The following is a 57,671-nucleotide window of genomic DNA, read 5'->3' on the forward strand; positions in this document are numbered from 1 at the left end:
GATCTCGCTGTAGGCCTGCTCGAGCTCATGAAGCTGAAAATCCGTCAGCATCCCTTCCTGCACCTTCGCGATCAGCACATGCGCCTCCCCAAAATAAAGCACATCCTGATCGATCGCGCTCTCCCGGTCGACGATCTGCTTGTCCGGTGCCTGCTCGAGGATGCGGATGTGCTTCAGCATGTGCTGTGCTTTCTCGAACTCCAGCCGCGACGCGTACAACTCCATTTTCGCATACATGGCTTCAATTAGGCCTTGTCCGCTGCTGGCGAGCAGCTCGGCCGCCTGCTGGGCGGTCTCCCGGTACTGATCCTCTGTGATCATCCCCGCGCAAACGCCGCTGCATTTGCCGATGTGATACAGCAAGCACACCTGCTTGGGCAGCGTGCTGCAGGTGCGAAGACCGAAGTGCTCCGTAATGAATTCCATCAGCTCATCCCGGAAACGGGCGCTCGGATACGGGCCGAGCCGCTTACCGTCCAGCGGATCCGAAGGCACCTGACGGCTTCGGTTGCGGTAATACACTGCCAATCGGGGAAACCGCTCATTCGTCAGCTGCAAATACGCGAACCCGCTGTTGTCTTTTTTTAACGCACGGTTGTAGGGCGGCTTATGCAGCTTGATGAGATTGTTCTCCAGCAGGAGGCTTTCCGCTTCGTTATTGACCAGCACCACTTCAATCGCAGCAATCTCGCTCACCTGCTGCCGAACGCGCCGGCGGTCCGGCGTGGATTGAAAGTAGGAGCGCAAGCGGCTGCGCAAATTTTTCGACTTACCGACGTACAGAATGCGCCCGCCGGCATCCTTCATAATGTAGCAGCCGGGGCTTGCCGGATACTCGCCGGCTTGGAACAAGAACGCCATCGTTATTCGCCGCTTTCCAGCCGCTTCATGAAGTCCTCCACAGCGCTATAGCCCTGCTGGCGCAAGTACCAGTTGTTCGCTGCAGCCTCTACAAGACCGGCCACGTCCCGGCCCGGCTGCAGCTGGATTTCAATATGCGGAATGCGCACATCCATGTACTCCGTAAATTTCGGCTCCAGCTCCAAGTCGTTATTCAAGGCATTTTCCTGCCATCGGGTCAGCTCGATGTCGAGCACGATGCGGGTTTCATCCTGAAATGCCTTACGGCCGTACAGCCGGGACACGTTCACCAGACCGATGCTGCGCAGCGCCAGGAATTCCTTGGATTTCCCGTTGTGCGTGCCGAGAATCGTTTCCGGGCCGGTCTTTTTCATCACGACGATATCGTCGGCAACGAGGCGATGGCCGCGGCGGATCAGCGTATGTGCCGTCTCGCTTTTGCCCACCCCGGATTTGCCGCGAAGCAGGATGCCGATGCCGGAGACGTTAACACATACGCCATGCACCGCCATTTCGGGCGCGAGCGCCTTGGCGAGGTACGTGTCGACCATATCCAGAAACTTCGTCGTCGGCTCCGCTGTCCGCAGCAAGGGGATGTTCTCTTCCTCGCAATATTTTTTCAAATATTTCAAGCCCTCTTGATTGCGCGTGACCACAAAGCAGGGCGGGTGGTATTTGACGATATTGCCGATGCGCAGGTTCCGCTCTTCCTCGCTCAGCTTATGTAAATAGGTGATCTCCTTGCTCCCTAGCACCTGAACGTGCGCATGGGAAAAGAAATCAAAGTAGCCGACAAACTCCAGCCCCGGACGGTGAGCCCGCGGTTTTGGAATTGCACGGTGCATTTCCTTCTCCCCAGCCAGCACCTCCAATTGGAATCGATTCACCAAATCTTGCACAGTTACAAAATTCAACGCTGCCTCTCCCCCTTGAATGACGATCGTCGTCATCGAAATGATTATCATTTAATAGATATTCATTCGACACGAACGGTGCCTAATCCTTCGGGAGTTGCTTTGTTACAACGCGTAGACTTACTTAGGCAGCACGCGGACGGCCGCTTGCTTGCCGCTGACTTGAATGCCGGACTCCTTGACTCCGGCGCCAGCCAAATCCGACACCATCCGCTCGAGCAGCGCTTTCGCCTTCGGGCCTTCCTTGCCCTGCAAGCGCACAACGAACTGCACCGCATGGCCCGATGCGAGCAGAGACAACGCCTGACGCAGCTTTGTGTCGTAATCGTGGTCCTCAATATGCGGGGTCATCCGAATTTCCTTCGACTTCAGCGTCCCTTCTTGGACTTTGGCCTCCCGCTTCTCTTGCTGCTTCTGCTGCTTGGCAGCGCCCCGGGCGATCAGCCGGCAGGGCGGCGGACTGCTCATGAGCGAGTCACACACCAGATCAACCTTCAGCTGCTTGGCCAGCGCAATCGCCTCCGTTCTGGAAACGACGCCTAGATCCTCGCCTTGGACGCCGGTTAATTGCACCTCGGACGCTTTGATTTGTTCGTTCATTAACATAGGCATTCCCTCCGCGCTTATCATACCTTGCCGGAAGACGCACAAGCAATCCATCCCGCTCCCCGGTGTCCATGCCGCAAATAATTCGCGCCGGAAGTGGTAAAAGTAAAGATGAGGTGAGCCTTGTGGATAATGAACATTTTGGGGACCGCGAAACCCGCGAACTCGCATACGGAGCGCTCCAAGACGATGAACTGAAATACGAGGAAGCGTTCGAAGAAAGCGACGAGCCGCTCACAGAGCAAGAGCTCCGCGACCAAGAGCAGTTCGAAACGATGCAGCGAGCCGCCCTGTTCGTCAAATCAGCCTTCCCCGACCAGATCGACTACTTCGATCCGGAAACCGGCGAGATCATCTAGCTTAAAGCAGAAGGTGTGGAAGTGCATCTTCTGCTTTTTTATGTGGATATTCGACATTGTGGATATGTTGACAGAAAGACAATAACTTATGCACAATCAAGGGTTTATGGCTGTGAACATTGTGGATAACACTGTGGATAATGCACTTGGATATAATTGATAAGAGGGAATTCCCTCCCCCTGTCGAATTGGTTTAGATTCGGGCAACCGAATGTACTACCATCGAAGGAGGGATTTTTCTTGTACCCGATTCACCGCTTGACCAAAGTCGCTAAGCTGCTCTCGATCGCCATCCTGTTGTGGACTACGCTGCTGGTTGTGCCGGGCAAGCCGGTGCATGCCGAGTCCTACAGCTATGGCACATCTCCCACGAATACGATCGGTGTCGCTCGGCCGACCATTTCTTTTTTGTTCAAAACGGATATTGCTTCCCCGCCGTCCTCTTACGCCATGTATCTGAACGATGCGAAAGTGGCGGTTTCCTATGACACTGCAAAGGGTGTGTTCAGCTACACCCCAACGCAGGATTTGCCTGCCGGTACCTATACGGCGCGGATGACCATTACGTTAAGCGGCTACCAGCCGATTGAAAAAAGCTGGACGTTTACCGTAGCCCAAAGTGCAGTCAAGCAGCTCCCCGCCCCTTCCGCCGACCAAACGGACGGACTGGCTGCGATCAACGATTATCGCTTGTTTTACGGCCTTCCGCCGGTGAAGCTGTCGGATACCTTGAACGCCGCTGCGGATGCGCATGCACGGTATTTGGACGCGAACCGAGTCGGCCAAAACAAAGCCAGCACCGAAAGTCTGCATGATGAAACGGCCGGCAAGTCCGGTTACATCGGCAAAAACCCGCTGGAGCGCGTCACCTATTTCGGCTATGCCAAGGGGATCGGAGAGGACGCTTCGTTGTCGAACGGCACCTTGCGCGACTCGATCGACTCTCTGTTCGATGCGCCATACCACCGTTCACCGTTCCTTGACCCGACTCTCGTCGAGGTGGGCGTCGGACGAACTGGCAATTATACCGTTCTTGAATTCGGCTTGGAGAACGTGACGACTTCCCAGTCCGTAGTTTCACCCGCTCCTGGCGAGCGTTATGTCCCTACTACATTCGATGGCCATGAAACGCCCGACCCGCTGCGCAACTTTTCCAATGTCACTTATCCTGTAGGCTATCCGATTATGGCCGAGTATTACGGCTCCGGCGTGACGAAAGTGACACTCATGAGTGCGGAGCTGCGCGATAGCTCGGGTCAAACCGTCGATCTGCTGATCGATACGCCGAATACCGACGAGCATCTGCAAAATGCGGTCATTCTGATCCCCCGCAAGCCACTGCAGCCGGATACGAGCTACCATGTCAAAGTGCAATGGCAGGCGACTCAGCGTGACGGCAGTGCGAAAACGGAAACGAAAGAATGGGATTTCACGACCGAGCCGATTGCTCAAATGGGTAAGCAGCTGCTGCATCAGAGCGCGGCGGATTACAAACGCTTCTATGTCAGCCCCGCTCCAGTGGCTCGTGTAGCCAGCTTTGGACTGGATGCCAGCAGCTATAAAGTGGATGGCCTCAGCTACCCGATGAAACGCACGCCGCTGATCGTCGACGGCTTCTCGTATTTATACATCCGAGACCTGGCCGCGGCCTTAGGAGCTACGGTAGAGTGGGATGACGTGCAGCGCGCTGCCATCTATACCAAAGGAACGATGAAGGTTACGCTCTATACGACCACAAACCAATACGAGGTCAACGGGGTGCTCAAGTCCACCGACACGCCTGCAAGACTGATCGATAGCAACACGATGGTGCCGGTCCGCCTGCTGGCCGAGGTGCTGGGCGCCAAAGTGACGTATATCGATTCTACGCGCACCGTGGTCATTAACTACTAAATCAACAGATGGGGAGCATCGATCCGACAGGATCCTTGCTCCTTTTTTTATGGGACATGGGCCATGGGGCATCGGGAATTCTAATCTAGGTCTGTCACATCATTAACTTATAGTCAATCAGTCCTGAAAGCGTTTCAAAATACCTAGACGAATGTGACAAAATTCCTTATAATCAGACTGATACGATAAAGGCATACTTTTCGAAAGAGAAGGACGCAAAGCTACAGACCTACGGGCCGCAGAGGCCTAAGGTGGCTGGGTTGCCGAAGCATAGGACGAAAGTGCCAAGAGAGATGTCTTCTCGATATGCAGAGGCTTTGTCGATTCGGTTGCACCGAACACAAGTATCGACCAATTTCGAGGAGGTCCTCTGCCCACATGCAGTACAATAACTATGATGACCTGATTGGAAAACGCTTACTCAACAACGTGCTGGACGCCAGGGGAGTAATGTTGATTCCCGAGGATACCATCCTTCTGCGAAGCCATGTGGAGAAGCTGGAGAACTTCAATATTGATATATTTGATCTTCATGTCGAGCCGGTCAAGGATGAGCAACCCGTACCCGATATACCTGATGCCCCCCCCAGCGAAGTAAAGAACACCAAAGTGGCCTTCGTCCCCGTTCCAACGCAGGAGCTGGTGAAGCGGTCCGAGAAGAAAATGCAAGAAATCCACGATTTCGTTCATAAAAACGGCAAGCTGCCAGTGGCGGAGATCGAGGATCAGATCCTTCCTTATATTCTTGAGGTCTCTCAGCAGAGGAACATCTATCAGCTGTTTTCCGAGCTGAAGTCCACCGGCGATTTTCGCTACAAGCAGAGCGTAGGCGTGGCCGTCATTGCTACAATGCTCGGGAAGTGGCTGCAGCTGGACAACCAGGAGCTGAGCCTGCTGACAACTGCGGCCAGCCTGTACGATATCGGCTCGATCAAGCTGCCGCATTTCTTGCTGCAAAAGACGACCTGGTATCAGCCGCACGAGATGGAGATCATGAGATCGCATACCCGGTTAGGCTATGAGCTGATCAACGAGTCCGGTCTGGACCAACGGGTAGCTTTAGTGGCGCTGCAGCATCATGAACGGGAGGACGGCAGCGGCTATCCGAACCAGCTGCGGGGACCGCAGATTGACCGGCTGAGCAAGATCGTCGCCCTGGCAGACGTTTACCTGGCGATGATCTCCGAGCGTCCGTACCGACCGGCCAACCCGTTTTATCATGTCATTCAAGAGCTTCAAGCGAATATTCTCAACCATAAGTTTGATCCCATTATCGGCATGACCTTCTTGAATCGGTTGATGTCGTCACAGGTTGGCAGTGAAGTGATTTTGTCTGACGAGCGCAAGGGGAAAATTTTAATGATCAACGCCAACTATCCGACCAGTCCCTTAGTCGCACTGGACAGTGAAGGATTCATCGATCTGAGCAAGCTGAACTCGGTAAAAATCCGGGACATCGTAGGATAAATAGAAGGGGCGATCCAGATTTATTTGATTTGGGGCAGCCCCTTTTTGCTGCATGAAAAAAGCGGCCTCCCCTTGTGAAGACCGCTTTACTTGACTTACCGCCGCCGGTTACGATATCAGCTGCCGCAGCTCTTCTGTCATCTGCTCGACCAGCTCTGGACGCATGTGGAATTGGGCCGGGGTGTTCTGGAACAACGCAATGCGCCATTCCCCCTCATGCTTCACCACGACCATCGTATGATGCGTGTTGACCTGCGGATTAATGTCCGCTGCTCCGTCTGGCACCATGCCAGCAATCGCACGCAGCATCGCGGCTTCCGGCCCCAGCAGGCTTACGCTCCGAACCTTGGCCACGAAGGCGGCAGTCCGGTGATGCGCGAAGATCGGCTGGAGATGGTCGATAATCTCGCCTCGGCTGACAATGTGGCTGCCATCATACCCGATGAGCTCTCCGTCTTCCGCGAACGGCTCCGCCATCCCTTCGGCGCTGCGTACGTTCCATCCCTCCAGCAGCCTGCGATAGACCTCTACAATTTCTTGCTCTTCCCCCGTGAGCTGAAGGCCCGGTACGTTTACGGCTCTCATGCACGCTTCCCCCTCCACTGGTTGGACTAACTCGACTTGTTTAATGGCTGAAAAACACAATTTGAATAAAGAACAGCACCGCAAAAATATAAAAAATCGGATGCACATCCCCCCGTTTTCCACGCACCAGCTTCAGAATCGGATAAACGATAAAGCCGATCCCAATCCCCGTCGCAATGCTGTACGTCAGCGGCATCAGCACAACAATCAGGAAGGCCGGGAACGCCTCCTCCAGATCATGCCAAGCGATGTTTAGCAGCACGTTCATCATCAAGAAGCCGACGATAATTAGTGCCGGAGCCGTTATTGCAGGGATGCCCGCCAGTACGGCCACAATCGGTGAGAAAAACAGTGTCAGCGCCAGCAGCACACTGACCGTCACCGCGGTCAGTCCGGTTCGCCCCCCGACGGCCACACCGGAGCTCGATTCAATGTAAGCGGACGTCGGGCTGGTCCCAAGCAGCGAACCGACCGTGGTGCCCAGGGCATCCGCCAGCAGCGCGCCGCGGGAACGCGGGAATTTATTATCCTTCATCAGCCCCGCCTGCTCGGCCACCCCAAGCATCGTCCCCGTCGTATCGAACAGGGTGATTAGCAGGAAGGTAAAGATGACCGCGTACAGCCCGTTTTTGAACACGCCGCCGATATCCAGCTGAAACGCCGTGGCGGAAAGGCCGGTCGGCAGCGACACGAACGAATCCGGCATTTGCAGCAGCCCCATGATCCACGCCAGGATGGCGGTAATCAGCATGCCGATAAATAGAAAGCCTTTAACCCGATACGCCATTAGAATGAGCGAAACAGCCAGTCCAATGACCGTCAGCATCGTCATCGGCTCTCTTAAATTCCCCAACGTAATTAAGGTAGACGGAGAATCTACAATAATCTTAGCATTTTGCAGCCCGATGAAGGTAATAAACAAGCCGATCCCCGCCGTAATGGCATGCTTCAAGCTGGTTGGAATCGCATCCAGCAGCATGAATCGAAACGATGTCATCGACAGCAGCACGAAACAAACCCCTGCCACGAACACCGCGCCCAGTGCAATTTGCCACGAGACCCCGCTTCCCCCAACGACACTAAAGGCAAAATACGCATTCAGCCCCATCCCAGGTGCTATGACAATCGGGTAGTTGGAGAATACGCCCATAATTAATGTCGCTACTATACTTGCAAGCACCGTCGCTATGAACACCCCGTGAAAATCCATGCCAGCCTTGCTCAGAATACCAGGGTTGACAATGACGATGTACACCATCGTTAAAAACGTCGTAACCCCCGCCATGATCTCGGTGGGTACCGTCGATCCGCGTTCTTTGATTCGAAAAAAAGCTTCCATTCCTTCTTGCCTCCGTTGCATGCTAAAAAATTACTGCAGTACCCATCATACCCTTTCCTATGAATATTAAGACAAAAATTTTGATAAAGAATGTCCAAGGTCGAGACCACAAGCCCTGCTCCGCAATATGATATAGCATCTTGAACAAGGAAAAGGGGCAGCTGCATGTATAAACGAATTTTACACGACGGGAAGATGTGCTACGGCAAGCACGCCATGTTTCATCTGGAGCGCTGCAATGAGAATCTTTTAAGCGTAGACGCCGTAAAAGATTTTATTACGACCCTAGTAGGCGAGATCGATATGGTCGCGTTCGGCGAGTGCCATTGCTTTCGCTTCGGCGACGGGGACGAAACCGGCTTGTCCGGCGTCCAATTGATTTATACCAGCAGCATCACCATCCACACCAACGACCTGCATCGGGAGGGATATTTGGATGTATTCAGCTGCAAGGATTTTTCAGAAGATCAAGTCGTGGAGAGCATTCAGCGCTGCTTTTCTCCGGAACACGTCACCTTCCAAACCGTTATTCGGGACTAATGAGCGGTTTTATCCGGAGCAGATTCAGCGCCATCGGAACGAACCGACCAAGCTTCAGTTTGCGATGATCTCCGACCCCAAGTTCGGTGAGGGCATCGTCTCGAAAATCCCCTTCCATCGAGGCGAGCTGATCTTTCGTTTTGATGGTCAGCTGCGGGACACTCAGACGCTGTTTACGCTCCAGAAAAAACCCGGCGTATATATCGAAGACCCTTATTTTATGGGAAAAATACTGCACTGCTGCGACCCTAACGCCAGCGTCGATATGGAGAACCAGCTGTTCTGGGCGCGAAAAGACATTCAGCCCGGCGAGCTGATCACGATGGATTACGAATCGACGGAGGATGAGCTGTTCCGAAGCTTTCATTGCCAGTGCGGGGCCCCTACCTGCCGCGGACGGATTGCTGGCAAAGCTGCGAAGTCTACTCCGTGATGACTTCGAAGATGGAGTCCACCACGATCGGAAGCAGATCCCGCAGCGAGCTGGCCCCCAGCACCGAGCGGGCATGCACACCCCTCTCGCCAAACACGTCCAGCATGAAATCCGAGAAGCCATTGAGCACCTTATGCGGCTCCTCAAACGCGGGGTCCGCATTGACGAAGCCTTGAACCTTCACGACTCTTTTCACACGATCCAGGCTTCCCAATGCCTCCTTCACCACCGCCAGCACCTCGATCCCCGTCTGTCTAGCAAACTGATAGCCTTCATCCGTGGTGAAGTCCTTCCCAAGCTTGCCCCTTGGGTTTCCTGCCGGTCCCTTGCCGGATACGAAAAGCAAACCGTTCGATATCACATAATTGGCGTATTTCGCCGCAGGCTCGCTGGCCACGGGCAGCACCACGCCCAACTGTTCTAATCGGATTTCTGCGGATGGTTCTATCATCAGTGTTTCCTCCCTAGTGACTAATAATGGTAAATTTCACCTATTGTATCACCGCCAGGTACGATGAGCAATGCTTCATCGAGCTTCAAACTTACCGAAATGTTCAAAGAAGCACCGTTCCTTGGCGAACGGTGCTTCTTTGGCATTATTGCTCTATGGCTGCTTCCTGCTTCTTGACTAATCTTCCAATGACAATAACGGCTTGAGCGCGCGTTGTTACGCCTCCAGGCTCGAACGTGGCTTCCGTCATGCCATTCATCAAGCCTTCCTGCAGTGTGAAGGCTGCATCTGCTTGCGCCCAGCCCTGAATCCGGCTGCTGTCGGCAAACGGCTTCAGCGCATCGGAGGGGTCGGCAGTCGGAGCACTGCCTCTTCCAGCAAGTGAGTACGCCCGGCTGATCATCACCGCCATCTGCTCGCGGGTAATGGTTTCATTCGGCGCGAAGCGCCCGGATTCCAAGCCGTTCACGATCTTTCCAGACGCAGCCGCTAGTACCGCCTCGTAGTACCACGCTCCTGGAGCCACATCCTGGAATGGGGCAGCCTGAGCCTTCGGAGGTACAGGCAGATGCAGCGCTCTGACCAGCATAGCGGCGAACTCGGCCCGGGTGACAGAAGCCTCCGGCTTGAATTCGGTCGGCGATACGCCGTTCACGAGCAGACGACGTGCCATCTCATCGATCTCCTCCTGCGCCCAGTGCCCTTTCGTATCGGCAAACCCGGCAGGTAAGCTCATGATGGCATAATAGCCTGGAGAGCTCTGATCAAACAGCAGCGCTTTGCCATCTGTAGTCCTCTGGCTTGGGATATAGGTCCACATGGCGGAATCCGGATCATAGCGGTAGACCTCACCTGAGAGTCCATCCCCGATGGACAGCTGACCTTGAATCGCACGTTTAGCGGCCATTGGGAGAGCGATAGCTTTGTCACCGCTGCTCGCCTCTACAGTGACGAGTGCGGCTCCCGTGATGAGCTGCAGTGCCTCGTTTTGACGTTGGGCCGCCTCGGTAGCAGCCTGCGCAACCTGCTGCTCCGCCATAGACAACCTTAACCGGATGATCGTTCCATCGGTCAGTCCGCCGGTTTGGAGCACTGCCGCATTCCATCGGACGAGCATCCGCTCCGTCTTTAACAGCAGTGCCGCTTGGTTTTGTTTCATTTGACGCAGGGCTTCGAGCGGCAGCGTCAGGATCATTTCGTCCGCCGGCTCCTTAACTTCCACATATAGCTCCTTCGATTCCTTCGTATTCTTGAGCGCCTCATTGACGGCATCCTTTGCAATTTGCACCACCACGGACGTTCTTCCGCCCGCATCCGTCTTCTTTTCCTTGACCGCGGTCTCGCCTAAGTTCAAGGGGTCGTGTGCTCCCGCTCCAGAGGCCGATGAGCCTCCGGATGAACCGGAACCGGAGCCCGACGAACCCTGCCCCGTGCTGCTTCCATAGCTGACTTGGATAGTATATGTCTTCACACGTACGCCGCCGCCCAGTTCCACCATCACTAGGATGATCCCGTCATCCGGTATGGAGACCAGCTTCGAGATACCGCTAACCGCCGGTTCCACACCAATGCTGAGCTTCGCATTCGGATCCGCAGCTATTGCCGTCATGGCAATCTCTTTGGTCCCGGTTGGAAGCTGCAGATTATAAGCTGTAATCTCTGGGTTAAAGGCAGGAGACAGATTGCCGCTCGCTGCGGTCAGGCTGCTCAAATTTGAATTAAGGTCCGGCTGCAGCGACCTGGTATCGGCGGCGGAGCCGTTTCCTTCCTTATCCTTTACGGCCCCATCCAGTAAGCTCAAGCTTGACGCGGCCTGAATGGACTCGGTTAAGCTGAGCAGCAACTCTTGGGTTTCAGCAGCGTCCTGGCTCTTTACGGCAACTGCAGAACTGACTAAATCTGCCGATCCGTTCACGCGGAACTTAGCTGCGTCGGCTGTCGGTTGAATTGGTTCATTAAAATGAACCCGGATAATTCTGCCACCGCTCTCGACTTTGACGTTCTGCACAACCGGCCCGGTCTTATCGAGCTCTTTCATCATGAACGAAATCATTGTATCCTGATGCGTCATCTCTGCCATCGGAACGTTGGCATAGCTCGTATAATAACTGCGATCCAGCTTCACGGTATACGTTCCGCCCGCCGTTAGCGGCGACTTCGGTGTAAACCGGACCGTGCGGGATAGCATGACACCGGCCTCTTTGGCACTTTCCTCTGGCCCTATAAACTCGAGTGTTCCTGCCACACTCTTATAAACCGAATCCGTAACGACAGCTGCACCTTCCCGAAGTGTGGTGACTTTCAGATACTTCGAGAACATGATATCCACATAGCTTCCACCCTGGTACGTTACTCCCGTGACCGTAGACACTTGCGGCGGTGTCCGCGAGACAAGCCCCGCATTGACCTCCGTTTGCGGTGGTGGAACCGGCAAAGGATCACTTGTGAATGTCTCGTAGCCGTCCTTGCTCCATACCACCTTCCACTGGCCCGGCGGCACATCCCAACCGTATTTTCCGGCGGTATCCGTCAACTGCGGATTGGTCTGGTCGTAGTCCTCCGCATGCCATACCTTCCACGTTCCGGTACCCTCCTCTTGAAACAAGACGGTGGCCTTTACCCCCGGAAGCGGATTGCTTTTGACCGCCTCATACACATATCCACTCGGATCGTAGAGCCACTTCGGACCGGCTACCTTATGGGCGTTGCGACTATATTTGTTCTTCTTTTCGAAGTCCGGGTTATCGCTGCACATGTTATAGCCTGTGCCCACCGCATCGATCTGCTGGTTGACGTAATTGTCGATCTTATGGGAAATGACACTCGATGCCATACCGGCGACGACAGCTCCCGCTCCCGTAAGTCCCATTGCTCCGGTCCATGCGCCCAAAGCGGTCTTTGCCACTTCCCCGACGACCACTGCGGCTACAGCCTTACCGACCTGAGGGATCGTTTGCGGCCATTCCGCCAAGCAGTCCAATCCTGAAGTTTCGGCATTGTACATGATTTTATTAATTTTTCCGGCAAAGCCTTGGTACTTCGAATACTGCCCCTTGATTTTAGAAATGTTCCCTTTCACCTTATCCACATCGGCTTTAATTTCCAAACCGTATTCCACTGTATGCTCCCATCGGCCGAGATCAATCGGAATATCTCCCAATACTCCTAATGCGGTCACCCGATCTTTATTTTTGGAAGCTTGAAGCGAAGATTGAAAAAGCCCCCTTGGAATATATCCCTTCGTTTGGAGCTCAAGCGATGTTTCCGTTTCGGTCATATCGAACCTCGTTTGCACGGAAGGTATGCCGGAGAGCTCGGCGAGTGTCTTTTCCTCCTCTGTCGGCACGTAGCTCGACTGTGGATCTACCGTGAGTGTGATGCTCATCGTCGCACCATCCAGCTGCGGAAACCTTAAGCTCGCCGTTCCTTTGTACTTGCCGTCAGCAAGCACAAAGCCTGTCGACGAAACGACTTCAAAATCCCTCATCTCCGGAGGAAAAGCCGCACGGATTTGGTTCATGTCCGGCAGGCTGCCGTCAAAGGTGTGCGGTGTCGTTTTCACGTCGTAATCGACATAAATACCGCCGAGCGCATCCCTCGTCGTCGGCACGACCGCCCGGAACAGATTACCTTCCCGAATGGCCGGTACCGGTTCACCTTCCTGGCCTTCCAAATACACGCGAACATTCTTCACCTGATCCGGCTTCGAGAATTCAAAATCAAATTGGAACGGGTTGCCCGGCACTACGATATAGGTGAGAGGCGGGGCCTCCTTCCCCATCTCCACCGTCGCCCATTGCTTATCAGGTGCCTGGGCGAAAGCCATGCGCACCAGCTGCGGTCCATCCTTATCGTATTGCACATACACTTTATTCGACTGCAGCTCTACGTTGTTCAGGGTGGTTTGAGCAGATACCGCGTGCGTGCTGGGATTACCCAGATCCGCTAGAGTCGCTTGCACCTTCCAAATCCCGGATGCATTCGCAACCGCGCCGCCGATGCGAACATCGGTATCGTAAATACTAACCGGACTGCCTGCCGGCGCATAGCCGCTCAGTCCAATCTGCATTCCGGCATCGGAAACCAGCTCTGGAGCTTCTATCGTTACCTTAGGCGTATCCAAATGCACGGTACCGATCGTTTCCTCTACAGCAGTCGCATCCAGATTCGCCTTGATTCTGGCTGTCGCCGCTATGCTATCCTTGTTAAAGGAAGGAGATACAGCAAGCTTGTAGGTCACCGTGCCGCCGACGCCCTTAGCCAGCTGGCCAATAGGAACGACTAGCGTCCGTCCCTCCACACTCGCGGCTCCTTTGCCTCCAGAAACTGCCATATGTCCTTCCGCATCGGACACCAGCGTCATGCCATCCGGAATTTCCAGCAGCAGAGCTGCGTTAGTCGCGGTTGTCGTACTATTGTTCTGATAATTGGCTCGAAGCGAGATCGTACTGCCGGGCAAAGCCTGTGCAGGCTGCGAGGAGAACGAATTGCCCGTTTGATTGGTAAAATAACTGGTAGGACTGAACGAAATGGTGCCTAACGGTTTAATCTGATTCTCCAGAACGGTAAAATCTACGCTTGCGTAGGCATACTGGTATCTGCCGTTTTGATCCAGGGTCCGTTTGGTCATCTCCAAACGATAGGTGCCCCCAGAAGGCACGTTGATGTTGAACGGGTCGTTCTGGAAATCACTATCCCAAGCGGCGGCAACCCATTCCTTGCTTCCACTTGGTGTCAACCGATACACATTGCCGTTGTAATTATTGGTGCGGCTGATATCCACCCTCCCTTGGACCCGGGAGCCTTTTTCCTCGAGTCGAACCTCGGCCATAGCATTGGAATGCTCATCCATATTGACGGTCGTACATTGATTCACATAAGCATAAATTTGCCCGGACACACACACCTCGACAGGCATTCCCGGACGTCCACCCAAGGTGACTGCATTGGAAAAGTAGGTACGAATCCACCCGTACTTCGATTGAACGACGGTGGAGAACCGTTCATTTTCCATATCCAGCGGGCCCATCCATTCAGTATCGAGCGCTTTTTTGTACACTCTCAGGTTCACCACGCCCGCCTCCGGCTGCCTTACCGGGATATCGAGCAGACTCGTCGTCTGAGCGTTTACCTGCGCCGCGATCGGGCCGGAGGTGTACTCGAAGGAATATTGCGATGCTTCCAGCGTTACGTCCCCAGCAAACAGCTCCATTCGGGCCTTTCCGTCCAGACTGGTACGGGCACTCGTCACAATAGGCTTCCCTTTGTAGGTTTGGGTGGCAGTAACATAGGCATTAAACACCGGCAGGTTGCTCGGGTCCTTCACCGTCAGCTCGAGATTTCCCCGATCGGGAGAGATCAGTTGCACCGTCAGTACATTATCGCCTTTGTCCAGCTTTAGACTCAGATTGGCGCCGGTGGACAGCTCGTAATAGAAGTTGCTTAGATCCAGCTCAGCAGTAACTGTCTGATCACGAAGCAAGCCATCAACCCAGTCCGTCATCCCTTCCACGTCGGTGTTTCTTTCCTGCAACAGCTCGTGCTTGGCATCCCATAGGGTAACCGGAACAAAAGGAACCGGCTTTCCCGCTGCATTCACGACCTTGACCCGAACCTGTGCAGGTACGAGAACAGGAAGCGTTAGCTCGGTTGTTTTTCCAGATTGGATGTCGATCCCATTTAAGCGGCCCATCTCATACCGGTAATCGGGGGTATAGAGGGAAAGGGCGTACGTATCGCTAGGCCATAGCCCGGTAAGAAGCTGCGTTCCGGTATCCCCCAAGGTAACGGTTTGTTCCCCTTTATCGGTACTATATACGGTTAAAATCGCGCCCTTCAGCTCCTCCGGCGTGGCTCCGCTGAAGCTTAACTGCAGCCCTCCGCCGACCGGAGCAGGCAGCAGATCGGCCATTCCCACCTCTACCGTGCCTACGCCTCCAGACAGTGTCAGCTTCATGGAGGTGAGCTCCGTGGCTCCCGGTGGAAGAGTGAAGGAGCCGGTGTAAAAGCCAAATGCGTCCCCCAGCTCAGTTAACATCATTGAGGACGATTTAGAAACCTGGCTATCCCCGTTCCATTCCATATAAGTCCAATCCAATTTAGCCTCGCGTTTAGCCGTTCCTTGCGCTTGTATCGTAATTTTACTTCCTTGAATTAAAGGCCCGTTGCTTCTGCAGCGTTCCCCCGACCAAGTCATCATTAGCGGAATATCCGTTGGGGGCGGGTTCTCTCCTCCACCCCCATCCCAGGTGTAGAGGGGGCCGTTCATACTCCGATGGTAGCGGCTGTCAATCGCCTCCACCTGGAATACATCATCCCTGCCCGGCTCCCGCTTCTGACTCGTTAGCGTGTAGGTTACAGCTTGGGTAAAAGCCACTGGAACGCCGTTCTTATACAGTGTATAACCAATGATTCCATCCGAGTCTACCACCTGCGGCCAGCTGAATGTCAGCTGATCCGCCCCCGCACTGGACGCGCTCAGCTGGCTTCCCGCCGGCCATACCGGAGCCGTCCCGTTCGTAGCGACGAAATAATCGAAAAACTCAAAGTTCCCGCCGACGGTTTTCTCCAAATAGGTAGAAAAGAACGCCACGGTATGGCCTGTATCTCCTACGGTCGGTCTCATGCTGGGCGACAGTAAAGGAATCGCACTGCCGGGTACCTCGATTTTGGAGGATGTGAATCCTTGACGGTCCGCCACATAAACGTCCGATCGGTCCTCGCTATCATCTGTTGTTACCTCGTACGCGACATAAGCGCCATTGCGGCTAATCGAAGGAAACCCGCTGTCGCCCGCATGCTCCGATCCGTTCGCAAGACGGGATACCCGCTTAAAGCTCTGATCACTGCTATCGTACACATAAACATCAGTCCTGCCATTCGTATCCCCAATCGTCAGGTCATCGCGGTGTGTCGCGAACGCGATATATCGTCCATCCCCACTGATGGACGGCGCGTTCCCTTCCGTAATCCGGCTCAGCTTTTTGCCTTCCGCCGCATTCCGGTCGTACAAGTACAAGCTCTCTGCTTCGGCAAAGTCCCCCGCATCCGTCAACTTAGCTGTGGAGACAAAAGCGATCCTGCTTCCATCATCCGCACTGATGACGGGAGCCCAGCTTCCATGGCTCGAGGACGGTTCCTTAGGAGTGCTAATCCTCTCCAGAGTCTTCGCCTTATGGTCGTACAGATAAACGTCACGTGCTTCGTCGGTATCTTCCGCCACCAGCCCTATGGCCTTCGTATCAAACACGACCAGCTGTCCATTCGCGCTAATCGAGACGTAATCTCCATCATCCGTATTGAGCTGATTCGTGCTGCTGATGCCGTTCACGGTTTCCAAGGTATCGGATAATCGATTGTATAAGTACACCTTACTTTTACCACTGATGATGCTGTCTGCATAGGTATAGGCGAAGTAATGGGCATCGGGCGTCATGTCAAAATGAAGAACAGACCCGGTCGTATCGGGTGTTTTGATCGGCTGGTACAGACCCGTACTGCGATCTTGAACATATACCAGCTTGCGACCAGCTGTTTGCGCTTCGTTCACCGAAATGGTCATAAACGCCATATAGCGCTCATCCGAGCTCAGCTTACTCACGGGCGAATCATAAGCAGCAAACAACGCGCCCGCAACCGAGCTGTTTAGCTTGGTCAGCAGATTCCATGTCAATGGCACCCCTGCCTGAAAGGGCTCTGGCGGCGGAACGGCGGCCGCTGCTCCGTCGGAGCCGTATACCGAGCCATAGACCGACTTCGTAATCGTCGGCGTCGTACTTGCCGCACGGACATCGGCTGCCCCCGCTCCAGTTGGAACCGCGTTGGTAATCAGCAGAGCCGCAACAACGCACTTCGCCAGCCTTCTTCTAAGCTTCATCGTTAAACCGGTTAGCATACGAGTTAAACCTCCGTCTATTAATGATACATTCGTACCATTATAACGGCATAATAAGGTAAATACTACCATTTAATTGCAGTATTAAGAAAAATTTAAACTTTTAAAGTGGTAAAAATACTAAAAGCACAATCATCTGATACATACTGTATGTAAAAAAGACTGGTCAGGAAGCGACTTCCCGGCCAACCTTTAACATGTTCTAATCCAGCCCAGACCCTACTACGCCCGCACTTTATAAACCGCCTTAATAAAGCCTCCAAACACATCGTGACTAAATGTAAATCCTTTCTGGAGATAAAACTGAAGCGCCGCATCGTTGCCATTGGAAACATAGATGAAGATGACCTCCACATCGGCGAAGCTCTCCAGCCAGTCCATTGACATCTGAAACAGCTTGGAGCCTAACCCCAAGTCACGATATGGCTCACGTAAATATAAGTTGTTCAGGCAGCCCATCTTCGAGGGGATCTGCTCCCAGTCCGGGTAAAAGCCCAACACATCGCTTTTTCCTTCCACCGGAGCCCAGGCCGGAAACGCCCGCTTACTCGGATCGATTCGATCAATCGTTGAAAAGACATAGCCCACGGGATCCCCGTTGTCCTTAACGACAATTACCTGGCTTTCCAGCGCATTTTCATAGCTTCGTTTCATGCGGGTGTCGAAGTTCATCGTATCGAACGCCTCTGGAGCCATCGTGGCCATCGACTTTTGAAACGCCATAAGCTCGTTACACAACTCTCTGCACTGTTCAATGTTACCGTCGGTTACGACTTCAATCGTTATGTTTGGCAATTGGCTCACGTCTTCCCCTAATTTTAGTTGTATCATAACATAAAAGGCACCCGCCGCTTAATCTCCTCCGTCCGCATTTAAGCAAAGCAAAAAGCACTGACTCAAAAGTCAGTGCTTCAATCATTAATTCCATTCAAGCTTCGCTTCAACCAACAGCTTCTTGAGCGCTCTGACGGCAAGAACAAAGGCCCCTGGACCGCTAAACCCCTTGAACGCTTCCGCGGACGATAAATGCGGCTCCAGTGACAGGAATCCGCCAAAGCCTTGCTTCTTCAGCACGCTGATCAGCTCCTGAAGCTGCCCGTCTCCTTCGCCGGCAGGAACGACCTTCCGGCTTTCCATTAATGCATCCTTAATATGATAATAAGTAATGTAGGGCGCAAGCAGCGGATGAGCCTCTGTCATCGGACGCACACCGCACTGCACGAAATTGGCCGGATCAAACGCGCAGCGCAAATTCGGAGAATCACAACTCTGTACAATATCCAGGCACCGCTCGCTAATGTCTCCGTAGATATCCTTCTCATTTTCATGCAGCAATTGAACGCCTTCTTGCTCGGCCAAGGTGACCAACTGCTTCATGCGGCTCAGAACCTCATCACGATAAGCCGAAGGATCTTCGCCCTCCGGAAGGAAGAACGAGAAGAGGCGGATATTCGGTGCCCCGAAATACTTTGCCAGATAAATCGCACGTTTGAACTCCTCCAGGTGTGGCTCGAAGGAGTCCGTGATTTTAATCTTCCCGATGGGAGAGCCGATAGACGAGAGCTTAAAGCCGCGCGCATCCAGCCGTTCCTTCACCTTCGCAATTTCTTCATCCGTCAGTTTTAATACATTCTTACCCCATACCCCGCGAAATTCCAAGTGCGAAATGCCCTCGGAGGCCAGTACATCCAGCTGTACCTCCAAATCGGGAGATATTTCGTCTGCAAAAGCCGATAATGTTACCAAAGCTCTCCACTCCCGCTACTCTTGATTTATTGATAATCCTTCGCTTTTTTCACCAGCTCGTCATAAGCCGCCTCTGGGGTCATTTTGCCGAACAATACCTTCTCGCCGGTATCTTTATAGTCCTTCGAGGTGAAGTTGCTCCAGCCTTTGGCACCCGCATTAAAAGGCTGCGCGTCAGACGCCACATTTTTAATCAGCTCGCCCTGCTGCTTGTCCGCATCCGTAAAGCTAGGCGTTAAGTAGTCCAGCATCTTTTTCGACACAGGAACGCCCCGAGTCGTCGTAAGGAGATCCGCTGCGTCCTTCTCGTTGACGAACCAATCAATAAATTTCTTTGACTCTTCGATGTTTTTGGAATCAGCACTGATAGACCAGAACATCGAAGGCTTTAACCATCCGCCGGCTTGTGTCCCTTTAGGCGTTTTGACCAGCTGGTAGGCACCCGGCTTCAAGCCCTCATAGCCCGGGAAGATGGCAGCTAACGTTCTTCGGATCAGCACCGTGTCATTGTTCATCAAGTCCATTTTGGCATCGTATTCGATATCCGTCGTCGTGATTTCAGGAGGAGGAACGACGCCCTCTTTTCTCAACTCGGCATACTTCTTAATGAAGCTGAGCCATGTATCTTTATCAATATTGAATTTGCCGTCAGGTGTTACCGGATAGCCTTTGCCTTGGCTGACTTGATAGGAAGTATAGGTATCATAGTCGGCCGTAGCATCCATCAAGGCATACTTTTCTTTCGGAAGCTTCGCCTTCGCGTCCTTGCCGAATTGGAAATACTGCTCCCATGTCCAATCATTGCTCGGAGGTGTGAGACCGAGGTTGGCCACTGCCGTCTTGTTATACACCATGCCGTTAGCATTATTGCCCAGCGGGATGGCATAGAGCTTATCTTTATACTTCCCGGAATCCAAAAGGGATTTATCGATCTCCGCCGTATTGATGCCTTGGGAGAGATCGGCCAGCTGATTTCTTCCCGCATATTCCGACAGCCATTTCGGGTCCATTTGGATAATATCAGGCGCATTTTTAGCCGCCGCTTGCGTCGCCAGCTTATCCGCATACCCGTCAATCCCCGAGAATTCGGTTTCAAACGTCACATTTGGATGCTTCTTGCTGTACGCGTCAAGTGCTTTCAATGTTGCGTCATGTCTGGCTTGTGAGCCCCACCATACAATGCGTAGCTTTACAGGCTTATTATCCGACGCCGACGCCCCGGAAACCGAGCTGGCATTGCCTGCTTCACTTGGTTTATTGCCGCAGGCGGCCACGCTCAAGGCTAAGATCGTCGTCATCGACAGCATTCCGTATCTTCTCAGCTGCTTGTTCATTGGATGTTCCCCTTTATCTCTTGGAGTGAATTCACTTGCCTTTTCATTATAAAATGTCAGTGGGAAAAGCCAATGTGAGTAATGAACACATTTCTTTCACTATCGACCACAACCTACTTTTTTCCGAAATCGCTAGGGTTAACTCCATGATATTTTTTGAAAATCGAGCTAAAATACGGCACATTTTTATAGCCTACTTGTTCGGCAATTTCATAAATCATATATTTACCCTCAATTAGAAGCGCCTTAGCCTTCTCCATACGGACCCGAATCAAATAAGTCGTAAACGTCTCCCCTGAAGCCTTCTTGAAAATCTGATTCAAATAATTGCGGGAAAGATACAGCTGCTTGGACAGCCCCTCCAATGTAATCTCCTCCGCATAATGCTCATGCACGTATTGGATCATAAAATCCACTGCTTCCTTATGCCTGGAATTTTCATTCCAGCCGCGGCTGGAGGCAATGACGTGAATCTGCTCGGTTAACCACTGCCGCAGCGCTTCCACCGTAGTGATCTTGCCGATCTCCTGCGTCGGAGAATGCTCCGGAAACAGCTCATCCAGCACAATCCCGACCTTGTATAACGTATAGGACAGAATGGTCCATAGCTCAGAGCATAAATACTGAAGGTACGCCGGTGTAATGGTCGGCATGAGCTGCAGCTGCTGCAAGTAATCGTCAACAATGCGACGGATCGTCTCCTCCTTGGAGGATACGATGGCTTCAGCCAGCTCCTGATAAAATTTAATCGGACGGAGCGTAATTTCTGCCCCTTCCTGTACCAGCGATCGATCACGCTCTCCCTGCTCCGGAATCATCGACTGCTGCAGCAGATCCAAGAAGGCCTCTTCGGTCGAATCCGATAGGGACTGCCAATCTTTGATCCCGCCTAAACCGATTCGAGCCTGCAATTTGAGGTAGGTCCATACGCAATCCGTAATCCGCTGACCAATCAGACGAATTTGCTTCAGCGCTTCGTCTTCGGGCATTGCCGGGTCGATATGAAAGAGGACGGCTGCCTGATGGCTGTGAAGCTCGATCAATTCAGACGCTTCCCAGGCTTCCGCTAGTAGTTCGTGGATAATGTTCGACATCGCAAAACGGAATAGGTTCCAATCCGCTAACGAAAGATTGGAAATCCGATCCGTACGCATGATCTCAATCCCCATCAGAAGATGGCTCCGCTCCAACCAGACATGCTGCTCGGACTCCGCCATGTTTTCCAGCATCATCGTTTGATCCATAGTACCGGTCACGATCGATTTGAGCCATTCCTTTTGAACAAACGGCTCGTACATCCGAAGTCTACGCCTGACCTCCTCCTGCTCCAGCTGCTTCAGCTCTTTGGCTTCCAGCCCTCTAATGACTCGCTCCAGGACGGAGCGAAGCTCCTCCAGGGTCACCGGTTTGGAAAGATAGTCACTAACTTGAAGCCGCAGTGCTTGGCGTGCATATTGAAAATCCGAATAGCCGCTTAGAATAATCAACTCGCCGGCAAAGTCCTCTTCCCGAAGCTGCTCGATCATCTCTAGGCCGTTCATTACGGGCATATAAATATCCGTGATCACGATATCCGGCTTCGTTTCACGAATTTTTTGCAGTCCTTCCTCACCGTCCAACGCTTCCCCTACCCACTCTGCATCCAGCCCATCCCAATCAATGGACTTTTTCATCCCTTCCAGCACTTGAAAATCATCGTCAATAATTAGGATTTTCCACATGGAACCGCTCACCCACCTCTTGCTGATTTTCGATCTTCGGTACGAGGATCGTGACTCGGGTTCCTTCGCCTTCGCTGCTGGACATCTGAACCCCGTAAGGCTCTCCGAAATAAGCTTCGATCCGCTCTTTTACATTCCGTATGCCGTAGCCGCCCGTTTTTCTTGGCTTTTGCTTATCCCAATCCCGCCTCAGCCCTACGCCGTTATCGCAAATCTGGAATTCGACCTCTTGCTCCCGGAGACGCCCTGTAATGCGAATTTCCCCTGATTTTCGGCGGGCAAATCCGTGAATGATTGCATTCTCAACAAAAGGCTGCAGGGTTAGTCGGGGAATGTAAAGCCCCTTTAGCTCGTCGTCAATGGCTATTGAAAAGGATAGCCGTTCGCCCCAGCGGATGTTTTGAATTTGCAGATAACATTCGATGTGCGTGATTTCATCCGGAATCGTAATCATCGTCTCGCCGTTGGAAAGGCCAATGCGGAACATTTTTCCCATCAGCGAAAGAATTTTACTGATCTTCTCCTGACCCGAATCAATGGCGAGCCAGTTCAGCTGATCCAGCGTATTGTACAGAAAATGGGGGTTGATCATCGCCTGCAGCGCCTGAATTTCGGCCTCCCGCTGCCGTTTATGCTGGGCTTTCAATGAATGCAGCAGCTCCTCAATTCGCTCCATTTGCTTGCGGTAGCCGTTGAACAGACTCCCGAATTCATTCTGATAATCCTGGGGCAGGTCCATTCTACGGACGTGGGAAGGAATCCCTCCCATGGCCGATAGGAGCAATCGGATCGGTTGAGTAAACTGTCTGGATAACAAAAACGTGATGAACGCTGCGATTACAATCGCCGATAACCCGACAGACAATAAAATAAGCGCCAGTCGAACGCTACCATGAACAATGTTTTTCCACGGGGTCACTTCGACCAGCATCCAGTCGGAATGAGAGTTGCTCCAGACCATCAAAGCCTCCTCTCCTTCGGGCAAATGAATGGTTTCCGATTTATTGATACTTGTTTTGCTTTTCCCGATTTCCACTTCATTCAACACCGGTTGGCCAATGGACATAATCGTTTTGCCACCCGCATCAAGCAGTACTCTGTTCCTGCCATCCGTTTCGCCGCGAATCAAGCTTTCCATTTCTGCCCCTTTTACATTCAGCATCAACAATCCGTAATATTTCCCTGAGTTGCTGTATAATTTTCGGGCAAAGCTGATCACTGGGACCGCTCCGGAATTCGTTTGAATCGTATGCTTAGCTATCCATGCGAAGTCGTTATTTTGCACCTCGCTATACCAAGCCTCTTGCTTCGCCTGCAGAATATCGCCGAATTGAACCGGACCTTGGGCATCCGTCAAAATCGGGTGATCCATATAAAAATAAATCGATTGGATCATCGTGGTGCTATAACTGATGTTGGATAGCATCTTGAGCAAATCCTTTCTGCGGCGAAGCAGCTCAAACGGATCTTTCTCCAGCGGATCAAATCCAATTCGGTCAATATTTAAAGCCGCCGTCAGCGACACCTGCTCGATGGATTTAAGCTGGATGTCCAGCTGCTTGTTCAGCTCGTTGAGCAGCTCCTGCTGGTAGCTGGAGGTGACGCTCGCGAGCTCCCGAGAAGTTACGCTGTAGCTGACCCAGGTGAAAATCAGCAGCAGCAACGTAATAAACACCGCAAAGCTGCCGAAATAGAGGCGATCGATTCGCACTTTCTTAAATAAGTTTCGCATGCACGGTGCTCCCTCAAATGGCAAAAAGCCGCCTTGGTTATGCAGCTTTTTTTCGAAAATATTAGATTAATTAATCATTTCATTCTATCCCTTCACTGCACCCGAAGCAATCCCATCGACAAAATGGCGCTGTGCCATAAAAAACACAAGAATCGAAGGAATGATAGAGACTAGTGACATGGCCAGCAGCTCTCCCCACGGAAGCTTGGACTGGCTGTCGACGAACATTTTCAACGCAAGGCCCACCGTATACTTTTCTACGGAATTGATATACAGCAAGTGGCCGAAGAAGTCATCCCAGTTCCATAAGAAGCAGTAAATCGATACCGTAACCAATGCGGGCTTCGTTAAGGGTAGAATAATGCGCCAATAGATACCCAGCCAGCTGCAGCCGTCCATTTTGGCCGATTCATCGAGCTCTCTTGGAATCCCCCGAATAAATTGAATCAGCAGAAAAATAAAGAACGGACCGCCGTGGCCGCCGGCCAACGCATGCGGAACATAAAACGGCAAGTAGGAGTTGACCCAGCCGAACGCATTAAACATAATGTACTGCGGCACCAGCGTCACCTGACTCGGCAGCATCAACGTGACCATGAGAATGGAAAACCAGACATTTTTAAGCGGAAAATGCAGTCGGGCGAAGCCAAAGGCCACCAAGCTGCAGGAAAGCACCGAAGTAATCAGTACCCCCAGAATGAGCTCGAACGTGTTGATGTAAAAATGCGTGAACGAATATTTTGGAAGGGCCACCCAGCCTTCGGTAAAGTTGCTCCATAGCCAATGTGTCGGAAAGAGCGCCGGCGAGCTCATCTCGGCATTTGATTTAAACGCTGCGCCCACCCACCACAAAAGGGGGTAGATCATCACCAGACTGAACACGGACAAAAATAAATGAGAGCGAAAAGAACCGCGCGCCGTCATATTCATTTTTTTCTCCCCCCTTCGTTCTCGTAAAATACCCAGTACTTCGATGAGGCAAAAATCAATGCGGTAGCGATAGCGATAATCACCAGAAGAATCCAGGCCAACGCCGAGGCATAGCCCATTTCATACCTTGAAAATCCGCGATCGTATAAATATAAAGCATACATATAAGTGGAGTTGACTGGTCCGCCCTTGGTAATAATGAAGGCCTGCGTAAACATTTGAAAGGAACCGATCACCTGCAGCACCAGGTTAAAGAGCAGTACCGGGGAGAGCATAGGTAGCGTAATGCTAAAAAACTGTCTCAGCTTCGACGCTCCGTCCACCGAAGAGGCTTCATATAATTCAGCCGAGATTTGCTTTAGCCCCGCGAGGAAAATGACCATTGATGAGCCGAACTGCCATGCCACCAGCAATATTAATGTGCCAAGCGCCGTGCTCGGATCGCTGACCCAGCTCGTGCCCTTAATGCCGAACACACTCAGAAACCGATTGATAAACCCATCTATACCGAAAATATTCTTCCACAAAATCGCTACAGCAATGCTGCTTCCGATGAGCGAGGGCAAATAAATAAATGTTCGGTAAAAGGAGATCCCTTTCATTTTCTTATTGAGCAGGATCGCTACCATCAACGCGCTGAACAATTTGATCGGCACGGAAAGGACCACGAACAGAAGCGTCACCTTAAGTGATTGGCGAAACATGTCGTCATCCGCAAAAATGCGCTCATAATTTCTTACCCCAATCCATTGTGGGGCTTCGAGCAGCGTAAATTTCGTAAACGAGTAATAAGCCGATTGAAGCATGGGCCACATGGTTAAAAGCAGCAGTCCGAGCAGCCAAGGGGAAATGAACAAATACCCCGCGATGGATTCATAATGGGATTTCAGCTTCAGCTTGAGTGTTGAAGCTTGATTCGAAGCATAAGATTTTTCGGGAAGCGTTGTGGAGGCGGTTTTCATAGCTGTCACCTTTCATTCAAAATAACTTATAAGCCTAGTATAAAAGAGAAGGCATACCAGTAAAATGAGAGGATCGAACACTTCTTTTTCACAATTGAACACTTTTGGATAAAAAAAAGCCTGCCACGTTTCGCGGCAAAGCTCCTTTAGGTAAGGTGAATTTTCTAGGTATTAGGGGCGGTTTCGGGCATTTTATGATTCATAATCGGAAGCATCGTCAACGCGCCCAGCAAGAATAAGACTCCGGCACCGGCGTAAATCGAGACGATTGGAAATGCGGCCTTCAATGTACCGGCAAAAGACATAGAAACGACCATCATGCCCATAAACATCGGATTGAGCACGCCGTTCACGCGGCCGACGATGGATTCATCGGACCATTTGAGAATCATAGTGCTGATCCCGATGTGGATGCAAGGGAAGATCAACCCGTTAACAAACTGCACGACTAAGGTCAGCCCTACATTGGTAGAATAACCAACGATCACGGTACAAACCGCACCTACAACCATACCAAAAGCGAGCAGCAGCTGAGGAGGGATCTTCTTAGCGAACATTGCGACCAGGCCGCCGCCGATCAGCATCGCTGCCCCGTTGACCATCAGGATATACTGCAAGAACGCCTCCGGCTTGCCCAGACGTTCCGTCACGATAAACAATCCCAGGGATTGAGCGATACCCACCGCAAGACCCGCCAGCGTAAAGGCCGCACCCAGCATGCGAAGCACCGGGCTATCCCATACATAGCGGAAGCCTTCGGCCAGCTCTTTTCGGAATTGCCCTTTGCCCTGCGGCTTCTGAGCTTGCTCTTGATCCGGAGGCAGCTTGACGAGCACCGCGGCGGACAACAGGAAGGCCACGCCCATCACAGCAATAGAGAGCTCCAATCCGAAGCGGCTGTAGACAAACGTTCCCAGCATCGGCCCGAGCACCATAAAGATCGCCATCATCGACTGAAACAGCGCCATCCCTTGCTGCATCAGCTCCCCTGGTACATGCTGCTTAAACAAACGCATGCCCGACGGCTGAGAAAACTGGGACAAAATCGCCGAAACAAAGGTGACGAGAAACACTGCTTGCCATGCCCCGAAATGAATCGTAAGCAGCACCACAAAGACCGAAACGGCTGACAACAGCTCACAAATGACCATCGTCCGCTTCGGCTTCCACCGATCGGCAAACGTACCTCCAATAAACGAAAAAACAAAGATCGGCGCAAACTCCGCCACACTGATTAAAGATATGGCATAAGGATCATTCCCTGTTTTATTTGCGACGTACAGCAGAATCGCGAAATTCCGCACCCAAATTCCGATCTGCACGAGCACATTGGACAACAAAATCGTTTGCAAAAACCGATTGCTCCAAATGCCTGGAGATCGCACTTCTTGCACTTCTTGATTCGATACAGCCAAAACCATCAAGCTCCTTTCTTCTGGTACTACTGCAAGTTCCGCCCTCCATTGTAACAGTATATACACCAAAAGGAACTGGTTTTAAATAACTATAATTAAAAACGCCCTCCACGTTATACTAACGATTTTCGTCTTGCTTTGGTTACATACATTTGTCGATCGGCGATGTTCAGTAACGCATCCAGCGTTTCAGCGTCATGCGGGTATGTAGCGGTCCCAATCGAAACAGAAACATCCATGTTGAGCTGTCCCGATAAGGCTTTTAAAGCGTCTTGAATTCGTTCTATGATAACTCCACTCGTTCCATCGGAGAATGGAGAAATGATCAGAAATTCATCGCCCGCCCAACGCGCAACAATTTCATTTTTAGTCGTACTCGACATAAAAACTTTAGCCATGTATTGGAGCACCCGATCTCCCATTTCATGTCCATACGTATCATTAATCATTTTAAAGTGGTCTACATCCATCAGAAATAAAATTAAATTCCCATTTCGCTTATCCATTTGTGCCATGATTTTGGGGAACATTTCTATGACAAATCTCCGGTTGTAAATCTCCGTCAAAATATCTTTTTCAGCATAAAATTTGACCTTATCATATTGGCCGCCCAGCCACCAGCAAACGAGCATTGCTATAATCCCTAAAAAAGGGATGCTCTCCAAAGGGTAATTGTAATAGAGATTACCATAAATCCTCATAATCCCGATCAACACCACGACAACCACCGTAATCACGATTCTTCCTGTATATTTCATGGTTAAACTCCACTCTGTAGGGAATCTATCGAACGAATACAGCACCACATACCAATATATTACAACACTTTAGGTCCAAATACCTAGAAAATTAATACAACCTGATGAATCATCGCCGCGGCACATTGATTCTCCACTGATACCGAATCGCCAAAATACGAAGGACAGTTACGACTACTACAACAACAGTAAACTGCATCGAATTGGTCCAATCGAGCCACACACAGAGCCCGCAAAGTAACGTTAATACGGCATGAATCTCTTCTTTTAGTGCGAGCGGCTTGCGTCCGGCCAAGAGATCCCGAATCATCCCCCCACCCAGACCAGTGAACATACCGGATATAAGGATCACGCCTAATTGATCATAAGTATGATACGCCGATAATGCGCCTTGTAACGCGAAAGAAGCTAGTCCGATGGAATCAAATATCACTCCCCATTTTTTCCAATGATAAGTCCAGCGCTGCGGTAACAAAATAATCAGAGTCAGAGTCACAAGGACAATCGTAATCGCCGATGGATCCCAAACCGCGGATACTGGAGCCCCAATGATCAGGTTCCTCACCACCGCTCCTCCAAAAGAAGTGGTTAAGCCAAGCACAAAGACCCCTGCAAACGAATATCCCGCTTCAAGGGCGATAAAAGCACCGGTTGTTGCATAAGCCATAATTCCGAGGACATGCAATACCATCCAAGACATCTGGGTTCCTCCATGTGGTTTTGTTGGTTGATAAAAATAAAAAAACTCCTCCCTAAGGTTACCAACCGAAAACTCGGTCCGTAATCTTAAAGAGGAGTAGTAAGTTAGCAATCGATACTAAGCTACCATTCCGTTAAGTTCCTCTTCATCCTACCTCAATTTCGCCGCGACTACAATCGATAAATTTTGACACACTAATTAGAAAACGACGGGAATCAGGTCTAGATGAAAAAGGAAACCCACTTCAACGATCTCATACGAAAAGTAAGAAAGGACCTCTTCGGCAAAGGTCCCGAACGGATCCAGACAGAATTTGTCGGAAATAAAGCCATCACGATGCTGTACGGCAATCTGACCCCCACCGAAAAATTTATTTGCCGAACCCCGGAAGGAAAAGAAATGGTTCATACCGCACGCACCAGGATGATTCAGGAGGTTTACTCGAACCAAGTCCCTGACGGCATGGAAGCACTCGCCGGCTCGAAACTGGTTTACTTATTTTCCGATATTGATATCGATCACGATGTGGCTGTTTCGGTGTTTGTTTTTGAGGATGTCATTCCACATTAAACATTAACTAAAGCACTTTACACAATCTGGCAACTGGAACAGGATCAACCAGAATATAAAAGCATGAAAGATAAGACACCATCTTAGCCGCTGGTGTCTTATCTTTATGGTGACGCCACGCTCGCCCTAATTGACGACGCTCGGCCCAAGGAAATCCATACGGCAGGTATGGCGGACAGCTGCAGCCACTGACTCAAGGCTGTTGTTTTACCGTACCCCCGGGAGCCGTTACGGATGTAAGTTTGATCTTTAATCCTTTATTTAATAGCTCGGTGATCGCCGCTCGCTCAATCAGGTCATCGCGCCGCGTTTGCGGGATATGAAGTTTTACGGAGTGGAAATAGAATCTATACATGGAGGTTGGAAGAAAAGGCTCGGTAAAAATGTTCTGACACTGTTGGCAGATGCTAAAAAAGATCCAATAGTAACACGGCCTTAGAAACCACAACTTAGTAAGAAAACAAAAAAAGGATGCCCTCAGCGGACATCCCTTTCTGATAAACCTTATGGAGACGAGGGGAGTCGAACCCCTGTCCGAAGATAACGCCACACAGGCTTCTACGGGTGTAGTCACAGTTTTGATGTCACCCGAGCATCGCCCCGTAACCGGCTATGCGTTGGGTCAGCCTGATTGTCTTCTTCAGCTAGCCGCAGGCGGAGACTAGACAGCGTATCCCACTAAGGTTGGGCCCCTATCCCGGTACATGGGCGATACAGAGTAGGAGCTAGCTCACAGGTTATTAAGCTGCGAAAGCTAAGTTGTTGTTTTGTTTGCCATTTAATAGGCTTTAGCGTTGATGAAGCGGACGCGGCCCCGCTACCCGCAACCCATGCTCGAACTATCCCCGTCGAATCCAAGAACGTCCCCGCATAGGCGGGTCCCTGTAGAAGGGAACCCGAAAATAGAAAAAGTTATGGCAAAAAACTTATCTGCTAGTAAAGCATGGCGAGTACAAAACCTAATGGCTAATGGCTTGCTTCTCTGATGCCCTTTCAGTATAACACATTCACGACCAAAAGGTAGCATGACTTAATGGAAGCTATACCAGAGGATTGTCACTGCTGGCGATTCCTACCGAGCGACCTTCTGTTTCTCGCGAAGTGCCCGCTGGATGTCTCGCTGAGCATCACGTTTGGCCGCGGTATCGCGCTTGTCGTACTGCTTCTTCCCTTTGCCGAGGCCGATCAGCAGCTTCGCAAAGCCGTTTCGGATATAAATCTTCAGCGGCACGATGGTGTAGCCTTCCTGCTTGGCCAGTCCGAGCAGCTTGTTGATCTCAACCTTCTTGAGGAGGAGCTTGCGTGCCCGCGTCGGATCACTGGGATTAAACCGATTGCCCTGCTCGAACGGACTGATATGCATGTTATGAATAAAAGCTTCCCCATTGCGAATCAGAGCAAATGCATCGCCGATGTTGGCCTTGCCGTTACGCAGCGATTTGATCTCTGTACCGGTCAGCACCAATCCACATTCATACGTATCCTCGATAAAATAATCATGCGATGCCTTCTTGTTCTGTGCAAGAACCTTATTGTCACTCTTCTTGCTCATCTCGCGGACTCCTCCTTCCTTGCCTCAATCAAAAAAGATCAACAAAAACAAGGGATAGAGTCTATTGTATCAAACTCTATCCCTTGAAATCAAGCGAGGCTACCGCTTGATAACCTTCTTCCGCTTCTTCTTCGGCCGCCCGCCGCCGAAGCCGGAGCCGCTGCTGCCGCCGCTAGCGCCGGCGGCAGATTCCAGGGCGCGCACCTTGGCCGCGCCCGGACCCTTACCGCGGCCGCTCGGCCCACTGCCGCCCGCGCCGCCTTTACCCCCACGCGCGCGGTCGCCCCGAGGCCCGCCGCGCGCGCCAGCACCACCAGCAGCGGGCCGTCCGGCCCCGCCGCCATCTCGCGCTCCGCGGCGGTCGCCGCGGCCAGCCTGCTTGTTCTTGCGCACCGCGCCAAGAACATCGACCAGGCTGGCCCGCTGCGGCCGCGGCTTCATGTCGACCATCTCGAAGTCGATGGTCTTCTCGTCCATATTCACGCGCGCCACGCGCACCTTCACTTCATCGCCAAGGCGATAAATTTTGGAGGTGCGCTCCCCGATCAGCGCGTGCTGCGCTTCGTGGAAGTGGTAGTAGTCGTCCGTCAGGTCGGACAGACGAATGAGCCCTTCCACGGTATTGCCCAGCTCCACGAACATCCCGAAGCTCGTGACGCTGCTGATCAGACCGTCGAATTCCTCCCCGACCTTGTCGAGCATGAATTCGGCCTTCTTCAGCGCCTCGGTCTCCCGCTCCGCATCCACCGCGACACGCTCTCGGTCAGACGACTGCTTCGCAATATCGTCCATCCGGGAGGTCAAATACTCGTGCCGGGCATCGCTCAGCGTCCCTTCTTCCAGCACCTCGCGAATAACGCGGTGGATAATCAGGTCCGGGTAGCGGCGAATCGGCGACGTGAAGTGCGAATAATACTCTGCTGCCAAGCCGTAATGGCCGAGACTCTGGGAATCGTACACCGCCTTCTTCATCGATCGGAGCATGACCGTGCTGATAACTGTTTCTTCCTTTTTGCCCCGAATCTCTTCAAGCAGCGTCTGCAGCGCACGAGGATGCACGGTATTCCCTTTGCCGCGCACGACATAGCCGAAGTTCGTGATGAACTCCATGAAATGCTGCAGCTTCTCCATATCCGGATCCTCATGCACCCGGTACAGGAACGGCACCTTCAGCCAGTGGAAATGCTCTGCCACTGTCTCGTTCGCCGCCAGCATGAATTCCTCAATAATCATCTCGGCAATCGTCCGGTCCCGTTTGATGATATCCGTCGGCTTGCCGGTCTCATCGACCAGAATCTTGGATTCCATAAAGTCAAAATCAATCGCACCGCGCTTCATCCGCTTCGAACGAAGCTTCATGGCGAGCTCTTCCATAAGCTTGAAATCGTCCAGTAAATAAGCATACTTCTCAACAATGTCAGGCTCCGCCTCGCCGGTCAGCAGCAGACGGACATTTTTATACGTCATCCGTTCACTCGTCTTGATCACCGAGGTAAAAATATCGTGGCGTACCACGTTCATCTGCGCGTCAAATTCCATCTCACAGGACATCGTCAGCCGGTCTACCTGTGGATTGAGCGAGCAAATCCCGTTCGACAGCCTATGCGGCAGCATCGGAATAACCCGATCCACCAAGTACACGCTGCAGCCCCGGTTATAGGCCTCTTGATCCAGCGCCGAATCCTCACGCACATAATAGCTAACATCCGCGATATGCACACCGAGCACATAGTGGCCGTTCGGCAGCCGCTTCACGTGCACCGCATCGTCCAAGTCTTTGGCGTCCTCGCCGTCGATTGTCACGATCCGTTCCCCACGCAGGTCCCGCCGTCCCTTCAGCTCATCCGGGTGAATGACCTCCGGAGCCTCCGACGCCTCCTCCATCACATCGTCAGGGAAGCTTTCCGGCAGCCCATGCTTGCGGATAATGGACAAAATATCGACACCCGGATCATTTTTATGACCCAAAATTTCAACAACTTCCCCTTGCGCCGCGGCACGGCCTTCCGGGTACGAGACGATTTTGACGACGACCTTATGCCCATCCATCGCCCCGTTAAAGGACCCCTTCGGGATAAAAATATCCCGCACCACCCGCTTATCATCCGGGATAACAAAGGCATACTCCTCATGGGACTGGAACAGCCCGACAATCTCGGTATTGCTGCGTGATACGACCCGTACGACCTCGCCTTCCATTCGGCCGCCGGACGGGCTTTTCGAATTAATGCGGATCAGCACAATATCCCCGTTCATGGCCGTCCCCATATCATTCGCGTGAATATATACATCAGGATGGTCGCGGTCATCGGGAATGAGAAATCCGAAGCCCTTCGCATGCGCCTGCAGCTTGCCCCTCAAGAGATCCATCCGTTCCGGGACCCCATACCGGTCATTGCGTGTGCGCAGAATCAACCCTTCATTTTCTAACGCATTGAGCAGCTTCAAGAACTCCTTAAAATCCTGCGCGCTCTCCAGTTCAAAATGCTTTTCCAACTCTTGATACGTCATCGGCTTATACGCCGTTTCTTTCATAAATTCAATTAACGCTTCGCGTGTGATCATCAATGTCACCTGCCTCTTCTACTATAGTATATGGTACTTCACTCACCGCCGCCTGTTTCCATGCCCCCAATTGCGTAACGGTTTCAATAAATTGGTGAATATCTTCGTATACCTGCGCCCATTCTTCTTCCAGCAAAATGGAATGCGAAGTACGCGAATAATACGTCACCTGCCGCAAAGGGGATGCTACCTTCGAGTAGATATAGTCTGCGCTCCGTCTGGGTATGACCAGATTGTCACGCTCGCCCTGCCCGATAAAGATAGGTACCCTCACTTGATCCAGGCTTGATTTCACCAGCTTCAGCAGCTTGCGCAGATGGACTACGCACGGCACTGGAGCCCTGTCATATGTACAAGCCTCTTCAATGATATGAGCGGCTACCGTTGGTTTTTTATCTACATATTTAATAAAATACTGCGCGAGCACAGCAAGAACGGTCTTCCAGGTGGTAAAAAAAATGGGTGCAGACAACGTCACCACCCCGCTGAGCATGCGTTCCATGGACAGCTTCAAGGCAAGCAGCCCGCCCATCGAGTGCCCAATGGCAAAAATGCGCTTCTTTTCCTTATTCCGAATGTCATCATAGCTCTTCAGCACGGCGTTATGCCAATCGTCCCAGCCCGTCTTGATCATATCCTCCGGCGTCGTTCCATGCCCCGGCAGCAAAATCCCCCGCACCGTGTAGCCCAAATCGTTCATAAAATAGCCTATACGGCGAAATTCGGATGGAGATCCGGTGAAGCCGTGAATCATCAGCAGCTCCGTTAATGCGCGGTCCCCGTGTCCATGAAGAATAAAAGGCTCTGGAGTTCTATAGATCCGTGTCATCCGCCCGCCTCCATTCCGGCATAAAAGAAAAAACAGCAGGAGTATCTTTCCCCTGCTGTCCTCGTTTTATGTTTAAGCGGATTTTACAAAGAAAGCCACAACCAAAGACAAAATAAAGAACACAGCGGCAAGACCCATCGTCAGACGGGACAAGAACAGCTCTAAACCGCGTGCCTTCTGCTTACCGAACAGATGCTCTGCGCCGCCGGAGATGGCACCGGATAAGCCTGCGCTTTTCCCTGGCTGCAGCAACACTGCTGCAATCAAGCCCAGCGAAGCGATCACCAGTATAATCTTCAATGCGATTTCCATGATTCCACCTCCTGCAAGTTCGTTGCAACTGCTCGTCCGACATCAGGTCGGCAGCTGTCAACATGTGGCCTATTAGTCCTGAAAATAGACAGCATTTGTATTATATCACAGAAAAATAAAACTGACAAATCACGAAGATGATCTGTCAGCTATTCATACTGTACCCTCTGCCCTTCGGGGCGTCTGGATTTTTTTCTCCCGCCGATAAAATGCTTCAACGCCCGCGCCGCGCACCATAGAGAGAACAGCGTGAAGAACAGCGCCCACCCAATGGCCGGAACCGGCGTGACATGACTCAGGTTCGTGGCATCGCCTGCTTTGGCCGGATCATCCCACGCATACAGAATGAGCGAGAACGGACCGAAGACCGACTCTTCAAGCGTCAAGAAGGCTAACAGCATATAGTAGATATCCATCAACCATCGCGGCATAAAGGAAAGCATGATGACATTCAAAATCACGAAGCCGATCAGCCACATCATGCCGAACTCGTTACGCACAAACAGCACTAGCGCCAAAATTGCAATGATGGTCATGATCTGCAAGCCGAGCCGCTGCCGTTCCTTAGCCCACTGCCGGAACATAAATAACGCAAACAAAGAAGCGGTCATGTACCCTGCCAGTGCAATCGGGATGAGGCTCCAGCCCTTCGTTACCTGCGAGTACGTTACCCCGCTGTGGTTAGCGAACAGCTCAATGGACCTCACTTTGCCCGACAGCAGCAGGGTCACCACCGCATGGCCAAACTCGTGGATCAATGTATCGAGATTGCGAAAAAAATCATGGAAGGGAATCAAATGCGTAAGAAAAGCCGACACGATCAGAAACAGGATTGTTCTTATCATCCGATTCCCTCCGGGAGTGTTATACGTGTCTTGCGGTTCGTCCGAAACATTGGCTGCGGGTCAGCAGTATCTGCTTTCGGCCACTCTTGAAAACGGGTTCTCAATCAATTTACCTGGTCGGTAACAACCCGTTTTCAAAGGCGGCACGTAAACTCTTCAGCAGATACTCTGCCCTCCGCCACCATCGGACGAAAAGCAATTGTGTATAACTAATAATTAAAAAAACAATTACTTAAGGTTCTTTAAGTTGTAAAACGCAGCTTTGCCGCCGTATTGAGCCACGTTAGCCAATTGATCTTCAATGCGGAGCAATTGGTTGTACTTCGCTACGCGGTCTGTACGGGAAGGAGCACCGGTCTTGATTTGGCCGGCATTTGTTGCTACCGCGATGTCAGCAATGGTGCTGTCTTCGCTCTCACCGGAACGGTGGGAGATAACCGCTGTGTAGCCTGCGCGCTTCGCCATTTCGATCGCGTCGAAAGTTTCAGTCAACGTACCGATTTGGTTAACTTTAACCAAGATGGAGTTACCGATGCCTTGCTCGATACCGGTGGACAAACGGCTAGTGTTTGTTACGAACAAGTCGTCACCAACCAATTGGACTTTGCTGCCCAATTTTTCTGTCAGCAGCTTCCAGCCATCCCAGTCATCTTCGGAGCAGCCATCTTCGATGGAGATGATCGGATATTTTTCTACCCATGCAGCCAAGAAGTCAACCCACTCAGCGGATGTGAAGGATTTGCCTTCGCCTTCGAGGTGATATTTGCCGTCTTTGAAGAACTCGGTGGACGCTACGTCCATACCCAGGAACACGTCAACGCCTGGCTTGTAGCCTGCGCGCTCAATGGCAGTAATGATCGTTTGGATCGCTGCTTCGTTGGAGCTCAGGTTCGGAGCAAATCCGCCTTCGTCGCCAACTGCTGTGTTCAAGCCTTGATCTTTCAATACAGCCTTGAGGCTGTGGAAAATTTCAGCGCCTGTGCGAAGTGCTTCTTTAAAGGAAGGAGCGCCTACCGGCAAAACCATGAATTCTTGCACGTCTACGTTGTTATCCGCATGCGCACCGCCGTTGATGATGTTCATCATTGGAACCGGCAGCGTTTTGGAGTTGAATCCGCCCAGGTATACGTACAGAGGTACGTCCAGAGCTTCGGAAGCTGCGCGAGCAACGGCCATGGATACAGCCAGAATTGCGTTCGCACCCAATTTACCTTTGTTAGGCGTGCCGTCGAGCTCGATCATGCGCTTGTCGATGCCGACTTGGTCCAATGCGTTCATGCCGATGATTTCCGGAGCGATGATATCGTTCACGTTCTCAACAGCCTTCAGAACCCCTTTACCGAGGTAACGGGATTTGTCACCGTCACGAAGCTCAACCGCTTCATGGGCACCTGTGGAGGCGCCGGATGGAACGATCGCGCGGCCGCGAGCGCCGGATTCCAGATATACTTCCACTTCTACCGTCGGGTTACCGCGGGAGTCGAGAACTTCACGAGCATACACGTTAGAGATAATTGTCATAGCTTGAACACTCCTTATCTTAATATGTGGTTGAAAATAGAGTTATGCGCCTACGCGCGTCCTGCCAGCAAAGATTTGCCGGTCATTTCTGCCGGTTGTGCAACGCCGAGCAGCTCGAGCATCGTTGGTGCAATATCTGCCAAAATGCCATCGTTTCTTAGTGTAGCATGTTTGCTGGTCAGAATAAAAGGCACCGGGTTGGTCGTATGCGCCGTGTTGCGCGTACCGTCCGGATTCGTCACCACATCGGCATTGCCGTGATCCGCTGTGATAAGCACGACGCCGTTTTTTGCCAGAACAGCTTCCACGACTTTGCCGAGGCAATCGTCTGTCGCTTCGACCGCTTTGATCGTCGGCTCCAGCAAGCCGGAGTGACCGACCATGTCCGGATTTGCGAAGTTCAGGATGATCACATCCTGACGCTCAGCCTCGATTTCCTTCACCGCTGCTTCTGCCACTTCATACGCACTCATTTCCGGCTGAAGGTCGTAGGTAGCAACCTTCGGCGAGTTGATGAGAATGCGCGTTTCTCCCGGCAGCTCGACATCCCGGCCGCCGCTGAAGAAGAAGGTGACATGCGGATATTTCTCCGTCTCGGCAATACGCAGCTGCTTCAGATTGTTCTGAACCAGCACCTCGCCGAGCGTGTTATCCAGATTCTTCGGTTTATACGCTACGAAGCCGCCGACCGTTTCACTGAACAGTGTCAAGCAGACATAATACAGGTCCTGCGGCGCTTTCTCTCCACGTTCGAAGCCGCGAAAATCGCTGTTCGTGAACACTTGAGACAGCTGAATCGCACGGTCCGGACGGAAGTTGAAGAAGATGACCGCGTCGCCGGATTCCACCAGACCCACTGGCGAACCGTCAGGCTTCACGATGACCGTCGGCATGACGAACTCGTCGAACACCGAGCGCTCGTACGATTCCTTGATGGCGCCCATTGGATCCTCGAACTTCGGTCCTTCGCCATATACCATCGCACGGTACGATTTCTCGGTACGCTCCCAACGCTTGTCACGGTCCATCGCGTAGTAGCGGCCTTGTACCGTAGCAATCCGTCCAACGCCGATCTCGGCGATCTTCGATTGCAGCTCATCCATGTACTTCACAGCGCTATCCGGTGCTACGTCGCGGCCATCCAAGAACGCGTGGATGTACACTTCTTCGAACTGTTCCTTTTTGCAAACTTCCAGCAAGGCGAACAAGTGAGCAATATGGCTATGTACACCGCCGTCGGACAGCAGTCCGTACAAATGCAGCTTCTTGCCGTTGTCCTTCGCATGGCGTATTGCGCCGAGGATGGTTTCATTTTCAAAAAATTCGCCTTCGCGAATTGACTTCGAGATCCGGGTCAAATCTTGGTATACGGTCCGGCCGGCGCCGATGTTCAGATGGCCCACTTCCGAATTGCCCATTTGCCCTTCCGGCAGCCCGACGGCTTCACCGCATGCGACGAGCGTCGTATGCGGATATTCCGCCCAGTACCGGTCGTAGTTCGGTTTCTTCGCCTGCGCTACCGCGTTGCCTTGGAGATCGCCGCGCAGCCCGAATCCATCGAGAATAATGAGTGCTACCGGTTTTGGTCTGGACATCTTACTTGGCCCCCTCAACAAGTGCAATGTAGGATGCCGGCTCCAAGCTGGCGCCGCCTACCAACGCACCGTCGATGTCAGGCTGCTGCATGTACTCGCCGATGTTGTTCGGCTTTACGCTGCCGCCGTACTGAATGCGCACGGCCTCTGCTGTTCCGGCGCCGTACAGCCCCGAGATCAGCTCACGGATGTAGCTGATCACTTCGTTGGCATCGTCCGCTGTCGAGGACTTGCCAGTACCGATCGCCCAGATAGGCTCATAGGCGATAACCACTTGTGCCGCTTGCTCTGCGCTCAGGCCGGCAAAAGCCGCTTCCGTTTGCACTTTGCAAACGTCCTTCGTCTGTCCTGCTTCGCGCTCTTCGAGCTTCTCGCCGACACAAACGATCGGAGTCAAGCCGTGCTTGAACGAAGCAATGACCTTTTTATTCACGGACTCATCCGTTTCCGCAAAATAAGCGCGGCGCTCGGAATGCCCGATAATGACATAATCTACACCAAGATCCTTCAGCATCATGCCGCTGATCTCGCCTGTGAATGCTCCGTTATCTTCCCAATGCAGGTTTTGTGCGCCTACTTTGAGGGAAGTCCCTTTCACGGCTTCTACCAGGGCAGGAAGATTGGTGAACGGAGCGCAAATCACGCTATCCACGCCGTCTACTTCCGCTTTGCCTTTCACTTCGTTCACGAAGGATACAGCTTCCTGTACCGTTTTGAACATTTTCCAGTTGCCTGCAATAATCGGTTTCCGCATCTTAGCTGCCTCCTATTTATCGTTTAAGGCTACAACGCCCGGAAGTGCCTTGCCTTCCATAAACTCCAAGGAAGCGCCGCCGCCTGTAGAGATATGGTCCATTTTGTCCGCCAGATGGAATTTCTCCACCGCTGCAGCCGAATCGCCGCCGCCGATAACGGTGTAGCCTTCGGTTTCTGCACAAGCCTGAGCTACCGCTTTCGTTCCGTTCAGGTAAGGCTCCAGCTCGAATACGCCCATCGGTCCGTTCCAAACGATCAGCTTGGAGCTCTTAATGACGTCAGCGTAAATCGCGCGTGTTTTAGGTCCGATATCGAACGCTTCCCAGTCCGCAGGAATTTCTTCTACCGGCACTTCTTTTGTATTAGCCGTGTTGCTGAAGGCATCGCCAATGACGCAGTCTACCGGCAAAAGGAAGTTGACGCCTTTTTCTTTCGCCTTGCGTTCGAATTCTTTCACGAGCTCCAAACGGTCGTTATCAACGAGCGATTTGCCGATTTCCAGCCCTCTAGCTTTAAAGAACGTGTAGGACAAGCCTCCGCCGATGATGATATTGTCCGCGATTTCGATCAGCTTCTCGATAACTGCGATTTTATCTTTAACCTTCGATCCGCCGACGATGGCCGTGAACGGACGGTCCGGATTGTTGAGCGCTTTGCCCAAAACGTCCAGCTCTTTCTCCATCAAAAGACCGGAGACGGCCGGCAAATGATGCGCGATACCTTCTGTAGACGCGTGAGCACGGTGAGCCGCACCAAAGGCGTCGTTGACATACAGGTCAGCCAGCTCAGCAAAAGCTTGGGCCAACGCCGCATCGTTATTCTCTTCGCCTTCGTAGAAGCGCACGTTTTCAAGCAGCAGTACATCGCCGTCATTCAGTGCAGCGACTTGTGCTTTAACTGCTTCGCCAATCGCTTCGTTAGCTTTCACTACCGGCTTGCCGAGCAGCTCAGACAAACGAGCAGCTACAGGAGTCAAACGCAGCTCTTCAACCACTTGACCCTTCGGACGGCCCAAATGGCTCGCCAGAATAACCTTAGCTCCACGCTCGGTTAAGTATTTGATCGTTGGGATGGTTTCGCGAATTCGGGTATCGTCTGTAATTTGGCCGTTCTCGAGCGGTACATTAAAGTCCACCCGTACAAATACTCTTTTGCCGCTTACTTCTACGTCACGTACGCTTTTCTTGTTCATCTCCGTCGCCTCCTAAGCCCTATGTCTTTCTCTTTTCTACACACAAAAAAATGTGGAAATGACGTTTTGTCCTCGGCTGATTCGCTAAATAGCGAACGGGGTGTGCTGTAGAGCGTCAGCGAGCTGCCTTTGAATTCGGATGATTACCTTAAAAACAATTCAAACCATCCGAATTCAAGAGCAACCGAAAGCACACTCCCCTTCGCGGTAAAACAGCGTATAGCCTAGGACAACCTTGTCATTGCCACAATTTCATCAATTACAGACCTTTGCTAGCGATAAACGAAACCAGATCTACAACGCGGTTGGAATAGCCCCACTCGTTGTCGTACCAGGAAACGACTTTAACCATGTTGTCGCCTACTACCATCGTGGACAGAGCGTCGATCGTGGAGGAAGCTGGATCACCGTTATAGTCGCTGGATACAAGCGGCTCTTCGGAGTAGTTCAGGATGCCTTTGAGTGCGCCGTTAGAAGCGTCTCTCAGAGCTGCATTCACTTCGTCCACCGTTACGTTCACTTTCAGCTCGACAACAAGGTCGGTTACGGAAACGTTCGGAGTCGGTACGCGGAAAGAACCACCGTTAAGCAACCCTTTCAGCTCAGGCAATACGAGAGAAACGGCTTTAGCAGCGCCAGTCGTGGACGGAATGATGTTTTCCGCAGCGGCACGGGCACGGCGCAGATCTTTGTGAGGCAGGTCAAGAACGGATTGATCGTTAGTGTAGGAGTGGATGGTGGACATCATCCCTTTAACGATACCGAACTTGTCGTTCAATACTTTGGCGAAAGGAGCCAAGCAGTTAGTCGTACAAGAAGCGTTCGAGATAACGGTATGAGCAGCTGGATCATACTTGTCTTCGTTTACGCCCATAACGATAGTGATGTCTTCGTTCGTAGCTGGAGCGGAGATGATAACCTTCTTCGCGCCGCCTTTGAGGTGAAGCTCAGCTTTTTCTTTCGCTGTGAAGATACCTGTGGACTCAACAACGATTTCTACGCCGTTAGCGCCCCAAGGAAGGTTCTCAGGGTTGCGCTCAGCGAATACTTTAACCGCTTTGCCGTTAACGATCAGTGCGCCTTCAGTAGCTTCTACTGTAGCGTTCAATTTGCCGTGGGTAGTGTCATATTTCAGCAGGTGAGCCAGGGTGTTTACGTCAGTCAAGTCGTTGATAGCCACAACTTCAACTGCTGGGTTGTTCAGCGCTGCGCGGAATACGTTACGACCAATACGTCCAAAACCGTTAATACCAATTTTCGTTGCCATGAGTAGGTTCCTCCCAAAGTGTTTTATATTTCAAGACAGGCAAAAATGCCCGTCAAGATGACAAATGATGTACAATCTCCAGTGCAGCCGCTTCGTCTGTGATCAAGACATCCTCGTGTCCGTGACGCAGCACCGAAACGATCGCTTCGCCTTTGCTCTTGCCTCCGGCGATTCCAATTACCGCGTCCATCTGGTGGATGTCTTCGATGCGAAGTCCGACGGTGGGCATTTTGTGCAGAATGTTGCCTTGCCGGTCAAAATAGTACCCGAACGCTTCTGCAAGCGCTCCGTCCTGCCGCAAAATCTCAGTCGTCTCCCGGTCCACCTTGCGGCGCCTAGCCATTACCATAGCTTCTCCTATGCCATGGACAACCATCCGTGCCCGCCGGATAAACTGGATAATTTCAGCGATGCTGTCATCCTGCATCAGAGACTGGTATGCTTCTTCCCCAAGATGATCGGGTACGTGCAGCAGCCGATAGCGTGCGCCGGTTTTCTTGGCCATCGTCGAGGCAATCGTATTCGCCTGAAGTTCCAGGCTCTCGCCAAGTCCTCCGCGTGCCGGTACGAACCAGCAGCCCTTCAGCGACGTGGTTGCCGCCAAGTGGTAGGCCACCTCCGCCATCGTAGACCCTCCGGTCACCGCGATCGTCTCATCCTCCGCCACCAGCTTGCGCAGCACGGCGGCGCCGGCACGGCCAAGCTCTTTCTTCGTATGCGGAGAAGCGTCCGAATCGCCCGGTACGATGACGACCTGCTTCAGTCCGAAGTGCGAGCGAATCCGCTCCTCCAGCTCGGTCAGTCCGAACAAATCCTTGACAATCGGCTCAATGGACTCCAGCAGCTGTCTGCCTGCTGCGCTGATGCGCATGCCTGCAGCTTCGACCTCGATCAGTCCCTGCTCTTTCAAAAAATCCACTTCCGCCCGCAAAATCCGTTCCGTCGTATTGAGCGAAACCGCGAGCGTACGTCTTCCAACCATGCCTGACACGAGAATGTGGTGCAAGATCGTGTAGCGCTTTTTCATCGTGTCCATGAGATCCGGCAGAAGCTGCTTTTGAATATTGAGAATCTCTTTCATGACTACACTCCCGCTCGAATCATGGACGTAAATTGTCCCGGTGCTACATTTTAAGTCCCACATGCTCTAAAAAAAGTACTAAGTTGTTCACTTAGCTGTCATTATTATAAACCAATTTTCACCACACTTCAAGTGAGCTTCGCCTCTTTTCTCATGGAAAGGTTTGGACTAAAAAATATTTAGCCCACCTGTTGCATTTGTCCTTCACATCCGATATAATAACTTTTGCTGTCACTCCTATAAACAGTGCGGCAAGCAAGTTCATATGCGCCCGTGGTCCAATGGATATGACGTAGGCCTCCGGAGCCTGAGATTAAGGTTCGATTCCTTACGGGCGCGCCATTTTACATAAACACCCGAAACCAAAATCAGTGATCTCACTGATTTTTTTGTTTTTCCAGGTTTTCTTCAACTCTTTGTTTGACCTTTCTTGACCTTAGTTTGATTTTCCGGTATTATGGTTATAGTTTAAATTAAAGGAGGCTGCAGCTCATGAGTTTTATTCCAATGGTTGTCGAACCGGATGCAAGAGGGGAACGCGCCTACGATATTTACTCGCGCTTGCTCAAGGACCGCATTATTTTTCTAGGAAGTCCGATCAACGATGTTGTAGCCAACACCATTATCGCGCAGCTGCTGTTCTTGGCCGCTCAAGATCCGGACAAAGACATTCATTTGTATATCAACAGCCCAGGGGGCTCGATTACATCCGGTATGGCGATTTACGACACGATGCAGTTTATTAAACCGGACGTGTCCACGATCTGCGTCGGGATGGCCGCTTCGATGGGCGCTTTCCTGCTCGCTGCCGGCGCCAAAGGCAAACGCTTCGCGCTGCCGAACAGCGAAGTGATGATTCACCAGCCACTCGGCGGAGCCGAGGGTCAAGCCAGCGACATCGAGATTCGCGCCAAGCGTATCTTGAAGCTGCGTGACAAGCTGAACACGATTCTGGCCGAGCGTACCGGACAATCGTTCGAGCGTATCGAGAAGGATACCGACCGCGACAACTTCATGTCGGCGGAAGACGCACAAGCCTACGGTTTGATCGACAAGGTCATCGAACGCGTATAATGCTCGACAAGACAAGACAAAGAGCCCTGCATTGGCTGCATTAGCCGATACAGGGCTCTTTTCTTATCTTATTCCCCTCTGTCATCCAGAGGATAGAATATCAAATCGATCGGAAACGCTGATCCTGCAGGCGGGCTGAACTCGATGTCGAGCGAATCCTCTTTCCCCGTCGTTTTCGCTAGGATCTGCATGCCGTCAAACGCCGTCAGTACGCCGGATTCCGGCACCAAGCGAATATCTCCGTTGATCTTGAACGGTCCTTTGAAGATACCACCCTTGGCCAAAATCATGACCGCCATCTTGCGCGGCTTATCGGCATGAATTTTGTACACGACGCCATAGTTGCCTTCGTTCTTCACCGCCATCTTGCGCAGCGGGTCAAAGCCCGGCTGGAACGGATCGGCGGTCTGACCGTCTCCTATAATGATTCTGGACGGCGATGTGAAGGTGCTCGCGTCAATATTCCAGTTCACCTGAGATACCGGGAACGTACCTCGTACATGGCCGGTAAACGGCAGCAGCGGCAGCGAGAGCGCGCTTTGCGGCGTGACATCATTGGAAGCCACAAACGAGAACTGCACCTTGCCGTCGGTCTCCACGTCGTAGAACAGATTTACACCCTGACCTGGGTAGAAATCCGGGAACTGTCGATACACGAACGTTTGGTTCGGTGGAATCGTCAATGTCTCATTCATCGGATCGGCCATCAAGAAGTCGACCGTCGCTTCGTTACCGATCAAGTTCGCGTACACAGAAGGCCATACCTCGCCGCGATTCGTCGTTTTCACCGTGACCGGCTTATTCGTTGTATTTTTCGCCAGAATCGCCAGCGTCACGTTTTCCTTGGTTCCGTTAACATGATCGGCGTACAATCGGCCTTTGCCCTCAATATCGTCCTGATACAAAATCCCTTTTTGCGTAAACTCCTCCGGGCTGTCGCTGACGAGCAGCTTGCGGGAGCTGTCTTCGGTCACTTGCTTCGGCAGCTGCGGGAGCTCCCAGAAGTTACCCCATAGCATGCTCCAGTCCGTCTTGATGAACGAACCGACCGGCTTCATGTAAATCGGATATTCCACTTCGGTCAAATACGTTGCATCCTCGATGACGATATTGCGGCTGTACGGCTCGCTGACATTGCCATGCGCATCCGTAACCGTCAAGGTGATCGGATAGGTTCCAGGGGTAAAGTAAGTCTCCTGCTTGCCCTTCCATTCATACTTCGCAATCCCCTCGGCGTCCGGGTCGTAGCTGAGATCCACGAATTTCACCGGCTCTCCGATCTTATAGCTGGACTTGGCAAACGTAAACTTCGCCACCGGCTTCGAGTTGCCTTGATTCGGGTTGTAGAGGCCCTTCATGGACTTCACATACAGCACCTCGACGCGTCGAAGTTCATTGTTGTATGTATATTTTGCCCCCATATAATCGGCGAGCCAGGTCAGCTTAATCATCAGACGGCCGTTCACAATGGCAGCCGCGTCATCAAACTTCTGCCAGTACCCGTTAATCCAAACCGATTTGTTGTCACTATCAAAAATAATCCGGTTCGTCGGCGTCACCATCTCGATCGTCCGGGTCTTCTCGTTCCATTCCACCTTCATGCCAAACGCATCGCCCAAAAACTTAGCCGGCACGAACGTCTTGTCCTTCAGAATGGTCGCCGGTGCATCGAGCGTCACTTGTTTCCCGTTCAGAAACGAGTCCGGCTTATCGATGTACAACAGCACATAAGTGGTCCCGGAGGACATCGGATTTTCCTGATCTGCCGAGGCGATCGGCATCCAACCAAACGTAAGCAGCACACTCAAGATCAATAATAAGGCCAATTCTTTCTTGATAGCTTTCATTTCTCTACTCCTCTTCTGCCGTTCTTAGGGTGTCTTGACCCCACTTCGCCAATGATTCTAGCGAAACAAGGGGCCTCTTACAAAAGAAAAAACCTTTTCGGTTCGCGAGACACGCCATTATAGACGCACATCGCGACAAAAGGTTGCGTTTTCCTTATTATTACATTTTTATCCAACCACAAGGAAAAAGCTTCCTTATCGGAAGCCCCGTGACGGATGTTATTGGTTCTCTAATTCCTCTTTGCTAACCAATGTGACTAAAGCGTTTACAGCCTGCTCGGCGTCCGAACCTTCTGCGCTGATGTATACTTCTGTTCCTGTGCTGATTGCGAGGCTCATAATCCCCATAATGCTCTTCGCGTTTACTTTCTTCTCGTCCTTCTCCACAAAAATTTCGGAAGAAAACTTATTCGCTTCTTGTACGAATAGTGCCGCCGGTCTAGCATGAAGGCCTGTTTTCAACTTGACGACTACTGGGCGTCTCGACATGCAACCAATACCCCCTACAATCTTTAAATTCCAATTAATATGAGACTAAAACGCCTCAAAAGTAAACGAATGCTCCGCGACGATGTGACCTCATTCGAATAGCTTTCGTTAAAAAGCGATTTTTCATCCATTATATCATTTTTCGGCAGTTTGCACTAGAATTTTTGAGAATTTACACAAAAAATCTATATTTATACAGATGTATTAGGGCTTACGCAGCTTTTCGGCCAATTCATCAATCTTGCGCAGCCTATGATTCACTCCGGACTTGCTTACCTTCCCTTTGAGCAGCTCGCCTACCTCGCTCAAGTTCATGTCCGGGTGCTGCAGACGAATTTCCGCCACCTCGCGCAGCTTATCGGGCAAATTGGCCAGGCCGATCTCTTTTTGCAGCAGCCGGATGTTATCAATCTGCCGGACAGCCGCTCCGATCGTCTTGTTCAGATTCGCCGTCTCGCAGTTCACCAGCCGATTGACGGAGTTGCGCATATCCTTCATAATCCGGACGTCTTCGAACCGGAGCAGCGCCTGATGAGCGCCGATCAAGCTGAGGAACTCGATAATGCGCTCGCCCTCTTTCATGTAGAGCACGAAACCTTTTTTCCGTTCAATACATCGGGCGTTGAGCTCAAACTCATTGGCCAGTCGGCAAAGCGCCTGACAATGCTCCTCATACATCGAGTAAATTTCCAAATGATACGATGACCCTTCCGGGTTGTTTACCGAACCGCCTGCGAGGAACGCTCCTCTCAGGTAGGCGCGCTTGCAGCAGTCATCTTTGATGATGTCCGGTTCAATGCCCGGTGTAAACAAGAAGCCTTCCGATACGATCTGCAGCTTCGATAAAATCTCCTGCACCTGATTGGGAACTCGAACAATATAAACGTTGTTTTTCTTAAGCCGCATTTTTTTGCGTACGAGCAGCTCCGTGTGCACCTGAAACGTTCGCTTCAGCATCGAATAGATTCGTCTAGCAATGGCCGCATTCTCGGTGGAAATATCGAGCACGATTCGTTGACTCGTCAGCTGCACGGCTCCGTTCATCCGAATCAGCGCCGAAAGCTCCGCCATTTCGCAGTGGCTATCCGTTTCGATTAACGTTAATTCTTTTTTCGTCTGGGCGGCGAAGGACATCGGCTATCACCTCTTCTTGAACATCCAACTCTCCACCAGTTGATAAATGTGTTGACTTAGCTTCTCCGCATCATGACGAAGGTAGGTCCGGAACAAAATCAATTGGTCGGCTATCACCTTGTAGCCTTGTCGCGTAACCTCATCCCAATCGAACTGCACGGCCTGTGCGCCCTTCTCGGCATACTTGCTCTGAACCTGCTCCGGAATTTCACCGTTATTAACGATGACATAATCGAACAGGTCATGGCCTACATGATCTCGAACCGCTTTCAAATGGTCGCTGACCTTGTAGTCATCCGTTTCGCCCGGCTGGGTCATCACGTTGCAAATAAAAATTTTGAGCGCCTTGGACTCGACGATCATCTTCGCAATCTCCGGCACCAGCAAATTCGGCAAAATGCTCGTATACAAGCTGCCAGGGCCTACCACAATCGCATCCGCCTGCTCCAGCGCCTCCAGCGCTTCCGGCAATGCAGTCACGTCTGCAGGCTCGATGAATACGCGACGAATGACACCGCCCGCTTTGGGAATCTTCGATTCTCCCACGACGACCGAGCCGTCTTCCATCTCCGCGCGCAGCACGATCGCTTGACCCGACGCCGGAAGCACACGGCCACGAACCGCAAGCACCCGGCTCAGCTCCCGGACTCCGGTGACAAAATCGCCGGTAATATCCCGCATCGCTGCCAGCATTAGGTTACCCAAACTGTGACCCGCCAATCCGTTGCCTTTCTCAAAACGATACTCGAGCATCTGACCGAGCAGCGGCTCCACATCCGCCAGCGCCGTGAGCACGTTGCGGATATCCCCCGGGGGCACCATCTCCAGCTCGGAGCGCAAAATACCGGAGCTGCCGCCGTCATCAGCCACCGTCACGATGGCGGTAATATCCACCGGCTTTTGCTTCAGACCGCGCAGCATAACCGATAATCCGGTCCCTCCGCCAATGACCACGATCCGGGGTCTATAGTTCTCTCTTTCGTGGACCGTCATTTTTTCACCTCTACCCGATCGCGCTCTGCGTCCCGATGACTAACTCTGACGGCCTCCGTTTCACTATTGCCCAACATTTTGCCGAGATACTCCGCAATGGCTACCGAGCGATGCTTTCCTCCCGTACAGCCGATGCCGACGACCACCTGGCTTTTCCCTTCCTTCTTATACTGGGGAACCAGAAAATGCAGCATATCGAGCAGCTTGGCTAGGAACTCCTGCGTCTCCGCCCATTTCATGACATACTCATACACTTCGGGGTCCTGCCCGGTATTGGGTCGAAGGCTCTCCACATAATGCGGGTTTGGCAAAAACCGGACGTCAAAAATCAAATCCGCATCAATCGGAATGCCGAACTTGAAGCCGAACGAGATGACGTTGATGGAAATGCCGTTGGACTCGAGGTTCGTGAACCGTGATACGATGCGCTCCTTCAGTGCCGCCGGCTTCAGACTGCTGGTGTCGATCACCTGCGTAGCCAGTCCCTTCAGTTCTTCGAGCAGCTTGCGCTCCTGCTGAATTCCCTCGAGCGGCGCCCCTGTCGGAGCGAGCGGATGCTTACGGCGGCTTTCCTTATACCGCTGCACCAGTACAGAATCAGTGGCATCCAGAAACAAGATCTCGTACGTCAACGTGTAATTCTCTTTCAAGTAGCGCAGCGACTCCGAAAGCGAGGTAAAAAACTCGCGTCCACGCAAGTCGATCACGAGTGCCACCTTGCCGATGCGGCCCTTCGACTGCTCAATGAGCTCGGCAAACTTCGGAATCAAGACCGGCGGCAGGTTATCTACGCAGAAAAAGCCCAGATCCTCTAAGCTTTGTACAGCGATCGTTTTGCCTGCTCCGGACATGCCTGTAATAATGACCAGCTTTCCGAGGGTATGCATTTCATCCATGGGATTCCCTCCACCGCTCGGAGTTTCGTGGTAGGGCTATTTGTGGCAGAAAAGTACCTCCGGGTCCTGTTAAAATCGGATTCTGTTTGATTAGACTAGTTGGATAGAATCCGATTTTAAAGGGACCTCGTAAACTCTCCGGTATCTTTTCATGCCACTACGCCCCACGAAATCCTCGCTACTATAGTTTCGCGGCTCCTGCGGATGCACGCGGGTTACTTTATGAGTGCAGGTTGAGGCCTGCGGCGCCGACGACACCGGCATCGTTGCCCAGGACGGCTGGGACGATGTCAACGCCTTCTTTGGCGGTTTCTTGAGCGAACTCCTGGTAGTACTTGCGGATGGCATCAAACAGGATGTCGCCTGCCTTGGATACACCGCCGCCTACGATAAAACGCTGCGGGTTGATGACGACGGAAATCATCGCCATCGATTTGCCCAGGTACAAGGCTGCGCGATTAATGATGCGAAGCGCCACTTCGTCGCCGGTTTTGGCGGCATCGAAGACGTCTTTGGCCATGATGTGCTCCACCAGCGCCAGTGACGTATGCTCTCCCCGCTCGACTGCTTCCTTGGCCATCCGGATAATGCCCGTCGCGGAAGATACCGTCTCCAAGCAGCCCTTTTTGCCGCAGCCGCAATCGATGGATTCCAGATCCGGAACAACCACCATATGACCCAGCTCGCCGGCCATGCCGTTAAAGCCTTGATAAATTTTGCCGTTAATGATCACGCCGCCGCCTACGCCTGTACCGAGCGTATAGCAGACCACGTTCGGAATACCTGCACCCGCGCCGCTCCAAGCTTCGCCCAGCGCCGCCACGTTGGCATCGTTATCTATTTTGACGGTTTTTCCGAGTTTCTCTTCTAAAATTTTCTTCACCGGCACATTGCGCCAGCCCAGATTAGGAGACAGCTTGATGAAGCCTTCCGGAATATCCATGAACCCGGCGATGCCTGCTCCGATTCCCGCCACCTGCTCCCACTCATACGGAGATTCCGCTACGAGCTTTCGCACGTATTGCGCAATATTTTCAAGGACCACCTCAGAACCGTGCTCGGTCCCTGTCGGACCTTCATACGTTTGCAGCAGCTTGCCTTGCGAATCACACAGACCCACCTTGATCGTGGTTCCTCCCAAATCGACTCCTACGTAAATCTGCTCTCCCATACCTGCGTATCACCTCATAAATAATGTGAAAATAATAACGAATATACTTCCTGCTCCCACTATAAGCCAACCCCTAAGGGCAGTCAAGCCAGCGCAAAAGAAAAAACGTGGAACAGGACCTGCCCCACGCTCGGTGCTCTATTAGACCGATTTACTCCAATCATGCACCATATGGCCTTCCAAAAACTTCTCGCAATCCAACGCCGCCATACAACCACTTCCCGCTGCCGTAATCGCCTGACGGTATTTGCTGTCCTGGACGTCGCCGCAAGCGAAGACGCCTTCTACATTCGTCATGGACGTACCCGGCTTGACCAAAATATAGCCAACCTCATCCGTCTCAATCTGCCCGCCAAGGAATTCGGTGTTCGGCTTGTGCCCGATCGCTACGAAAATACCGTCGGCTTCGAGGATTTCATCTTGACCGGTTTCGTTGTTTTTCACTTTCAGTCCGGTTACACCCTTCTCACCGGAAACAACCTCCAGCGGTGTACGGTCCAAGCTCCATACGACCTTGGAGTTTTCACGCGCACGATCCTGCATGATCTTGGACGCGCGAAGGTCCTTCCGACGGTGTACCAGGCGCACTTCGGATGCAAAACGGGTCAAGAAGTTCGCTTCCTCCATTGCCGAGTCGCCGCCGCCGACCACGATGATCTTTTTGCCGCGGAAGAAAAAGCCGTCACAGGTAGCGCACGTGCTCACGCCGCGACCGATCGATTCTCTCTCGTTCTCGATGCCCAGCAGCTTCGCCGAAGCGCCGGTCGAGATGATGAGCGATTCCGCTTCGATATCGCCCAAGCCTTCAACGTTCAGCTTGAAAGGACGCTTGGACATGTCAACCTTGTTCACCCAGCCGGTTTTAAACTCTGCACCGAAACGCTCGGCTTGCTTCCGCATATTCGCCATGAGCTCAGGTCCCATAATACCTTCCGGGAAGCCCGGGAAGTTCTCTACTTCCGTTGTTGTCGTCAGCTGGCCCCCTGGCTCCGGTCCTTCGATCACCAATGGGTTCAGGTTTGCACGAGCTAAATAAATAGCTGCCGTAAGGCCCGCAGGGCCGGTCCCAATTACGATTGATTTGTACATGTAGCTTCCTCCCAACACACTATCTGTCTATGTTAATTTGGTACATCCACACTTGCATGCATACCCAAAATGGCATCCATCTTCTCGCGAATGCCGCAAGCTTGATCGATCAGCTTCGCGTTCTTGCTCACCGTAGCTACCGAAATGCCATAGCGGTCCGCCGCCTCTTGAAACGTGATCGGTCTGCGGTGCATTTTCGCAGTTAAATATTCCAACGCCGCAGCCCATGCCTCGGCCTTGGTAATCTTCGGAACGCTTGGGAATACTCTCGATAAATAATCCGCCCACAGCGTCTCCAGATCGTACTGCTGCACCATATCGTAACGGCCGGCCATTTGGAGCAGTGCGGTTTCCAGCACCAGCTGCCAGCGGGGATCCCATACGGGCAGAGCCGACGATAACGGCGACGTAGCCACCTGCATCGATTCCCCTTCGAGCACCGCGGTCAACGGCTCTTTCACACCGATGCGTCGAAGCACGAAGATCGCGACCTTTTTCAAGTAGTCGTCCTCTTCCGGCTGCACGATGAACTCCATCAGCGCGTCCTTCACCTCATCATCCGCAATCAATCCGAATGCCTGAATGACCTGCACCTTTGTATTCATATCGCCGTGACGCAGCGCCCAGAAGAACGACGATCGTACGAGCGGATCCCGCTTCAGATGCTCCGGAAGCCCTTCGGCATTCCGTGCCAGTCCTCGAAACTGCTCCTCGAACGGCAGATGATAGTGATAGCTGACCTGCGGCTTTACGTCTTCCGTCCGGCTCTTCTTGAGCTGATTCAAATAAAACTTCGGAATGTCCGAGCCGGAGTCGAACTTCTCCGCTTGCTTCCATTGCCGCTCCGCTTCCTCGTAGCGTCCCGTATTGTAAGCCGCCACGGCCGTGTAATGGAACAGGCATGGGTCCAAGCCCGCCTCGCCGGTTTTCAGCAAGCGCTTGAACAACCGAAACGCCTTGTCATGCTCGCTCAAAATGCCCATCGTCGTCGCCAGCTTAAACACGTGATCCTGATGGAACGGATACGTCTTGCGCAGCACCTCCAGCAGCTCGGACAAGCTGTCCTGATCGCCGAAATGCTGATAAAAAATCGCCAGGTTGCACAGCGCGTGCAAATTGCCCGGCTCCATCTCGAGCACCTGACGAATCATCTGAACCGACTTGTCGAAGTGCCCCATATAGTAATAAGCGAGCGCCAAATTGTTGCGGGCCGCCATGAAATCCGGATGCTTCTTGATGATTTTCTCCAAGAGTCGTACCGCTTCAGAGAACCGTCCTTCCTCCAGCAGCGAACGAGCACGATCGTGCTCGAACATGCCTTCCCGGCTCTTGATCGTCGTCAGCTTGGTCGGGCGGTCCAGCTCATAGCTGAGCAGCTCCATCATTTCCTCGGACTCCTCCAGGAATTGTCCTGTCGGATCGTTCTCCAAGTAATGAATGATCGCCTTCTCGGCGGATTCGTAATTCTCCATATTGGCAAAGTTGTTCGCCATATAGAAATAGCATTCTGTCATGGCCGGATCAATCTGATCCAGAACATTCTGCAAAATGCGGTTCGATTCCTCATAATTGCCCATTTCGGACAAAAGTCCTGCCAAGTTGCAGTGGTTCACCGGATTTTCCGGCTCATACTCGGCAGCGCGACGAAAATATTTCAATGCTTTATCGTAGTGATAACGGTCCAAGGATTGAACAGCTTTTTCGAAAAAGAAAGTAGCATCCATTTTCATCGGTACGACTTTGGTCCTCGGCCCCGGCGACAATCGTTTTTTCTTCTCCATGAGTAAGGCACCTCCGATGACTCTAAAAGTCGAACTTTCTTCTATATTAACACACTCCGGCTCAAAACCATAAGGTTTCAACGCCGGAGTCGGTTGGTAATCTTTATAGGCTTGTATTTTATACGCCGCCGTACTTGAACAAAGAGCTCAAAGAACCGCCGGACATAATGATATTGATAGCATCCGCAAGCAGGTGGGAAACGGAGATAACCTGGAAGCGCTCCGAATGATCGTCTGGAATCGCGATGGAATCCGTGATGACCACCTCTTTGATGCTTGGGTGATCCAAGCGCTGCAGAGCCGGTCCGGAAAATACCGGGTGCGTAGCACAGACGTAGGCATCATGAGCACCGCGCTCTTTCAATCCTTCAACCACGTTGACGATCGTCGTGCCGGTGTCGATCAAATCTTCGATGATGATCGGCGTCATACCTTCGACTTCTCCGATCACGTGCGTAATGACCGCTTCGTTGTGCGCCGGTCTTTTCTTGATCATCATAGCAAACGGTGCATCGAGAATGTTCGCCATCTTCTCTGCGGTCGTTGCACGACCTGCGTCCGGCGAGACGATGATCGGGTTAAGGATGTTCTTCTTCTTGATATAGTCGCTAATCAAATCCAGTGCGGTCAGGTGATCCACCGGGATGTTGAAGAAGCCTTGAATCGCAGGGGCATGCAAATCGATAGTGATAACACGATCAGCACCAGCAGTAGTCAGCAGATCAGCAACCATTTTGGCAGAAATCGGCTCACGAGGGGCCGCTTTACGCTCTTGACGGGAATAACCATAGTAAGGGACGACAAGGTTGATCGTTCTCGCCGATGCCCGCTTCGCTGCATCCATCATCACCAGAAGCTCCATAAAGTTCTCGTTGATCGGATGAGAGAACGTTTGCACCAGAAACACATCGCAATTCCGGATGCTTTCTTCGAAGAGGCAATAAATTTCACCGCTTTTGAATCGAGAAAGCTTAATCTGGCCTAGCGGCACTTCGAGTTCCTTACAAATACGTTCCGCCAGCTTCGGGTTGGACGAACCCGAGAAAATCTTCATTTTGTCGCTATACATGGTTACCTCCGCTTAATATGTTACGTCTATCCGTTAAATTAACATTGTGTAAATTATCACTGTCTTATTATACATCAATTCACTCGAAACCAATAGGCACCATAACCCGTTTCCGCTCTTTAAATGTGGCTAATTCGTTAAAACCAACCGATTTCAACAGGTCGACCGCCTGATCCAAATATTGGGCAAGCCGCTCCGGTTGGTGGGCATCCGAGCCGATCGTTAGCGGGATCCCAAGCTCATAGGCATACTCCAGCATCCGGCGGCTAGGGAACATTTCGTTCACCGGCATCCGCAGTCCGGAAGCATTCAGCTCCATCGCCAGCCCCGCCGCTTTGACCGCTTCGAGTGCTTCGCGCTCCAAGTGCTCGACGCTTTGCTCTGGCTTGAATCCGAACCGTTTGATCACATCAATGTGGCCAATGTAATCGTACAAGCCGGTCTGTGCCGCCTTCCGGACAGCATCGTAGTACTGGACGTACACTTCGTAAGCATCGCGTTCCTTCCAGCCGTCCGTCTGGCGGTAGTCCGTGATGTCCCATTCGCCGAGAAAATGAACCGATCCTATTACATAATCCCACGAATACTCTTCGATGATACGCCGGATTTCCGATTCGTAGCCTTCGATATAATCGCCCTCGAGCCCGACGCGAATATCGATCTGATCTTTGTACTTCGCTTGCAGGCGAAATGCTTCTTCGGCATAGCGCGGAAGCTCCTCCATCGGCATAGCCATGCCCGGTAGGTAGGCAGCCGGGTCGACATGCAGCAAGGGCATGTGATCAGACAAGCCCAGTTGGGTTAGTCCGATCTCGATGCCCTTTAGCACGTACTCCTCCAGCTCTCCCGACGCATGCCCGCAGCGCACATGGTGCGTGTGGTAATCGATGCGCATAGAGTCTGTTCTCCCTTATTTTTTCTTATTGTGACGGCGGTCAAGCTCCTGCATGACGTCATCCAGCGGCAGCTTCTGCTCGCGCAGCAGCACCATGAGGTGGAAGATCAAGTCGCTGGCTTCATAGCGAAGCTCGTCTTTGTCCCGATTTTTGGCCGCAATAATGACTTCTGCCGTTTCCTCGCCGACCTTCTTAAGGATCTTGTCGACCCCTTTTTCAAACAAATAGGTCGTGTAGGCGCCTTCCGGACGCTCAGCATCACGCTGTGCGATCACCGACTCCAGCTTGCCCAGCATAGCAAAACGATCCTCCACTGTAGAAGCTTGTGCTTCCCCAGCCAGCGCCCCTACTTTCACTTCACCCGTGAAGCAGCTGTAGCTGCCTGTATGGCAAGCCGGACCGGTTTGATCGACGAGAACGAGCAGCGTGTCCCCATCGCAGTCGTACCGCAGTGCCTTCACCTTCTGAATGTGGCCGGAGGTGGCGCCTTTATGCCACAGCTCGCTGCGGGACCGGCTCCAGAACCAAGTCTCTCCCGACTCCACAGTCAGCTTCAACGATTCAGCATTCATATACGCCATCATTAGCACTTCTTTGCTCGCCGCATCCTGTACGATGGCCGGAACCAGACCGTTCGCATCCCAACGCACCGCAGCTTGCAGCGCCTCGTAACTTTCTACTACTACCGCTTGTTGCTCACTCACCGGACTTCCACTCCTTTTTGCCTAAGGTCGCTTTTTACCTCTTCGATCGTCATTTCTTTATAGTGAAAAATCGTAGCGGCCAAGCCCGCATCCGCCTTCGCTTCCGCAAACACGTCGTAAAAATGCTCCTTCTTCCCCGCTCCGCCGGAGGCGATGACCGGGATTGAAACCCGCTCGGACACTGCCAACGTCAAAGGCAGATCGAAGCCATCCTTCGTCCCGTCCGCGTCCATACTGGTCAGCAGAATCTCGCCCGCTCCCAGCTCTTCGATGCGTTTTACCCACTCCAGCGTCTTAATGCCCGTCCCGTTGCGGCCGCCATGGGTGAACACTTCCCACTCGCCCCACTCGGCGTTAAATCGGGCGTCCACGGCGACAACGATGCACTGCGATCCAAACTTCCGCGCCCCGTCCGAGACGAGCTGCGGGTTTTTGACTGCCGCTGTGTTGATGCCGATCTTATCCGCGCCGGCGCGCAGCAGCCGCTTCATATCGTCGACGCTCGCGATTCCGCCGCCTACGGTGAACGGGATGGTGATTTGGCTTGCCGTTTTTTTCACGACCTCCACCATGGTGGCCCGCCCTTCGTAGGATGCGGAAATGTCTAAAAACACCAGCTCGTCGGCGCCTTCTCGATCGTAGATCGAGGCCAGCTCCACCGGATCCCCGGCGTCCCGCAAATTTACAAAGTTAACCCCCTTGACGACTCGACCGTCCTTCACATCGAGGCAAGGAATAATCCGTTTGGCCAGCATGTTCGCCGCCCCCTTTCCAAATGACTGCTATTAGACGGCTTGATGGCTTGGCTGTTCGCATAAGCTTAAGAAATTGCCCAGCAGCTGCATGCCGACGCTGCCGCTTTTCTCCGGGTGAAACTGCATACCGTAAACGTTGTCCCGGCCCACAATCGCTGTTACCTGCTGGAAGTAATCCGTTGTCGCCAATAGATCCTCTTGCCACTCCGGCTTCACATGGAAGGAGTGAACGAAGTACACGTGACCCTCCTCCAGATCGCGGAACAACGGACTGATTGGCTGAAGAAAAGCCAGCTTGTTCCAGCCCATATGCGGCACCTTGTAGTCTCCACGGAAGCGAATCACCTCGCCCGGCAGCAGACCGAGCCCTTCGTGCGTACCGTACTCCTCGCTGCGGCTGAACAGCAGCTGCATACCGAGGCAGATGCCGAGCAGCGGCTTCCCGCTCCGCACATAGTGCAGCACGGCCTCGTCCAGCTTCGTGGCGCGCAGCTGCTCCATCGCATCGCCGAACGCGCCAACGCCAGGTAGAATCGCCCCTTCGGCGTCCAGCAGCTCGCGCACGTCGGAGGTGATCCGCGCTTCGTAGCCGAGCCGCTCAACCGCGGAGCTGACGCTGTGCAGGTTGCCCATGCCGTAGTCGATGATCGCGATCATGGCTTACAGCACTCCCTTCGTCGAAGGCACGCCCTTCACGCGCGGGTCAATGCTCGTCGCTTCATCCAGCGCACGCCCGAGCGCCTTGAACACCGCCTCCACCATGTGGTGCGTGTTGTGGCCGTAATGCACGATCACGTGCAGCGTAATGCGGGCTTCAAGCGCGAACTTCCACAGAAACTCGTGGACCAGCTCCGTTGTAAAGCTGCCCACCGTCTGGGAGGGATATTGCGCACGGTATTCCAGATGCGGCCGGTTGCTGATATCAATCGCCACCTGCGCCAGCGCTTCGTCCATCGGGATGAAGACGTTAGCGTAGCGCTTAATACCCTTCTTGTCGCCAAGCGCTTCGCGCAGCGTCTGCCCGAGGCAAATGCCGATATCCTCGACC

General features: G+C 52.3%; 49 protein-coding genes, 1 tRNA gene, 1 other RNA gene and 1 riboswitch (2 of these 52 cut by a window edge). Of the genes, 8 read left to right on the forward strand and 43 right to left on the reverse strand.

Going from position 1 to position 57,671, the window contains the following annotated elements; translation table 11 throughout:
* The 3 genes from FPZ49_RS09365 to infC form a co-directional block, all read right to left on the reverse strand.
* A protein-coding gene (locus FPZ49_RS09365; protein ID WP_144845838.1) for a GIY-YIG nuclease family protein crosses the window boundary here: on the reverse strand, window positions 1–861 show its 5' portion. 216 nt of this gene lie to the left of the window's left edge; the window shows 861 of its 1,077 coding nt (coding positions 1–861); its start codon is at window positions 859–861; its stop codon lies beyond the left edge, outside the window.
* Window positions 862–863: 2 nt separating this feature from the next.
* On the reverse strand, window positions 864–1,775 hold the full coding sequence (hprK, locus tag FPZ49_RS09370; RefSeq protein ID WP_144845840.1) for an HPr(Ser) kinase/phosphatase: 912 nt from the start codon (window positions 1,773–1,775) through the stop codon (window positions 864–866).
* 120 nt (window positions 1,776–1,895) lie between these two features.
* A complete protein-coding gene (infC, locus tag FPZ49_RS09375; protein WP_144845842.1) occupies window positions 1,896–2,387 on the reverse strand; it encodes a translation initiation factor IF-3 in 492 nt (163 codons plus the stop codon).
* A gap of 119 nt (window positions 2,388–2,506) precedes the next feature.
* Between infC and FPZ49_RS09380 the strand changes: the two genes are divergently transcribed.
* The 3 genes from FPZ49_RS09380 (at window position 2,507) to FPZ49_RS09390 (ending at window position 6,100) form a co-directional block, all read left to right on the forward strand.
* The gene (locus tag FPZ49_RS09380) at window positions 2,507–2,740 is read left to right on the forward strand and encodes a hypothetical protein (RefSeq protein ID WP_144845844.1); all 234 of its coding nucleotides are present in this window, start codon (window positions 2,507–2,509) and stop codon (window positions 2,738–2,740) included.
* A gap of 240 nt (window positions 2,741–2,980) precedes the next feature.
* Window positions 2,981–4,633: a stalk domain-containing protein gene (locus tag FPZ49_RS09385; protein WP_144845846.1), complete on the forward strand. Its 1,653-nt coding sequence runs from the start codon at window positions 2,981–2,983 to the stop codon at window positions 4,631–4,633.
* A gap of 180 nt (window positions 4,634–4,813) precedes the next feature.
* Window positions 4,814–4,901: riboswitch (cyclic di-GMP riboswitch) on the forward strand.
* 110 nt (window positions 4,902–5,011) lie between these two features.
* On the forward strand, window positions 5,012–6,100 hold the full coding sequence (locus FPZ49_RS09390; protein ID WP_144845848.1) for an HD-GYP domain-containing protein: 1,089 nt from the start codon (window positions 5,012–5,014) through the stop codon (window positions 6,098–6,100).
* 108 nt (window positions 6,101–6,208) lie between these two features.
* Here the strand turns inward: FPZ49_RS09390 and FPZ49_RS09395 are convergent, their stop codons facing one another.
* Both FPZ49_RS09395 and FPZ49_RS09400 read right to left on the reverse strand, forming a co-directional pair.
* The gene (locus tag FPZ49_RS09395) at window positions 6,209–6,685 is read right to left on the reverse strand and encodes an SgcJ/EcaC family oxidoreductase (protein WP_144845850.1); all 477 of its coding nucleotides are present in this window, start codon (window positions 6,683–6,685) and stop codon (window positions 6,209–6,211) included.
* A gap of 40 nt (window positions 6,686–6,725) precedes the next feature.
* Complete coding sequence (locus tag FPZ49_RS09400; protein ID WP_144845852.1) at window positions 6,726–8,024, reverse strand: NCS2 family permease; 1,299 nt, start codon at window positions 8,022–8,024, stop codon at window positions 6,726–6,728.
* 165 nt (window positions 8,025–8,189) lie between these two features.
* Between FPZ49_RS09400 and FPZ49_RS09405 the strand changes: the two genes are divergently transcribed.
* Window positions 8,190–8,564: an S-adenosylmethionine decarboxylase family protein gene (locus tag FPZ49_RS09405; protein ID WP_144845854.1), complete on the forward strand. Its 375-nt coding sequence runs from the start codon at window positions 8,190–8,192 to the stop codon at window positions 8,562–8,564.
* On the forward strand, window positions 8,461–8,997 hold the full coding sequence (locus FPZ49_RS09410) for an SET domain-containing protein (RefSeq protein WP_144845856.1): 537 nt from the start codon (window positions 8,461–8,463) through the stop codon (window positions 8,995–8,997). Before FPZ49_RS09405 ends, FPZ49_RS09410 begins: the two co-directional genes overlap by 104 nt.
* Here FPZ49_RS09410 and FPZ49_RS09415 read toward each other — a convergent pair.
* The 12 genes from FPZ49_RS09415 to FPZ49_RS09470 form a co-directional block, all read right to left on the reverse strand.
* The gene (locus FPZ49_RS09415; RefSeq protein ID WP_186445705.1) at window positions 8,987–9,448 is read right to left on the reverse strand and encodes a RidA family protein; all 462 of its coding nucleotides are present in this window, start codon (window positions 9,446–9,448) and stop codon (window positions 8,987–8,989) included. The two genes, FPZ49_RS09410 and FPZ49_RS09415, sit on opposite strands and share 11 nt — an antisense overlap.
* A 145-nt stretch (window positions 9,449–9,593) precedes the next feature.
* Window positions 9,594–17,342, reverse strand: a complete 7,749-nt coding sequence (locus FPZ49_RS09420) for an S-layer homology domain-containing protein (protein ID WP_144845858.1) — start codon at window positions 17,340–17,342, stop codon at window positions 9,594–9,596.
* A gap of 222 nt (window positions 17,343–17,564) precedes the next feature.
* Window positions 17,565–18,173, reverse strand: coding sequence for a GNAT family N-acetyltransferase (locus tag FPZ49_RS09425; protein WP_144845860.1), 609 nt, complete (start codon window positions 18,171–18,173; stop codon window positions 17,565–17,567).
* An 87-nt stretch (window positions 18,174–18,260) separates the two neighbouring features.
* The gene (locus FPZ49_RS09430) at window positions 18,261–19,088 is read right to left on the reverse strand and encodes a sugar phosphate isomerase/epimerase family protein (protein WP_144845862.1); all 828 of its coding nucleotides are present in this window, start codon (window positions 19,086–19,088) and stop codon (window positions 18,261–18,263) included.
* Between the two features lie 26 nt (window positions 19,089–19,114).
* Window positions 19,115–20,422 carry an ABC transporter substrate-binding protein gene (locus FPZ49_RS09435; protein WP_144845864.1) on the reverse strand — a complete coding sequence of 436 codons (1,308 nt, stop codon included), beginning with the start codon at window positions 20,420–20,422 and terminating at the stop codon, window positions 19,115–19,117.
* A 113-nt stretch (window positions 20,423–20,535) separates the two neighbouring features.
* Window positions 20,536–22,143, reverse strand: coding sequence for a response regulator transcription factor (locus FPZ49_RS09440; RefSeq protein WP_144845866.1), 1,608 nt, complete (start codon window positions 22,141–22,143; stop codon window positions 20,536–20,538).
* Entirely contained in the window at window positions 22,121–23,875 is a 1,755-nt protein-coding gene (locus tag FPZ49_RS09445) for a cache domain-containing sensor histidine kinase (protein ID WP_144845868.1), read from the reverse strand. The genes FPZ49_RS09440 and FPZ49_RS09445 overlap by 23 nt, the downstream gene beginning before the upstream one ends.
* Before the next feature lie 84 nt (window positions 23,876–23,959).
* Window positions 23,960–24,805 carry a carbohydrate ABC transporter permease gene (locus tag FPZ49_RS09450; protein ID WP_391563811.1) on the reverse strand — a complete coding sequence of 282 codons (846 nt, stop codon included), beginning with the start codon at window positions 24,803–24,805 and terminating at the stop codon, window positions 23,960–23,962.
* Complete coding sequence (locus FPZ49_RS09455) at window positions 24,802–25,767, reverse strand: carbohydrate ABC transporter permease (RefSeq protein WP_144845870.1); 966 nt, start codon at window positions 25,765–25,767, stop codon at window positions 24,802–24,804. Before FPZ49_RS09455 ends, FPZ49_RS09450 begins: the two co-directional genes overlap by 4 nt.
* A gap of 164 nt (window positions 25,768–25,931) precedes the next feature.
* Window positions 25,932–27,182: an MFS transporter gene (locus tag FPZ49_RS09460; protein ID WP_261381334.1), complete on the reverse strand. Its 1,251-nt coding sequence runs from the start codon at window positions 27,180–27,182 to the stop codon at window positions 25,932–25,934.
* Window positions 27,183–27,295: 113 nt separating this feature from the next.
* Window positions 27,296–27,940, reverse strand: coding sequence for a GGDEF domain-containing protein (locus tag FPZ49_RS09465; RefSeq protein ID WP_144845874.1), 645 nt, complete (start codon window positions 27,938–27,940; stop codon window positions 27,296–27,298).
* A gap of 109 nt (window positions 27,941–28,049) precedes the next feature.
* Complete coding sequence (locus tag FPZ49_RS09470) at window positions 28,050–28,640, reverse strand: trimeric intracellular cation channel family protein (RefSeq protein ID WP_144845876.1); 591 nt, start codon at window positions 28,638–28,640, stop codon at window positions 28,050–28,052.
* Window positions 28,641–28,865: 225 nt separating this feature from the next.
* On the opposite strand from FPZ49_RS09470, the gene FPZ49_RS09475 reads away from it, so the two are divergent.
* The gene (locus FPZ49_RS09475; RefSeq protein ID WP_144845878.1) at window positions 28,866–29,210 is read left to right on the forward strand and encodes a DUF2294 domain-containing protein; all 345 of its coding nucleotides are present in this window, start codon (window positions 28,866–28,868) and stop codon (window positions 29,208–29,210) included.
* Window positions 29,211–29,714: 504 nt separating this feature from the next.
* On the opposite strand, the gene ssrA is transcribed toward FPZ49_RS09475, so the two are convergent.
* The 12 genes from ssrA to FPZ49_RS09535 all read right to left on the reverse strand — a co-directional run bounded on the left by ssrA (window position 29,715) and on the right by FPZ49_RS09535 (window position 42,725).
* Window positions 29,715–30,078: a transfer-messenger RNA gene (ssrA, locus tag FPZ49_RS09480) on the reverse strand.
* Window positions 30,079–30,282: 204 nt separating this feature from the next.
* A complete protein-coding gene (gene smpB / locus FPZ49_RS09485) occupies window positions 30,283–30,762 on the reverse strand; it encodes an SsrA-binding protein SmpB (protein WP_144845880.1) in 480 nt (159 codons plus the stop codon).
* 99 nt (window positions 30,763–30,861) lie between these two features.
* Window positions 30,862–33,327 (reverse strand): ribonuclease R, encoded by a 2,466-nt coding sequence (gene rnr, locus FPZ49_RS09490; RefSeq protein WP_144845973.1) that lies wholly within the window; start codon window positions 33,325–33,327, stop codon window positions 30,862–30,864.
* Entirely contained in the window at window positions 33,302–34,156 is an 855-nt protein-coding gene (locus FPZ49_RS09495) for an alpha/beta hydrolase (protein ID WP_144845882.1), read from the reverse strand. Before FPZ49_RS09495 ends, rnr begins: the two co-directional genes overlap by 26 nt.
* 72 nt (window positions 34,157–34,228) lie before the next feature.
* Complete coding sequence (secG, locus tag FPZ49_RS09500) at window positions 34,229–34,468, reverse strand: preprotein translocase subunit SecG (RefSeq protein ID WP_144845884.1); 240 nt, start codon at window positions 34,466–34,468, stop codon at window positions 34,229–34,231.
* A 149-nt stretch (window positions 34,469–34,617) separates the two neighbouring features.
* Window positions 34,618–35,313 (reverse strand): M50 family metallopeptidase, encoded by a 696-nt coding sequence (locus FPZ49_RS09505; protein WP_144845886.1) that lies wholly within the window; start codon window positions 35,311–35,313, stop codon window positions 34,618–34,620.
* 228 nt (window positions 35,314–35,541) lie between these two features.
* Complete coding sequence (gene eno, locus FPZ49_RS09510; RefSeq protein ID WP_144845888.1) at window positions 35,542–36,834, reverse strand: phosphopyruvate hydratase; 1,293 nt, start codon at window positions 36,832–36,834, stop codon at window positions 35,542–35,544.
* 50 nt (window positions 36,835–36,884) lie between these two features.
* A complete protein-coding gene (gene gpmI, locus FPZ49_RS09515; protein ID WP_144845890.1) occupies window positions 36,885–38,429 on the reverse strand; it encodes a 2,3-bisphosphoglycerate-independent phosphoglycerate mutase in 1,545 nt (514 codons plus the stop codon).
* A gap of 1 nt (window position 38,430) precedes the next feature.
* The gene (tpiA, locus tag FPZ49_RS09520; protein WP_144845891.1) at window positions 38,431–39,183 is read right to left on the reverse strand and encodes a triose-phosphate isomerase; all 753 of its coding nucleotides are present in this window, start codon (window positions 39,181–39,183) and stop codon (window positions 38,431–38,433) included.
* Between the two features lie 12 nt (window positions 39,184–39,195).
* Complete coding sequence (locus FPZ49_RS09525) at window positions 39,196–40,377, reverse strand: phosphoglycerate kinase (RefSeq protein ID WP_144845893.1); 1,182 nt, start codon at window positions 40,375–40,377, stop codon at window positions 39,196–39,198.
* 259 nt (window positions 40,378–40,636) lie between these two features.
* On the reverse strand, window positions 40,637–41,644 hold the full coding sequence (gap, locus tag FPZ49_RS09530) for a type I glyceraldehyde-3-phosphate dehydrogenase (RefSeq protein ID WP_144845895.1): 1,008 nt from the start codon (window positions 41,642–41,644) through the stop codon (window positions 40,637–40,639).
* A 52-nt stretch (window positions 41,645–41,696) separates the two neighbouring features.
* Entirely contained in the window at window positions 41,697–42,725 is a 1,029-nt protein-coding gene (locus tag FPZ49_RS09535; RefSeq protein WP_144845897.1) for a sugar-binding transcriptional regulator, read from the reverse strand.
* 267 nt (window positions 42,726–42,992) lie between these two features.
* Here FPZ49_RS09535 and FPZ49_RS09540 point away from each other — a divergent pair.
* Together FPZ49_RS09540 and clpP are read left to right on the forward strand one after the other, a co-directional pair.
* Window positions 42,993–43,067 (forward strand) — tRNA-Arg (locus FPZ49_RS09540).
* A gap of 150 nt (window positions 43,068–43,217) precedes the next feature.
* On the forward strand, window positions 43,218–43,799 hold the full coding sequence (gene clpP, locus FPZ49_RS09545) for an ATP-dependent Clp endopeptidase proteolytic subunit ClpP (protein WP_144845899.1): 582 nt from the start codon (window positions 43,218–43,220) through the stop codon (window positions 43,797–43,799).
* A gap of 68 nt (window positions 43,800–43,867) precedes the next feature.
* Here clpP and FPZ49_RS09550 read toward each other — a convergent pair whose 3' ends face one another.
* The 14 genes from FPZ49_RS09550 to hisB form a co-directional block, all read right to left on the reverse strand.
* A complete protein-coding gene (locus tag FPZ49_RS09550) occupies window positions 43,868–45,646 on the reverse strand; it encodes a copper amine oxidase N-terminal domain-containing protein (RefSeq protein WP_144845901.1) in 1,779 nt (592 codons plus the stop codon).
* A 219-nt stretch (window positions 45,647–45,865) separates the two neighbouring features.
* Window positions 45,866–46,135, reverse strand: coding sequence for an HPr family phosphocarrier protein (locus FPZ49_RS09555; protein ID WP_019533312.1), 270 nt, complete (start codon window positions 46,133–46,135; stop codon window positions 45,866–45,868).
* A gap of 204 nt (window positions 46,136–46,339) precedes the next feature.
* Window positions 46,340–47,269 (reverse strand): DNA-binding protein WhiA, encoded by a 930-nt coding sequence (whiA, locus tag FPZ49_RS09560; RefSeq protein WP_144845903.1) that lies wholly within the window; start codon window positions 47,267–47,269, stop codon window positions 46,340–46,342.
* A gap of 6 nt (window positions 47,270–47,275) precedes the next feature.
* A complete protein-coding gene (locus tag FPZ49_RS09565) occupies window positions 47,276–48,262 on the reverse strand; it encodes a gluconeogenesis factor YvcK family protein (protein ID WP_144845905.1) in 987 nt (328 codons plus the stop codon).
* Window positions 48,259–49,158 carry an RNase adapter RapZ gene (gene rapZ / locus FPZ49_RS09570; RefSeq protein ID WP_144845907.1) on the reverse strand — a complete coding sequence of 300 codons (900 nt, stop codon included), beginning with the start codon at window positions 49,156–49,158 and terminating at the stop codon, window positions 48,259–48,261. The genes FPZ49_RS09565 and rapZ overlap by 4 nt, the downstream gene beginning before the upstream one ends.
* 220 nt (window positions 49,159–49,378) lie before the next feature.
* Window positions 49,379–50,329 (reverse strand): ROK family glucokinase, encoded by a 951-nt coding sequence (locus FPZ49_RS09575; protein ID WP_144845909.1) that lies wholly within the window; start codon window positions 50,327–50,329, stop codon window positions 49,379–49,381.
* A 141-nt stretch (window positions 50,330–50,470) separates the two neighbouring features.
* Entirely contained in the window at window positions 50,471–51,418 is a 948-nt protein-coding gene (trxB, locus tag FPZ49_RS09580) for a thioredoxin-disulfide reductase (protein ID WP_144845911.1), read from the reverse strand.
* Window positions 51,419–51,450: 32 nt separating this feature from the next.
* Entirely contained in the window at window positions 51,451–53,199 is a 1,749-nt protein-coding gene (locus FPZ49_RS09585) for a tetratricopeptide repeat protein (protein ID WP_144845913.1), read from the reverse strand.
* Window positions 53,200–53,317: 118 nt separating this feature from the next.
* Window positions 53,318–54,268, reverse strand: coding sequence for a ribose-phosphate diphosphokinase (locus FPZ49_RS09590; protein WP_144845914.1), 951 nt, complete (start codon window positions 54,266–54,268; stop codon window positions 53,318–53,320).
* Between the two features lie 79 nt (window positions 54,269–54,347).
* Window positions 54,348–55,163, reverse strand: a complete 816-nt coding sequence (gene hisJ, locus FPZ49_RS09595) for a histidinol-phosphatase HisJ (RefSeq protein WP_144845916.1) — start codon at window positions 55,161–55,163, stop codon at window positions 54,348–54,350.
* A 15-nt stretch (window positions 55,164–55,178) separates the two neighbouring features.
* On the reverse strand, window positions 55,179–55,868 hold the full coding sequence (hisIE, locus tag FPZ49_RS09600; protein ID WP_144845918.1) for a bifunctional phosphoribosyl-AMP cyclohydrolase/phosphoribosyl-ATP diphosphatase HisIE: 690 nt from the start codon (window positions 55,866–55,868) through the stop codon (window positions 55,179–55,181).
* Entirely contained in the window at window positions 55,865–56,623 is a 759-nt protein-coding gene (gene hisF / locus FPZ49_RS09605) for an imidazole glycerol phosphate synthase subunit HisF (protein ID WP_144845920.1), read from the reverse strand. Before hisF ends, hisIE begins: the two co-directional genes overlap by 4 nt.
* 30 nt (window positions 56,624–56,653) lie before the next feature.
* Window positions 56,654–57,280, reverse strand: coding sequence for an imidazole glycerol phosphate synthase subunit HisH (gene hisH, locus FPZ49_RS09610; RefSeq protein ID WP_144845922.1), 627 nt, complete (start codon window positions 57,278–57,280; stop codon window positions 56,654–56,656).
* 3 nt (window positions 57,281–57,283) lie between these two features.
* Window positions 57,284–57,671, reverse strand: the 3' portion of a protein-coding gene (gene hisB / locus FPZ49_RS09615) for an imidazoleglycerol-phosphate dehydratase HisB (protein ID WP_144845924.1). Its footprint extends 224 nt past the window's final position; the window shows 388 of its 612 coding nt (coding positions 225–612); its start codon lies beyond the right edge, outside the window; the stop codon is at window positions 57,284–57,286.

It is taken from the genome of Paenibacillus cremeus, from assembly GCF_007786445.1.
Lineage (GTDB): Bacteria > Bacillota > Bacilli > Paenibacillales > NBRC-103111 > Paenibacillus_G > Paenibacillus_G cremeus.

Excerpts from the sequence above, each read along its gene's own strand:
- FPZ49_RS09525 (WP_144845893.1), bottom strand. The coding sequence starts at position 40,377 with ATGAACAAGAAAAGCGTACGTGACGTAGAAGTAAGCGGCAAAAGAGTA.
- FPZ49_RS09505 (WP_144845886.1), bottom strand. The coding sequence starts at position 35,313 with ATGATAAGAACAATCCTGTTTCTGATCGTGTCGGCTTTTCTTACGCAT.
- FPZ49_RS09435 (WP_144845864.1), bottom strand. The coding sequence starts at position 20,422 with ATGAACAAGCAGCTGAGAAGATACGGAATGCTGTCGATGACGACGATC.
- eno (WP_144845888.1), bottom strand. The coding sequence starts at position 36,834 with ATGACAATTATCTCTAACGTGTATGCTCGTGAAGTTCTCGACTCCCGC.
- FPZ49_RS09400 (WP_144845852.1), bottom strand. The coding sequence starts at position 8,024 with ATGGAAGCTTTTTTTCGAATCAAAGAACGCGGATCGACGGTACCCACC.
- FPZ49_RS09585 (WP_144845913.1), bottom strand. The coding sequence starts at position 53,199 with ATGGAGAAGAAAAAACGATTGTCGCCGGGGCCGAGGACCAAAGTCGTA.
- FPZ49_RS09535 (WP_144845897.1), bottom strand. The coding sequence starts at position 42,725 with ATGAAAGAGATTCTCAATATTCAAAAGCAGCTTCTGCCGGATCTCATG.
- FPZ49_RS09575 (WP_144845909.1), bottom strand. The coding sequence starts at position 50,329 with ATGGGAGAGCAGATTTACGTAGGAGTCGATTTGGGAGGAACCACGATC.
- FPZ49_RS09470 (WP_144845876.1), bottom strand. The coding sequence starts at position 28,640 with ATGTCTTGGATGGTATTGCATGTCCTCGGAATTATGGCTTATGCAACA.
- hisH (WP_144845922.1), bottom strand. The coding sequence starts at position 57,280 with ATGATCGCGATCATCGACTACGGCATGGGCAACCTGCACAGCGTCAGC.
- FPZ49_RS09565 (WP_144845905.1), bottom strand. The coding sequence starts at position 48,262 with ATGACGGTCCACGAAAGAGAGAACTATAGACCCCGGATCGTGGTCATT.
- FPZ49_RS09395 (WP_144845850.1), bottom strand. The coding sequence starts at position 6,685 with ATGAGAGCCGTAAACGTACCGGGCCTTCAGCTCACGGGGGAAGAGCAA.
- FPZ49_RS09475 (WP_144845878.1), top strand. The coding sequence starts at position 28,866 with ATGAAAAAGGAAACCCACTTCAACGATCTCATACGAAAAGTAAGAAAG.
- trxB (WP_144845911.1), bottom strand. The coding sequence starts at position 51,418 with ATGTACAAATCAATCGTAATTGGGACCGGCCCTGCGGGCCTTACGGCA.
- tpiA (WP_144845891.1), bottom strand. The coding sequence starts at position 39,183 with ATGCGGAAACCGATTATTGCAGGCAACTGGAAAATGTTCAAAACGGTA.
- hisF (WP_144845920.1), bottom strand. The coding sequence starts at position 56,623 with ATGCTGGCCAAACGGATTATTCCTTGCCTCGATGTGAAGGACGGTCGA.
- smpB (WP_144845880.1), bottom strand. The coding sequence starts at position 30,762 with ATGAGCAAGAAGAGTGACAATAAGGTTCTTGCACAGAACAAGAAGGCA.
- FPZ49_RS09420 (WP_144845858.1), bottom strand. The coding sequence starts at position 17,342 with ATGCTAACCGGTTTAACGATGAAGCTTAGAAGAAGGCTGGCGAAGTGC.
- FPZ49_RS09550 (WP_144845901.1), bottom strand. The coding sequence starts at position 45,646 with ATGAAAGCTATCAAGAAAGAATTGGCCTTATTATTGATCTTGAGTGTG.
- rnr (WP_144845973.1), bottom strand. The coding sequence starts at position 33,327 with ATGATCACACGCGAAGCGTTAATTGAATTTATGAAAGAAACGGCGTAT.
- FPZ49_RS09405 (WP_144845854.1), top strand. The coding sequence starts at position 8,190 with ATGTATAAACGAATTTTACACGACGGGAAGATGTGCTACGGCAAGCAC.
- FPZ49_RS09465 (WP_144845874.1), bottom strand. The coding sequence starts at position 27,940 with ATGAAATATACAGGAAGAATCGTGATTACGGTGGTTGTCGTGGTGTTG.
- FPZ49_RS09450 (WP_391563811.1), bottom strand. The coding sequence starts at position 24,805 with ATGAATATGACGGCGCGCGGTTCTTTTCGCTCTCATTTATTTTTGTCC.
- FPZ49_RS09455 (WP_144845870.1), bottom strand. The coding sequence starts at position 25,767 with ATGAAAACCGCCTCCACAACGCTTCCCGAAAAATCTTATGCTTCGAAT.
- secG (WP_144845884.1), bottom strand. The coding sequence starts at position 34,468 with ATGGAAATCGCATTGAAGATTATACTGGTGATCGCTTCGCTGGGCTTG.
- gap (WP_144845895.1), bottom strand. The coding sequence starts at position 41,644 with ATGGCAACGAAAATTGGTATTAACGGTTTTGGACGTATTGGTCGTAAC.
- FPZ49_RS09495 (WP_144845882.1), bottom strand. The coding sequence starts at position 34,156 with ATGACACGGATCTATAGAACTCCAGAGCCTTTTATTCTTCATGGACAC.
- FPZ49_RS09440 (WP_144845866.1), bottom strand. The coding sequence starts at position 22,143 with ATGTGGAAAATCCTAATTATTGACGATGATTTTCAAGTGCTGGAAGGG.
- rapZ (WP_144845907.1), bottom strand. The coding sequence starts at position 49,158 with ATGGATGAAATGCATACCCTCGGAAAGCTGGTCATTATTACAGGCATG.
- whiA (WP_144845903.1), bottom strand. The coding sequence starts at position 47,269 with ATGTCCTTCGCCGCCCAGACGAAAAAAGAATTAACGTTAATCGAAACG.
- FPZ49_RS09555 (WP_019533312.1), bottom strand. The coding sequence starts at position 46,135 with ATGTCGAGACGCCCAGTAGTCGTCAAGTTGAAAACAGGCCTTCATGCT.
- FPZ49_RS09590 (WP_144845914.1), bottom strand. The coding sequence starts at position 54,268 with ATGTATAGCGACAAAATGAAGATTTTCTCGGGTTCGTCCAACCCGAAG.
- hisJ (WP_144845916.1), bottom strand. The coding sequence starts at position 55,163 with ATGCGCATCGATTACCACACGCACCATGTGCGCTGCGGGCATGCGTCG.
- FPZ49_RS09445 (WP_144845868.1), bottom strand. The coding sequence starts at position 23,875 with ATGCGAAACTTATTTAAGAAAGTGCGAATCGATCGCCTCTATTTCGGC.
- infC (WP_144845842.1), bottom strand. The coding sequence starts at position 2,387 with ATGCCTATGTTAATGAACGAACAAATCAAAGCGTCCGAGGTGCAATTA.
- gpmI (WP_144845890.1), bottom strand. The coding sequence starts at position 38,429 with ATGTCCAGACCAAAACCGGTAGCACTCATTATTCTCGATGGATTCGGG.
- FPZ49_RS09410 (WP_144845856.1), top strand. The coding sequence starts at position 8,461 with ATGTATTCAGCTGCAAGGATTTTTCAGAAGATCAAGTCGTGGAGAGCA.
- FPZ49_RS09390 (WP_144845848.1), top strand. The coding sequence starts at position 5,012 with ATGCAGTACAATAACTATGATGACCTGATTGGAAAACGCTTACTCAAC.
- clpP (WP_144845899.1), top strand. The coding sequence starts at position 43,218 with ATGAGTTTTATTCCAATGGTTGTCGAACCGGATGCAAGAGGGGAACGC.
- FPZ49_RS09415 (WP_186445705.1), bottom strand. The coding sequence starts at position 9,448 with ATGATAGAACCATCCGCAGAAATCCGATTAGAACAGTTGGGCGTGGTG.
- FPZ49_RS09425 (WP_144845860.1), bottom strand. The coding sequence starts at position 18,173 with ATGATACAACTAAAATTAGGGGAAGACGTGAGCCAATTGCCAAACATA.